Origin of the sequence: Neisseria sp. HMSC067G12 (assembly GCF_001812725.1) — a bacterium.
GTDB lineage: Bacteria > Pseudomonadota > Gammaproteobacteria > Burkholderiales > Neisseriaceae > Neisseria > Neisseria perflava.
In genome coordinates this window covers 1-56,361 of record NZ_KV810205.1, presented here as the reverse complement: position 1 = coordinate 56,361, position 56,361 = coordinate 1, and the positions used below count along the sequence as shown (strand labels likewise).

At 48.9% G+C, this 56,361-nt stretch carries 47 protein-coding genes and 1 tRNA gene; 29 read left to right on the top strand and 19 right to left on the bottom strand.

All coding sequences use genetic code 11. The annotated features are described in order from the left end of the window. Positions 1–255 precede the first annotated feature (255 nt). From hpnD to apaG, 6 genes are all read left to right on the top strand, one after another. A complete protein-coding gene (hpnD, locus tag HMPREF2871_RS07400; RefSeq protein WP_049336301.1) occupies positions 256–1,104 on the top strand; it encodes a presqualene diphosphate synthase HpnD in 849 nt (282 codons plus the stop codon). After that, on the top strand, positions 1,101–2,408 hold the full coding sequence (hpnE, locus tag HMPREF2871_RS07395; RefSeq protein WP_049344652.1) for a hydroxysqualene dehydroxylase HpnE: 1,308 nt from the start codon (positions 1,101–1,103) through the stop codon (positions 2,406–2,408). Before hpnD ends, hpnE begins: the two co-directional genes overlap by 4 nt. 95 nt (positions 2,409–2,503) lie before the next feature. Next, positions 2,504–3,223 (top strand): SDR family oxidoreductase, encoded by a 720-nt coding sequence (locus tag HMPREF2871_RS07390; protein ID WP_049331115.1) that lies wholly within the window; start codon positions 2,504–2,506, stop codon positions 3,221–3,223. Positions 3,224–3,410: 187 nt separating this feature from the next. After that, positions 3,411–4,367, top strand: coding sequence for a thiamine-phosphate kinase (thiL, locus tag HMPREF2871_RS07385; RefSeq protein WP_049336296.1), 957 nt, complete (start codon positions 3,411–3,413; stop codon positions 4,365–4,367). After that, positions 4,360–4,848 (top strand): phosphatidylglycerophosphatase A family protein, encoded by a 489-nt coding sequence (locus tag HMPREF2871_RS07380; RefSeq protein WP_039862448.1) that lies wholly within the window; start codon positions 4,360–4,362, stop codon positions 4,846–4,848. The genes thiL and HMPREF2871_RS07380 overlap by 8 nt, the downstream gene beginning before the upstream one ends. A 98-nt stretch (positions 4,849–4,946) precedes the next feature. Beyond that, the gene (gene apaG / locus HMPREF2871_RS07375; protein ID WP_004520630.1) at positions 4,947–5,315 is read left to right on the top strand and encodes a Co2+/Mg2+ efflux protein ApaG; all 369 of its coding nucleotides are present in this window, start codon (positions 4,947–4,949) and stop codon (positions 5,313–5,315) included. Between the two features lie 63 nt (positions 5,316–5,378). On the opposite strand, the gene HMPREF2871_RS07370 is transcribed toward apaG, so the two are convergent. Next, the gene (locus tag HMPREF2871_RS07370) at positions 5,379–5,675 is read right to left on the bottom strand and encodes a DUF2288 domain-containing protein (protein WP_004520632.1); all 297 of its coding nucleotides are present in this window, start codon (positions 5,673–5,675) and stop codon (positions 5,379–5,381) included. 270 nt (positions 5,676–5,945) lie between these two features. Here HMPREF2871_RS07370 and HMPREF2871_RS07365 point away from each other — a divergent pair, with 270 nt between their 5' ends. The 4 genes from HMPREF2871_RS07365 to HMPREF2871_RS07350 all read left to right on the top strand — a co-directional run bounded on the left by HMPREF2871_RS07365 (position 5,946) and on the right by HMPREF2871_RS07350 (position 10,212). Continuing rightward, the gene (locus HMPREF2871_RS07365) at positions 5,946–6,671 is read left to right on the top strand and encodes a metal ABC transporter ATP-binding protein (RefSeq protein WP_193388911.1); all 726 of its coding nucleotides are present in this window, start codon (positions 5,946–5,948) and stop codon (positions 6,669–6,671) included. Between the two features lie 76 nt (positions 6,672–6,747). Then, positions 6,748–7,623 (top strand): metal ABC transporter permease, encoded by an 876-nt coding sequence (locus tag HMPREF2871_RS07360; RefSeq protein ID WP_049336294.1) that lies wholly within the window; start codon positions 6,748–6,750, stop codon positions 7,621–7,623. A gap of 79 nt (positions 7,624–7,702) precedes the next feature. After that, the gene (locus HMPREF2871_RS07355; protein WP_049323129.1) at positions 7,703–8,608 is read left to right on the top strand and encodes a metal ABC transporter solute-binding protein, Zn/Mn family; all 906 of its coding nucleotides are present in this window, start codon (positions 7,703–7,705) and stop codon (positions 8,606–8,608) included. Between the two features lie 266 nt (positions 8,609–8,874). After that, entirely contained in the window at positions 8,875–10,212 is a 1,338-nt protein-coding gene (locus HMPREF2871_RS07350; protein ID WP_049344650.1) for a sodium-dependent transporter, read from the top strand. A gap of 127 nt (positions 10,213–10,339) precedes the next feature. Here HMPREF2871_RS07350 and HMPREF2871_RS07345 read toward each other — a convergent pair whose 3' ends face one another. After that, the gene (locus HMPREF2871_RS07345; protein ID WP_049344648.1) at positions 10,340–12,316 is read right to left on the bottom strand and encodes a TonB-dependent copper receptor; all 1,977 of its coding nucleotides are present in this window, start codon (positions 12,314–12,316) and stop codon (positions 10,340–10,342) included. A gap of 339 nt (positions 12,317–12,655) precedes the next feature. Here HMPREF2871_RS07345 and HMPREF2871_RS07340 point away from each other — a divergent pair, with 339 nt between their 5' ends. Further along, entirely contained in the window at positions 12,656–13,429 is a 774-nt protein-coding gene (locus HMPREF2871_RS07340) for a FadR/GntR family transcriptional regulator (protein WP_049336286.1), read from the top strand. Between the two features lie 109 nt (positions 13,430–13,538). Continuing rightward, a complete protein-coding gene (locus HMPREF2871_RS07335; protein WP_049336284.1) occupies positions 13,539–14,732 on the top strand; it encodes an amino acid aminotransferase in 1,194 nt (397 codons plus the stop codon). 91 nt (positions 14,733–14,823) lie between these two features. Here HMPREF2871_RS07335 and HMPREF2871_RS07330 read toward each other — a convergent pair. Next, positions 14,824–14,899: transfer RNA gene (locus tag HMPREF2871_RS07330), tRNA-Arg, on the bottom strand. Between the two features lie 285 nt (positions 14,900–15,184). Here HMPREF2871_RS07330 and HMPREF2871_RS07320 point away from each other — a divergent pair. Both HMPREF2871_RS07320 and glmM read left to right on the top strand, forming a co-directional pair. Next, entirely contained in the window at positions 15,185–16,051 is an 867-nt protein-coding gene (locus HMPREF2871_RS07320; protein WP_049323135.1) for a c-type cytochrome, read from the top strand. A 216-nt stretch (positions 16,052–16,267) separates the two neighbouring features. Beyond that, the gene (glmM, locus tag HMPREF2871_RS07315; RefSeq protein ID WP_049344646.1) at positions 16,268–17,605 is read left to right on the top strand and encodes a phosphoglucosamine mutase; all 1,338 of its coding nucleotides are present in this window, start codon (positions 16,268–16,270) and stop codon (positions 17,603–17,605) included. A 77-nt stretch (positions 17,606–17,682) separates the two neighbouring features. Here the strand turns inward: glmM and lolA are convergent, their stop codons facing one another. Next, positions 17,683–18,303: an outer membrane lipoprotein periplasmic chaperone LolA gene (lolA, locus tag HMPREF2871_RS07310; RefSeq protein ID WP_049323136.1), complete on the bottom strand. Its 621-nt coding sequence runs from the start codon at positions 18,301–18,303 to the stop codon at positions 17,683–17,685. A 289-nt stretch (positions 18,304–18,592) separates the two neighbouring features. On the opposite strand from lolA, the gene HMPREF2871_RS07305 reads away from it, so the two are divergent. From HMPREF2871_RS07305 to HMPREF2871_RS07290, 4 genes are all read left to right on the top strand, one after another. After that, positions 18,593–19,423: a ferritin-like domain-containing protein gene (locus HMPREF2871_RS07305; protein WP_049336278.1), complete on the top strand. Its 831-nt coding sequence runs from the start codon at positions 18,593–18,595 to the stop codon at positions 19,421–19,423. Positions 19,424–19,438: 15 nt separating this feature from the next. Continuing rightward, entirely contained in the window at positions 19,439–20,383 is a 945-nt protein-coding gene (locus HMPREF2871_RS07300; RefSeq protein WP_049336277.1) for a cation diffusion facilitator family transporter, read from the top strand. 69 nt (positions 20,384–20,452) lie between these two features. Further along, positions 20,453–21,103, top strand: a complete 651-nt coding sequence (locus tag HMPREF2871_RS07295) for an HAD family hydrolase (RefSeq protein WP_049336275.1) — start codon at positions 20,453–20,455, stop codon at positions 21,101–21,103. A 98-nt stretch (positions 21,104–21,201) separates the two neighbouring features. Then, a complete protein-coding gene (locus tag HMPREF2871_RS07290; RefSeq protein WP_049344644.1) occupies positions 21,202–22,395 on the top strand; it encodes an amino acid aminotransferase in 1,194 nt (397 codons plus the stop codon). Between the two features lie 65 nt (positions 22,396–22,460). On the opposite strand, the gene HMPREF2871_RS07285 is transcribed toward HMPREF2871_RS07290, so the two are convergent. Further along, positions 22,461–22,874 (bottom strand): YqaA family protein, encoded by a 414-nt coding sequence (locus HMPREF2871_RS07285; RefSeq protein WP_004520647.1) that lies wholly within the window; start codon positions 22,872–22,874, stop codon positions 22,461–22,463. A 274-nt stretch (positions 22,875–23,148) separates the two neighbouring features. On the opposite strand from HMPREF2871_RS07285, the gene HMPREF2871_RS07280 reads away from it, so the two are divergent. The 4 genes from HMPREF2871_RS07280 to nth all read left to right on the top strand — a co-directional run bounded on the left by HMPREF2871_RS07280 (position 23,149) and on the right by nth (position 27,414). Further along, positions 23,149–24,372: a sugar MFS transporter gene (locus HMPREF2871_RS07280; RefSeq protein ID WP_004520648.1), complete on the top strand. Its 1,224-nt coding sequence runs from the start codon at positions 23,149–23,151 to the stop codon at positions 24,370–24,372. Positions 24,373–24,464: 92 nt separating this feature from the next. Next, positions 24,465–25,088, top strand: a complete 624-nt coding sequence (locus HMPREF2871_RS07275) for an alpha/beta fold hydrolase (protein WP_049336270.1) — start codon at positions 24,465–24,467, stop codon at positions 25,086–25,088. Between the two features lie 180 nt (positions 25,089–25,268). Next, positions 25,269–26,648, top strand: a complete 1,380-nt coding sequence (gene nhaC / locus HMPREF2871_RS07270) for a Na+/H+ antiporter NhaC (RefSeq protein ID WP_049344642.1) — start codon at positions 25,269–25,271, stop codon at positions 26,646–26,648. Between the two features lie 136 nt (positions 26,649–26,784). After that, positions 26,785–27,414: an endonuclease III gene (gene nth / locus HMPREF2871_RS07265; RefSeq protein ID WP_049336266.1), complete on the top strand. Its 630-nt coding sequence runs from the start codon at positions 26,785–26,787 to the stop codon at positions 27,412–27,414. A 57-nt stretch (positions 27,415–27,471) separates the two neighbouring features. On the opposite strand, the gene putA is transcribed toward nth, so the two are convergent. The 4 genes from putA to HMPREF2871_RS07245 form a co-directional block, all read right to left on the bottom strand. Next, positions 27,472–31,077: a bifunctional proline dehydrogenase/L-glutamate gamma-semialdehyde dehydrogenase PutA gene (gene putA / locus HMPREF2871_RS07260; protein WP_049344640.1), complete on the bottom strand. Its 3,606-nt coding sequence runs from the start codon at positions 31,075–31,077 to the stop codon at positions 27,472–27,474. A 223-nt stretch (positions 31,078–31,300) separates the two neighbouring features. Next, positions 31,301–32,827 (bottom strand): sodium/proline symporter PutP, encoded by a 1,527-nt coding sequence (putP, locus tag HMPREF2871_RS07255; protein ID WP_049336262.1) that lies wholly within the window; start codon positions 32,825–32,827, stop codon positions 31,301–31,303. Between the two features lie 452 nt (positions 32,828–33,279). Then, positions 33,280–34,074, bottom strand: a complete 795-nt coding sequence (locus HMPREF2871_RS07250; protein ID WP_004520655.1) for a formate/nitrite transporter family protein — start codon at positions 34,072–34,074, stop codon at positions 33,280–33,282. Positions 34,075–34,272: 198 nt separating this feature from the next. Beyond that, a complete protein-coding gene (locus HMPREF2871_RS07245) occupies positions 34,273–36,486 on the bottom strand; it encodes a RelA/SpoT family protein (protein ID WP_004520657.1) in 2,214 nt (737 codons plus the stop codon). A gap of 87 nt (positions 36,487–36,573) precedes the next feature. Here HMPREF2871_RS07245 and HMPREF2871_RS07240 point away from each other — a divergent pair, with 87 nt between their 5' ends. Beyond that, positions 36,574–37,284, top strand: coding sequence for a GrxB family glutaredoxin (locus tag HMPREF2871_RS07240; RefSeq protein WP_004520658.1), 711 nt, complete (start codon positions 36,574–36,576; stop codon positions 37,282–37,284). Between the two features lie 57 nt (positions 37,285–37,341). Here HMPREF2871_RS07240 and HMPREF2871_RS07235 read toward each other — a convergent pair whose 3' ends face one another. From HMPREF2871_RS07235 to HMPREF2871_RS07225, 3 genes are read right to left on the bottom strand one after another with little or no spacing between them, the layout of a single operon-like run. Continuing rightward, the gene (locus tag HMPREF2871_RS07235) at positions 37,342–37,860 is read right to left on the bottom strand and encodes a PqiC family protein (RefSeq protein ID WP_004520659.1); all 519 of its coding nucleotides are present in this window, start codon (positions 37,858–37,860) and stop codon (positions 37,342–37,344) included. Beyond that, positions 37,860–39,521 carry an intermembrane transport protein PqiB gene (gene pqiB, locus HMPREF2871_RS07230; RefSeq protein ID WP_049344638.1) on the bottom strand — a complete coding sequence of 554 codons (1,662 nt, stop codon included), beginning with the start codon at positions 39,519–39,521 and terminating at the stop codon, positions 37,860–37,862. The genes HMPREF2871_RS07235 and pqiB overlap by 1 nt, the downstream gene beginning before the upstream one ends. Further along, entirely contained in the window at positions 39,518–40,828 is a 1,311-nt protein-coding gene (locus HMPREF2871_RS07225; protein WP_079453990.1) for a paraquat-inducible protein A, read from the bottom strand. Before HMPREF2871_RS07225 ends, pqiB begins: the two co-directional genes overlap by 4 nt. A gap of 404 nt (positions 40,829–41,232) precedes the next feature. Between HMPREF2871_RS07225 and HMPREF2871_RS07220 the strand changes: the two genes are divergently transcribed. Next, positions 41,233–41,856, top strand: coding sequence for a biliverdin-producing heme oxygenase (locus HMPREF2871_RS07220; protein WP_049344636.1), 624 nt, complete (start codon positions 41,233–41,235; stop codon positions 41,854–41,856). A 174-nt stretch (positions 41,857–42,030) separates the two neighbouring features. After that, the gene (locus tag HMPREF2871_RS07215) at positions 42,031–44,403 is read left to right on the top strand and encodes a TonB-dependent hemoglobin/transferrin/lactoferrin family receptor (protein ID WP_049344635.1); all 2,373 of its coding nucleotides are present in this window, start codon (positions 42,031–42,033) and stop codon (positions 44,401–44,403) included. Between the two features lie 77 nt (positions 44,404–44,480). Here the strand turns inward: HMPREF2871_RS07215 and mnmC are convergent, their stop codons facing one another. Further along, complete coding sequence (mnmC, locus tag HMPREF2871_RS07210; RefSeq protein WP_049344633.1) at positions 44,481–46,091, bottom strand: FAD-dependent 5-carboxymethylaminomethyl-2-thiouridine(34) oxidoreductase MnmC1; 1,611 nt, start codon at positions 46,089–46,091, stop codon at positions 44,481–44,483. 125 nt (positions 46,092–46,216) lie between these two features. Here mnmC and HMPREF2871_RS07205 point away from each other — a divergent pair, with 125 nt between their 5' ends. Continuing rightward, positions 46,217–46,807: a tyrosine-protein phosphatase gene (locus HMPREF2871_RS07205; RefSeq protein ID WP_049344632.1), complete on the top strand. Its 591-nt coding sequence runs from the start codon at positions 46,217–46,219 to the stop codon at positions 46,805–46,807. Positions 46,808–46,881: 74 nt separating this feature from the next. Here HMPREF2871_RS07205 and cysE read toward each other — a convergent pair whose 3' ends face one another. Continuing rightward, on the bottom strand, positions 46,882–47,700 hold the full coding sequence (gene cysE / locus HMPREF2871_RS07200) for a serine O-acetyltransferase (protein ID WP_049331061.1): 819 nt from the start codon (positions 47,698–47,700) through the stop codon (positions 46,882–46,884). A 150-nt stretch (positions 47,701–47,850) separates the two neighbouring features. Between cysE and grpE the strand changes: the two genes are divergently transcribed. From grpE to HMPREF2871_RS07185, 3 genes are all read left to right on the top strand, one after another. Then, positions 47,851–48,411 (top strand): nucleotide exchange factor GrpE, encoded by a 561-nt coding sequence (gene grpE / locus HMPREF2871_RS07195; protein WP_049336248.1) that lies wholly within the window; start codon positions 47,851–47,853, stop codon positions 48,409–48,411. 304 nt (positions 48,412–48,715) lie between these two features. Further along, positions 48,716–50,644, top strand: coding sequence for a molecular chaperone DnaK (gene dnaK / locus HMPREF2871_RS07190; RefSeq protein WP_049336246.1), 1,929 nt, complete (start codon positions 48,716–48,718; stop codon positions 50,642–50,644). A 268-nt stretch (positions 50,645–50,912) separates the two neighbouring features. After that, positions 50,913–51,131, top strand: a complete 219-nt coding sequence (locus HMPREF2871_RS07185; protein WP_049336244.1) for a hypothetical protein — start codon at positions 50,913–50,915, stop codon at positions 51,129–51,131. A 73-nt stretch (positions 51,132–51,204) separates the two neighbouring features. Here the strand turns inward: HMPREF2871_RS07185 and HMPREF2871_RS07180 are convergent, their stop codons facing one another. From HMPREF2871_RS07180 to HMPREF2871_RS07160, 5 genes are all read right to left on the bottom strand, one after another. After that, positions 51,205–52,545 (bottom strand): DUF2868 domain-containing protein, encoded by a 1,341-nt coding sequence (locus HMPREF2871_RS07180; RefSeq protein ID WP_049336242.1) that lies wholly within the window; start codon positions 52,543–52,545, stop codon positions 51,205–51,207. Positions 52,546–53,448: 903 nt separating this feature from the next. Further along, the gene (locus tag HMPREF2871_RS07170; RefSeq protein ID WP_049344628.1) at positions 53,449–53,850 is read right to left on the bottom strand and encodes a type II toxin-antitoxin system HicB family antitoxin; all 402 of its coding nucleotides are present in this window, start codon (positions 53,848–53,850) and stop codon (positions 53,449–53,451) included. Between the two features lie 106 nt (positions 53,851–53,956). Then, entirely contained in the window at positions 53,957–54,139 is a 183-nt protein-coding gene (locus HMPREF2871_RS11460; protein ID WP_049344859.1) for a type II toxin-antitoxin system HicA family toxin, read from the bottom strand. Between the two features lie 169 nt (positions 54,140–54,308). Continuing rightward, positions 54,309–56,054, bottom strand: coding sequence for a DUF927 domain-containing protein (locus HMPREF2871_RS07165; RefSeq protein WP_070629772.1), 1,746 nt, complete (start codon positions 56,052–56,054; stop codon positions 54,309–54,311). Further along, a partial coding sequence (locus HMPREF2871_RS07160) for a toprim domain-containing protein (protein WP_210394509.1) occupies positions 56,051–56,361 on the bottom strand: 311 nt, incomplete at its 5' end. The genes HMPREF2871_RS07165 and HMPREF2871_RS07160, both read right to left, overlap by 4 nt.

Here is a 56,361-nt window from a genome sequence, read left to right as displayed (position 1 = left end):
AGATATGTACTTAAAGGCATTTGACAGAAAATGGAATAGGGCAACTATACAGAGGGGCTACTCTTTGGTACAGCTGTTGGTGGTGATGCTGCTGGTTTCGATATTGGTGACGTAGGATATTAGGCCGTCTGAAAGATACTTAAGAATAGTTTTCAGACGGCCTTGTTATAAGATGAGTTTTTGATATTGGCGTACTTTTTTAAATACAGATAAAATCCCTGCTAATTATTTATAACAATATTTTTAGGATACACAGTGCTTGCTTTGGATTATTGTCATCAAAAGGCTGCCGAAAGCCATTCCAGTTTTTTATCCGGCTTTCGTTTTTTATCGGTAGAAAAACGGAATGCGATCACTGTTTTATATGCTTTTTGTCGCGAACTAGATGATGTGGTTGATGGCTGTACCGATCCGAATGTGGCCCAGATTACCTTGAATTGGTGGCGCAGTGATTTGGAGAAAGTATTTAATAATGAGATGCCTGAGCATCCCGTTCATCAAGCTTTAAAAGATATTCGGGCAAATTTTGATTTGCCGAAGAATGAATTTGACGCTTTGATTGATGGCATGCAGATGGATTTGGAGCAGGCTCGTTATGGTAGTTTTGATGAATTAAAGCTGTATTGCCACCGTGTTGCAGGGGTAGTGGGGTGCCTTATTGCGCGGATTTTAGGTTTTTCCAATCAGAAAACTTTGGAATATGCGGACAAAATGGGCTTGGCTTTGCAGTTGACGAACATTATTCGCGATGTGGGCGAAGATGCGCGACAGGGAAGAATTTATCTGCCGATAGAGGAAATGCAGAAGTTTGATGTACCTGCCAATGTAATCATGCAGTGCAAACCGACAGACAATTTTGCAAAATTGATGCAATTTCAAGTGAATAGGGCGCGTGAAACTTATCGTGAAGCGATATTGCTTTTGCCGGCTGAGGATAAGAAATCGCAAAAAGTCGGTCTGATTATGGCGGCTATTTATTATGCGTTGTTAAATGAAATCGACCGCGATGGTGTGCAAAATGTGTTGACTTACAAAATTGCGATTCCTTCTCCCCGTAAAAAACGTATTGCTTTGAAAACTTGGCTGTTTGGATTTAAACCATGAATACTCAGCGTCCAAAAATTGCTGTGATTGGTGCCGGTTGGGCAGGTCTGTCTGCGGCGGTTTCTCTGATTCATCGAGCTGATATTGCTTTGTTTGAGGCTGGGAGACAGGCTGGCGGTAGAGCGCGTGCCTTAGCCGGGAAAAATGATGGATTCAGCTTTTTGGATAATGGGCAGCATATCTTGTTGGGCGCGTATCATGGTGTTCAAACTTTGATGCAACATATTGGCGTTCAACCCGAGTCAGCCTTTTTACGCCAGCCTTTGCAATGGTACATCCATGAAGGATTACAGTTTCAGACGGCCTCTCTGCCTGCGCCTTGGCATTTGCTTGTCGGCATCCTACGTGTGAAAAATCTTTCTTTTTCATTGAAAATCAAATTGCTGTCGGATATGTCGGCATTGCGACGTTGGGCAGCTCATCATAAAACCGATTTGACGGTTGCAAAGTGGTTGAGAACACGAAATGTTCCGCGCAGCCTGCTTGGCCAATTTTGGCAACCTTTGGTTTGGGGTGCTTTAAATACGCCGTTAGAACAGGCATCGTTGCGCATTTTATGTAATGTATTGAATGATGGTGTGTGGTCTGAAAAGGCGAACAGTGATTATCTTTTGCCTAAGCAGGATTTAGGGCGGATCGTAGCCGAACCGGCTTTGGATTTTCTGCACAAGCATGGTGCAAAGATACATCTTGAAACTCGTGTTTCCCATTTAAACCATCATATTGATGGACGAATTGAAATCAATGGCGAAGTATTTGATGCGGTTGTTTTGGCTGTTGCGCCATATCATGTTGACGCGCTTTTGCCTGAAGATACGCCTGACTATATTCAGACGGCCTATCAATCGTTGCATTACCATGCGATTACTACGGTTTATTTGCGTTATGCCCAAACAGTCAAACTACCTGCGCCTTTAACCGGTCTTGACGATGGTACGGCGCAATGGGTGCTGCATCGGGGGGCATTGGGTTTGCCGGATAATGAAGTCGCGGTTGTCATCAGCGTTTCCGATTACACCGAGGCTTGGAAGGATAAAGATTTAGCCGAGAAAATTCATGCGGACATTAAGCGGGTTTGTCCGGATTTGGATAAACCCGAAGCCGTACGCATTATTACGGAAAAACGCGCGACTACGGCGGCAACGGTTGATTTTGTACAACCTGATTTCTCATGGCTGCACCATCGCCGTATTTATCCGGCCGGCGACTACCTCCATCCGCGCTATCCTGCAACATTGGAAGCGGCGGTTCAGTCAGGTTTTGCCGCGGCTGAAAAGCTTATGCTGGATTTGCGGTTTGAATAAACTGAGGCCGTCTGAATGTTCAGACGGCCTTTTTGACTTTACAAAACTTACCAAGCCGATACAATATCCGAAACCATAAAGTTCAAGGAAAAGTCATGACGACATTAGCGGACAAAACCATCTTGGTTACCGGCGCATCCCAAGGCTTGGGCGAGCAGGTTGCCAAAGCCTATGCGGCGGCCGGAGCGACTGTCATTTTGGTGGCGCGTCATCAAAAGCGTTTGGAAAAAGTATATGATGCCATTGTGGCTGCGGGCAGCCCAGAGCCGTTTGCCATCTGCTTTGATTTGATGAGCGCTGAGGAAAAAGAATTTAAACAGTTTGCGGAAACCATTGATGAAGCTACCGGCGGAAAATTGGATGGCGTGGTGCATTGCGCCAGCTATTTCTATGCCTTGTCGCCATTGGATTTCCAAACCGTATCGGAATGGGTCAACCAATACCGTATCAATACCGTTGCGCCTATGGGCCTGACCCGTGCGCTGTTCCCATTGTTGAAGCAATCCGAAGATGCTTCTGTGATTTTTGTCGGCGAAAGCCACGGCGAAAAACCGCAAGCCTATTGGGGCGGTTTCGGTGCCTCCAAAGCTGCGCTCAATTATTTGTGTAAAGTGGCCGCGGACGAGTGGGAACGTTTTGACAACCTGCGTGCCAATGTTTTGGTGCCGGGCGCCATCAATTCGCCGCAACGTATTAAATCGCATCCGGGCGAATCGAAAAGCGAACGTAAAAACTACGAAGATGTCCTGCCGCAATTTATTTGGTGGGCAAGTCAAGAGAGCAGGGGGCGGACAGGCGAAATCGTCTATCTGTAAATCTACCTGCTCAGAGTGGTTTGAGAACATGAGGCCGTCTGAAATCTATATTTTCAGACGGCCTTTAACTTATTGAGTTTTATATCTAAATAATGTTGAAGTGTAATGTTTGACGTTTTAGCAGGCAAACATCAGGCTGGCACAAAATTAGATATAGTAATCTAAGTTATAGTTGTATTGGATAAATATGACGGAATTTGACTTTATCAGACAATATTTGCAGCGACAAAAATCGGAAGGTTTGATTTTGGGCATAGGGGACGATGCCGCTATTATTCGCCCAAGTAACGGATTTGATTTATGTTTTAGCGCTGATATGTTGGTTAAGGGCAGACATTTTTTTGAAGATGTTTCACCTGAAGATTTGGCATGGAAAATGCTTGCAGTAAACTTATCCGATATGGCCGCTATGGGTGCCAAACCACGTTGGGTGTTGCTCAGTGCTGCGCTGCCTGAATTGAATCAAGACTGGCTCAAACGTTTTTGCGATAGCTTTTTTGCTTTGGCCGCGCGTTTTGATACGGTGTTGATTGGTGGCGATACCACCAAAGGCGATTTGGTCTTTAATGTAACAATAGTAGGTGAAGTTCCGACAGGGAATGCCCTGCGGCGTGATGCGGCCGAAGTCGGCGACGATATTTGGGTATCGGGTCGGTTGGGTTTGGCTGCCGCTGCTTTGAACAAACATCTGGGGCATTATCAATTACCGTCTGAAATCATGGCAGTTTGCGATGATAAATTGCTCCGTCCGGAACCGCGCGTTTCATTGGGGCAGGCATTGTTGCCGTTTGCCCATGCCGCGCAAGATGTTTCAGACGGCCTGGCTCAAGATGTGGGGCATATTTTAAAAGCCTCTGCTGTCGGGGCGGAAATATTTGCCGATTGTGTGCCGTCGTTGCCTGAATTGAAAAACGTTTTGTCGCGCGAACAATGGTTGTCGGCGGTATTAGCCGGCGGCGATGATTACGAACTGATTTTTACTGCTGCTCCAGAAGATAGGGAACGCGTTTATCAGGTAGCGGAACAAAGTAGCGTACCGGTCGCCCGAATTGGTAAAATGACTGACTCAGGCCGTCTGAATATTTTGGATGCCGAAGGCGGCGTATTGGAACTGACTTCTTTAGGATTTGATCATTTTGGCTGAACGTAAACCTACTTTTTCTTGGCTGTTGCACAAACCATTGTGTTTTTTAGGATTCGGTTTCGGCAGCGGCTTGTCGCCGGTTGCGCCGGGTACGGCCGGAACGCTGGCAGCATTACCTCTGGCTTTTGTATTGTGCCTGTTGGGCATAGACGGCTGGATATTGCTTTTATTGTGTATTGCCTTGTTTTTCTGGGGCATCCGCATTTGCGGTTATACCGAGAGGGAACTGGGCATTCAGGATTACGGCGGTATCGTCTGGGATGAAATTGTCGCGATGCTGTTGGTGCTGTCGCTGATTCCGTTTAAATGGAGCTGGTGGCTGGCAGCTTTTGTTATTTTCCGCTTGTTTGATGCGTTGAAACCATGGCCGATAAAATGGTTTGACCAATGGATTCATGGAGGTTTAGGCATTATGCTTGATGATTTGATTGCGGCTGTGATGACCTTGATGGTCTTGGGCCTGTTTTATTGGATCGCGTGATGCGTTTTAAGTGTTTCGACCCTTTGCAAAAATAGGGCGGGCACGCCGGAATTATCCGGATATTGAAATAAAATAAATACCATACGGGGTAAACAATTATGAATGAAATCGAGATTAACGTGGAGCCGCGTTATATGGCCGGTCAGAGCGACGTCTATCGCGACCGTTACGCCTTCAATTATCTGATCACCATCTGCAACCGCAGTGATAAAATCATTACTTTGCGTCAGCGTTTTTGGGAAATCACCGACGGACACGGTGAGACAGAGCAGGTCGGTCATGTTGGCCTGATTGAAGAGCAACCTGTTTTGTACCCGGGCGAAGCCTATGAGTACAACAGCGGTTCGCAAATCAGCACGCCTTGGGGCAGTATCGAAGGCGCGTATGAGTTTGAAGACAGCATCGGCAAACGTTTCGTTATCGGGGTGCCGAAGCTTGAATTCAAAGCAGGCTTTACTTTGCAATAGGTCGTCTGAAAAATAAAACCGGAACATGGGAAATGTTCCGGTTTTATTTTTCAGACGACCTTATCAGTCTTTGCAAGGCTGTACCAATACCCACGGCGCTACGACAACCGCCCACATTTCCTGCTTATCCGCTAAAAATGTGCGTGCCATATCATCGCTGATGGCACCGAATTTGCCTTGTTCCATCCATTGTTTCAATGGCGCGGCTTCATCTTCGGCAACATGACGGGCGACGGCAATCAAATCCAAATCGGGCGCAACATAGACGGCGGCACCGCGTGCGAAGTGGGGTTGCAGCTCTTCCCATGAAATGCGGGCGGTTTCGGTATTGAGTTTTTCGTTTAAGAGTGGAATAGACATAGGACAATCATCAAATAAAAAACGGATTGTAACCGATATTCGGCCTTTTGCCCGATGCCGTCTGAAAACGAAAGAAATTTACAGGGTTAACGTTATACAGTATCATTTTAATGTTTTAATTTTCTTTCAGACGGCCTGTTGTCCGTATTTGGACAAGGGCGGTTTTAGGCTTATGAATTCTGTATTGTTGACCGGATTGCTGCAAAGGCTGCTGATTGCGCTTGTCGCATTGGCGGCGTTGTGGGCTGTATATTTTTGGGCGGTATCGCCATGAGTATCGTGGTGGAAAATCTGACGGTCAGCTATCAGCGCAGGCCGGTGGTGCACCATGTCGATATGGTGTTTGAAGATGGCAAAATGTGGACGATTTTCGGGCCGAACGGCGCGGGTAAATCGACCCTGCTCAAAGCCATTATGGGCTTGCAGAAGACGGATACGGGCAGCGTGCGCTATGAAAATATGGCGCGCAAGGATATTGCCTATCTGCCGCAGCAGTCGGACATTGACCGCAGCCAGCCGATGACGGTGTTTGAACTGGCAGCGATGGGGCTGTGGTATGAAATCGGCTTTTTCGGACGCGTGAACGCGGAGCAGAAAAAGCGCGTGATGGTGGCGTTGGAACGCGTAGAAATGCAGGATTTTGCCACGCGCCAAATCGCGCACTTGTCCAATGGTCAGTTCCAACGCGTATTGTTTGCGCGGATGCTGGTGCAGGATGCCAAATTTTTGCTACTGGACGAACCATTTAACGCGGTGGATGCGCGGACGACTTATGCGCTGTTGGAAGTTTTGCGCCAATGCCATCAGGACGGTCAGGCGGTAATTGCCGTGTTGCATGATTACGAGCAGGTGAGGGCATATTTTGCCAACACGCTGCTTTTGGCGCGTGAAAAAGTGACTGCCGGTGCGACGGAAAATGTGTTAACCGATGAATTTTTGGCGCAGGCAAACCGAATGATGCAGAAACAGGAAGTGGCCGATTGGTGCGCGGTTTAATGGACAAGGCCGTCTGAAAGTTAGTATTTTTCAGACGGCCTAAGGCTTTCAGAGATTAAGAAAAAAGCGATAAAACATGGATTTATATGATTTGGTCGTCGCGCCGTTCGTCGAATTTGACTTTATGCGCTATGCCCTGGCATCGATTTTCTGCCTGGCATTGAGCGCGGCGCCTGTCGGTGTATTTTTGGTAATGCGCCGCATGAGTTTGGTGGGTGATGCCTTGAGCCATGCGGTTTTGCCCGGTGCGGCCATTGGCTATATGTTTGCCGGTTTGAGTTTGCCTGCGATGAGCGTCGGCGGTTTCGTGGCCGGTTTGCTGATGGCTTTGTTGGCCGGTTTGGTCAGCCGGTTTACTTCATTGAAAGAAGACGCGAACTTTGCCGCATTTTATTTGAGCAGCCTTGCCATCGGCGTGGTTTTGGTCAGCAAAAACGGCAGCAGCGTCGATTTGCTGCATTTGCTGTTTGGCTCGGTGTTGGCGGTGGATATTCCGGCTTTGCAGCTGATTGCCGTTTCTGCGAGTGTCACTATTTTGCTGATGGCGGTCATGTTCCGCCCGCTGGTGTTGGAAAGCATAGACCCTTTGTTCCTCAAGGCTGTCGGCGGTAAGGGCGGCTTTTGGCATGTGTTGTTTTTGGTACTGGTCGTGATGAATCTGGTTGCCGGTTTTCAGGCATTGGGTACGCTGATGTCGGTCGGCTTGATGATGTTGCCGGCGATTACTGCCAGACTGTGGGCGAAAAGCATGGGTTGGCTGATGATTTTGTCTGTCGCATTGGCTTTGCTTTGCGGCTTGGCAGGACTGTTGTTTTCCTATCATATCGAAATCCCGTCCGGCCCTGCGATTATTTTATGCTGCGGCACGTTTTACCTGATTTCCGTCGTGTTCGGTTGGGAAGGCGGCATTTTGGCAAAATGGTTGCGCCGTAAGAAACACCGTACGGCATGATTTTTCAGACGGCCGCTTGAATAATCAGACAGTCTGTCTTATGATGATGTTAATGTTACGTTATATCACTGGAGAGAATATGAAACATTGGAAACTCGGCATCGTTGCCGCATTATTGACCGGTGCCGCTTATGCCGCTCCGTTGCCTGTTGTCACCAGCTTCAGCATTTTGGGCGACGTGGCCAAACAGATTGGCGGCGACCGCGTGGCCGTTCAAAGCTTGGTGGGTGCCAACCAAGACAGCCATGCCTACCACATGACCAGCGGCGACATCAAAAAAATCCGCAGCGCAAAATTGGTATTGCTCAACGGCTTGGGCTTGGAAGCCGCCGATGTACAACGCGCAGTTAAACAAAGCAAAGTGCCTTTCGCCGAAGCGACCAAAGGCATTCAGGCTTTGAAAGCAGAAGAGGGCGGCCATCATCATGACCACGATCATGAAGGCCATCATCACGATCACGGCGAATTTGACCCGCACGTTTGGACCGACCCCGTCTTGATGGGTACTTATGCGCAAAACGTTGCCAATGCGCTGATTCAAGCCGACCCTGAAGGCAAAACCTACTATCAGCAACGTTTGGGCAACTATCAAATGCAGCTGAAAAAATTGCACAGCGATGCGCAGGCTGCCTTTAATGCCGTACCTGCCGCCAAGCGTAAAGTCTTGACCGGACACGATGCGTTCACGTACATGGGCAAACGCTACAATATTGAATTCATCGCCCCTCAAGGCGTGAGCAGCGAAGCCGAGCCGTCTGCCAAACAAGTGGCTTCCATCATCCGTCAAATCAAACGCGAGGGCATTAAAGCCGTCTTTACCGAAAACATCAAAGACACGCGCATGATTGACCGTATCGCCAAAGAAACCGGCGTCAATGTCAGCGGACGTTTGTATTCCGATGCACTGGGTGGCGCACCGGCCAACAGTTACATCGGCATGTACCGCTACAATGTCAAAGTTTTGACTGATGCCATGAAAAAATAAAACGGTTTCAAGATAAAGGCCGTCTGAAACTTGGAAACAAGGTTTCAGACGGCCTTTTATATGCTTATTTTTAAAACAAATCGTCAAATTTAAAATATAAAAATTAGTTTTGTGCTATTAAAAGCTTAATTATCAAAAATTCATGCCAATTTGCTTGATAAGTACGCACCATCCGTGCGAATTGCTTATCGGCTGTCCGTCAGCCACTCACGGCTTGACTTCACCCTGTTACAATTCGGCATCTTCACGTTTCTTAAACTTACATCATGAGCAATCATTCGTCTTGGTCATCCAAAATCGGCTTTGTGCTTGCTGCGGCAGGCTCGGCCATCGGTTTGGGTGCAATTTGGAAATTCCCTTATACAGCCGGTACCAACGGCGGCGCCGTATTCTTTCTTTTGTTTTTGATTTTCACCATTTTGGTGGCTTTACCGGTTCAACTGGCTGAGTTTTACATCGGCCGTACAGGCGGTAAAAACGCCATTGATTCCTTTAAAGTATTGCGCCCGGGTTCGCAGTGGCCGTGGGTCGGCCGCATGGGTGTGGCCGCGTGTTTTATTTTGCTGTCGTTTTATAGCGTGGTCGGCGGCTGGGTATTGAACTACGTCGTGCACAGCTTTACCGGTGAAATTCATGCCGGCGCAGACTTTGAAGCCTTGTTCGGCAACACGATTTCTTCACCGTTTGGTTCGCTGTTTTACCAAGGCTTGTTCATGCTGATTACCATTTGGGTGGTTAAAGGCGGCATTTCAGACGGCATTGAAAAGGCAAACCGCGTGTTGATGCCGGGTTTGTTTATCCTTTTTATCGCGCTGGCTATCCGTTCGCTGACCTTGCCCGGCGCAATGGAGGGCGTGGCATTCTTGTTGAAACCGGATTGGTCGTATTTGAAACCGGGTACGATGCTGACTGCTTTGGGTCAGGCATTTTTTGCGTTGAGTATTGGCGTGTCCGCGATGATTACCTATGCCTCGTATTTGGGTAAGGATCAGGATATGTTCCGCTCCGGCCATATGATTATGTGGATGAACCTGTTTGTGTCGCTGCTGGCCGGTTTGGTGATTTTCCCTGCGGTATTTGCCTTCGGTTTTGAACCCGGCCAAGGCCCTGGTTTGATTTTTGTCGTGTTGCCTGCGGTCTTCATGAAAATGCCGATGGGTACGTATTTGTTTGCCGTGTTTATGCTGTTGGTTGTCTTTGCGACGCTGACTTCCGCGTTTTCCATGCTGGAAACCGTTATCGCGGCAACCATCCGCCAAGACGAGAAAAAGCGCAGCAGCCACGCTTGGGTAACCGGTATTGCGATTTTCATAGTTGGTATTCCTTCGGCGCTGTCATTTGGCGTTTGGGGCGATTTTAAGATTTTCGGAAAAACTATTTTTGATTTGTGGGACTTCATTATTTCTGCCGTCATCATGCCGATTGGCGCATTGAGCGTTGCCGTGTTTACATCATGGGTTCAGGACAAACAGTCTGTCCTGCGTGATGCGGGCATGGGCAGCACCATTCCGAAACAGCTGCTTTACCTGTGGTTGGGTGCGCTTCGCTATCTTGCGCCGATTGCGATTATTGTCGTGTTCATCAACTCTTTGGGTTTGATTTAATCCGATAGAGAGCAAACAGTCCGGCGTTGCATTGTTTCGCCGGACTGTTTGTTTAAAAACATCATTAAAAATATTAAGGCCGTCTGAAAATTTTTCAGACGGCCTTTTTATATACGCATGAGGCTGATTAGAACTTCGCTTGCAGTCTCAGCCATGCAGTACGGCCGGGTTCGTTCACGCGCATGGTTTGTGTACCGGCAGACGGGTCGCCGCCGCGGCTGACGAATTCAGCATAGTTTTTGTTGAACACGTTGTCCACGCCACCTTGTAATGTGGCGTATTTGCTGAATTTCCAACCAGCGTTGAGCGAGAGTACGCCAAAGCCCGAAGAAGCGCCGATGTCTTGGCCGACGATATTGCCTTGGCCTTTGCTGTAACGGTTTTGTTTGGCCACGACGCGCCATAATGCGCCCGCACTGAATTTGCCGTTGTCAAAGGCGAGGGTGTTGTTCCACTCGAGCGGTGGCGTTTGTGCCAAAGGTTTGCCGTCGGTACGGTTTTTGCCGTGGGTGTAGGCGAGGCTGGTGCCGACTTCCCAGTTAGGCGCAAATGTCCATTTGACTTCGGCTTCGCCGCCAAAGCGTGAAGCGTTGATGTTGCGCACGTTGAAAATCTTGTCTTTGCTCTCCATCATGATGAAGTCTTTGATGTCGCTGCCGAATACGGATACGGATGCGTGGAGATTAGGACGTTTCCAGATTACGCCTGCATCGATTTGGCGGTTTTGCTCTGCGCGGATGGCTTTGTTTTCGGAGCGCAGGCGTTCCCAATAGTCAGGCGCGCGTTCGGCAATGCCGAAACCGGCATAGTATTTCAGACCGTTGTCCGTATTTCTTTCCCAACGCAGGAAGCCTGAGTTCAAATTGAATTTTTGATGTTTCAAAACGGGGTCGGTAACGCGTGCGGTATCGTAATGCGCTTTGACTTGATCATGGCGCAAACCTGCTACCCAGCGTTGATTATCGGTTTGCTGCCAAGAGGCTTCGGTGAAAACACCCCATTGTTTGAAACTTTGGTTGGGCATGTAAGGCTTGTGGCTGTAGCCATCGCCACCACGCTCATGACGCGCGACGTGGACGTCGTCCAGATAATCCAAACCGGTTTGCAGATTGAGTTTGTCCCAGTCGAAAGTAGCTTTCAGACGGCCTGTATCGGTATTGCGTTTAGGGTTGTTGGCATTTTTAATCTGCTTGCCGGCAGGATTGTAGATGGTACGCAGGCTGTATGTGTCCATCACGTGGTCGATTTCGCTTTTACCGTAGCGCAGTTCCAACTCGCTGAACCATGGGGTGAGGTTGCGTTGGGTAAAACGGATATTCCACGCATCACGGTCGAATTTACTGCCGTCCATCATGCGGTCGGCGTAGGCGACCTTGGCCCTGCTGCGCTCGTATGTGCCGGCAATGGTGGTGTTTTCGGTCGGTGTGATGCCCAGTTGCAGCATTTGGCTGTCACGTTTGAAGTTGGAGTGAATGCGGTTGCCGTCGCCGTCTTTGTAGTCGTCGGCTTCGTTATGGGAGATATTGCTGCGGACATAGCCGTATTTGCCGCCGAACTCGGCTTCCAATGAGCCGTCAAGACGGTCGTTGCTGCCTGCCGTCAGAGTAGCGTTAACGTTGTAAGGTTTTTCAGTGAAATCAGGGTCTTTGCGGATAAATTGCACCGAGCCGCTGACCAAGCCCATACCTTGGGTAACGGTTTGCGGGCCTTTGGTAACGACAACTTTATCAAACGAATTGGGGTGAATATAGGCAGTCGGCGGGTCCATGCGCATACCGCAACCGCCATAAATAAACTGGTCGTCGGCATTGACGGAGAGGCGCGAGCCGCCCAAACCGCGGAACAGCGGATCGCCCGAGCTGCCGCCTTTGCGGATGATGCTCATGTTGGGCACGGATTGTAAAAGGTCTGCCCCGTCGCCGGCAGGGAGGGGTTGCAAAGCAGCTTTGGGGTTGAAAGTAACGCGATTGGCTTTTTGTTGTTGTGTGCCGGTGACGGTGACAGGGGAAAGGGTAACTGTTTCTTCAGGTGTAGGGTTAGTCTCTGCCCATGCTTGGGATACGGCTAAGGCAATGGGTAAGATAAGTAATGGTGGGTATTTCATATCGTTTCTCTCTATTATTAGGAATTATATTAACTAATACCTAAGTATTATATATAAAGTCTAGTAAAATAGAAGCGGTGGGATTTTAATCTAAATCAATATTTTCAGATTTTTGGCGTATAGGTTGTTTACTAAGATTGGTCATACCAAAATATTGATTTGAAGGCATTGGTGAGGTTAATCAAAAAAAATGAATGTGTTTGAATTAAACTGCTTGCGATGGGGAGAATGGCATTTCTTGACGAAAAAATAGGGGATTGATTAGAATGGGCGGCCAATTGGTCAATCCAATTTATGGCCGTCTGAATAAAACTGTCCTTCAATCATCAGGAATACAACATGACGAAATTGGTTCGTCCGCAAAAAATCAGCGATCAGGTTTTAGCCGTTTTGGAAGAACGTATCGCGACCGGCATTTATGAAGAAGGCAGTAAATTGCCTCCCGAACGTACGCTTGCGGAAGAATTCGGCGTATCGCGGCCGTCGGTCAGGGTGGCGTTGAATATTTTAATTGCCAAGCAGGTTTTGGAAGCGCGGCAGGGCGATGGCTATTATGTTTCCGTCAAGCCGCAGCAGGATTTTTTACAAAGCTGGCAGGATTTGCTCGGCAAGCATACCAATTGGGAAACAGACGTATTCGATTTCAGCTGTCACGTTGAAGGCTGTATGGCGGCGCTGGCTGCCGAAAGACGGACTGATGCCGACTTGAAACGCATTGACTTTTGGCGGCAGAAATTTGAAGCGGCCTGCGAAAGCGGAAATTTGGAGCATCAAGCCGAAGCAGACGTCAGCTTCCATCAAACCATTGCCGATGCCGCACACAATATCCTGTTCAGCCACCTTTCCAGCAGCCTGCTCAAAATGCTTTATCAGCAAACACGCAGCGGCATTATCTATATCCATCAAACCGAAGACCCGCGCCCGACGCTGATTGCCCAGCACAGCACTATTTTTGAAGCCATTGCCCAGGCCAAACCGGCCGAGGCGGCTGAAGCGGCCAAACTGCATTTGAATTATGTCGCCCGCCGCATTTTGCAGGACAGGGAATATCAAAGCCGCAGCGAGCATGCGGACGTATTGGCGCAAAATGATTTGAAACGGGTAGATTGGTAGCGTTTTAAAATAATCAGGCCGTCTGAATTTTTCAGACGGCCTGATTTTGCAAATAAGGTCTTTTAGTGCCACAATCTTCCTCATTCTGTCTAAAAACAAAGGAAGCACCATGTACCGTCATGTCGAGTATTATCCGGGCGATCCGATTTTGAGTTTGGTTGAAACCTTCAAACGCGACGAGCGTCCTGAAAAAGTCAATTTGAGCATCGGCATTTATTTTGATGGCGAAGGCAAAATGCCGGTTTTGGAATCTGTCCGCCGGGCAGAAACAGAGCGTGCGGCCGTACCGCGCCCATCGCCTTATCTGCCGATGGAAGGTTTGGACACTTACCGAAGCGCGGTTCAGCGTTTGCTGTTTGGGCAGGATAATCCGGCGTTGGCAGAAGGGCGCGTTGCGACCATACAGACCTTGGGCGGCTCGGGGGCGTTGAAAGTCGGTGCCGACTTTTTGCACCGTTGGTTCCCTGAAGCGAAAGCCTATGTCAGCGACCCGACTTGGGACAACCATAAAGGTATTTTTGAAGGCGCCGGTTTTGAAGTGGGGACGTATCCTTATTACAACCCTGAAACAGTCGGCGTGAAATTTGAAGAAATGACTGCGTTTTTCAAAACCTTGCCGGAAAACAGCGTCTTGATTTTGCACCCATGCTGTCAAAACCCGACCGGCGTCGATATGTCGCAAGCGCAATGGGATGAAGTGTTGGACATCGTTAAAACGCACAAGCTGATTCCGTTTATGGACATTGCCTATCAAGGTTTCGGCGAAGATTTGGACAGCGATGCCTATGCAATCCGTAAAGCTGTCGAAATGGGCCTGCCTTTGTTTGTCAGCAATTCTTTTTCGAAAAACCTGTCGCTGTACGGTGAGCGCGTTGGCGGCTTGAGCGTAGTGTGTCCCAATAAGGAAGAAGCAGAGCTGGTGTTCGGACAGTTGAAATTTACCGTCCGCCGCATTTATTCCAGCCCTGCAGCGCATGGTGCATATATTGCTTCTGATGTGATGAATAATGAAGCATTGCGCGCTTTGTGGGAAAATGAAGTTTACGCCATGCGCGACCGCATCCGTGCCATGCGTCAGAAACTTTATGATGTTTTGACGGCCAAAATCCCCAATCGCGATTTCAGCTATTTCATCAAACAGCGCGGCATGTTCAGCTATACAGGCTTGACCGTAGAGCAGGTACACCGCCTGCGTGACGAGTTTGCAGTTTACCTGCTTGATTCGGGCAGGATGTGTGTGGCGGGATTGAATGCATCGAATATCGATTATGTGGCCGAAGCATTTGCCAAAGTGTTGCAATAGCCGTTTAATCTGAAATTGAATGTAGTTTTATTTGAAGTAAATCAAAAGGCCGTCTGAAAAATTTTCATCTTTCAGACGGCCTCTTTATAATTGGCGCACCCAACAGGGATCGAACCTGTGACCTCCAGCTTCGGAAACTGACACTCTTCCAACTGAGCTATGGGTGCGAAAGCCGTAAGGTTAACGCATATTGGCTTTATTGGCAAAGTTTATCTTGAAAGTGTCAGAAAGTGGCATTGGCGGTCACGCTTTTGCATGGGTGGAATATTCAAATAACTACAAAGGTTTACAAGAATCAGACGGCCTTTTTGAGGATTTTTGCGTATCTTTTTCTCAAGATGGATTGGAAAGCCTTTGCGAATTCAGTATAATCCAGCAAAATATTGTTAACTGCGTTTAACACATAAACTATAACTTACAGCACAACCTAACCTAACGGCGAGGCCTACCAAATGAAACAACTCCGCGACCACAAAGCCCAAGGCTCTGCATTGTTCACCCTTGTGAGCGGTATCGTTATTGTCATTGCAGTGATTTACTTCCTGATCAAACTGGCGGGAAGCGGTTCATTCGGCGATGTTGCCGAAACAACCGAAGCTGCGACTCAAACCCGTATCCAGCCAGTCGGCCAACTGAAATTGGGCGACGGTATTCCAGTCGGCGAGCGTCAAGGCGACCAGATTTTCAACAAAATCTGTATTCAATGTCACGCGGCGGACAGCATCGTTCCCAAAGCGCCTAAATTTGAAAACAAAGGCGATTGGGCGCCTCGCATTGCACAAGGTTTCGATACTTTGTTCCAACACGCTCTGAACGGTTTCAACGCAATGCCTGCCAAAGGCGGTGCGGCTGATTTGACCGACCAAGAATTGAAACGCGTCATTACTTACATGGCCAACAAAGCCGGCGGTACTTTCCCTGATCCTGATGCCGCAGCCCCTGCCGATGCAGCCGCTTCCGGTGAAGCCGCTTCAGCTCCGGCGGCTGAAGGTGCAGCTCCTGCAGAAGCCCCTAAAGCAGATGCGGCCAAAGCAGATGATAAAGGTGCGGCAGCTCCAGCAGCCGGCGGCGCAGACGGCAAAAAAGTTTACGAAGCCAACTGCCAAGCATGTCACGGCGGCGCAGTTCCAGGTGTTCCTCATGTAGGTAAAAAAGAAGACTGGGCTCCTCGTATCAAACAAGGTAAAGACACCCTGCACAAACACGCACTCGAAGGCTTTAACGCAATGCCTGCCAAAGGCGGTAACGGTAGCCTGAGCGATGATGAAGTGAAAGCTGCAGTTGATTACATGGCTAATCAGTCTGGTGCTAAATTCTAAGATTTGATTTCGAATCTCGAATAGAAGGCGCATTCTGCAAAAGGATGCGCTTTTTTCGTGCAGGAAATCCGGATCTTGCTATAATACTGAAGTAGTAAATTATTCTCATGATCAAGGGTCGTCTGAAAGATTCAGACGGCCTTCGAATACAATCAAGATTCTTTTAAAGAAGTTCAACAATATTCACATACGACAAAACAATCACGGAGTTATCTCATGGCAAAAAAATATTTCGGTACTGACGGTGTGCGCGGCGAAGTCGGTCAATTCCCTATTAATCCTGATTTTGTCCTGAAATTAGGCTATGCGGCAGGTCAGGTTTTGGTGCAGCACGAAGGCGAAATCAAACCGACCGTCTTGATCGGTAAAGACACGCGGATTTCAGGCTATATGCTGGAAGCCGCGCTGATTGCCGGTTTTACCGCCGCCGGTGTTAATGTTATTCAAACCGGCCCTCTGCCGACTCCGGGTGTGGCGTATTTGACCCGTGCTTTGCGTTTGTCTGCAGGTGTGATGATTTCTGCTTCCCACAACGTTTATTCCGATAACGGCATTAAATTCTTTGCCGAAGGCGGTGTGAAGCTGAGCGATGAAATCGAGTTGGAAATCGAAGCCAAAATCGATGAGGAAATGAAAACCCAGCCGTCCAGCCGTCTTGGCCGCGCGCGCCGGATTAATGGTGCGGATGACCGCTATATCGAGTTCTGTAAATCCACTTTCCCAAGCCATTTGGATTTGCGCGGTCTGAAATTGGTGGTCGATACCGCCAATGGTGCAGGCTATGCGGTTGCGCCTAAGGTATTTCATGAATTGGGTGCGCAAGTGGTCAGTATCGGTAATGAGCCGAACGGCTACAACATCAATGAAAAATGCGGTGCGACCCATCCGAAAGCTTTGCAAGCCGCTGTGTTGCAAAATGAAGCCGATTACGGCATTGCCTTGGATGGCGACGGCGACCGTTTGATGATGGTTGACCGCAATGGCAAAGTGTATGACGGCGACAGCTTGATTTATGTGATTGCCAAAGCACGCGCGCACGAAGGCGTGGAAATCGGCGGCGTGGTGGGTACGGTAATGACCAATATGGCGATGGAAGTTGCTTTGAAAGAGCAGGGCGTTGATTTCTGCCGCGCCAAAGTGGGCGACCGCTATGTGTTGGAACAGCTCCATCAACGCGGTTGGCTGATTGGCGGCGAAGCCAGCGGCCATATTTTGTGCATGGACAAACACAATACCGGCGACGGCATCATTTCCGCGCTGCAAGTTTTGGCCGCACTGCAAACCTTGAATCAAGACCTTGCCACTGTTTGCGCCGATTGGCAGCCGTATCCGCAAACCATGATTAACGTCCGCATCAAAAAAGGCCAAAACTGGCAGGATGCTTCCAAAGAGGCTTTGGCTGAAGTGGAAAAAGAACTCGAAAGCAAAGGCCGCGTGGTCTTGCGTGCATCTGGTACCGAGCCTGTCGTGCGTGTGATGGTGGAAGCCAAGCAGGCAGACTGGGCGAAAAAAGGCGCAGAAAAAATTGCCGCCGCCATTCAAGGTCAAAAGTAACAGTGTGTTTGATGTTGAATTGAACTAAATAAAAGGCCGTCTGTTGTTCAGACGGCCTTTGTGTTTCAGTTGAAAGCTTAATTGCTCAAGACATCAACGCCTTTAGGAGGGGTGAATTTGAACATACCGCTGGAAAGGTTAGGCTTGGTGTTCAAACCGCTGAAGCTGATGCTGGTTTGGTTGCCGAAGCTGTCTTTCAGCTGCATGGCGGCGAGGTTGTCACCTTTGAAGCCGATGCGGATGTATTGGTAGCCGGCGTTGTTTTTCTTAGGCGTAGCCAAAACATAGTCGATGCCGTTGGCAGAGCCGTCTTCTTTCAGCGTGTAGCTGCTGTCCAATGCTGTTTTGTTGGAGAGAATGGCGGCAGGGCTGTCGCCGATGGTTTGGTCTTGTGAGGACTTGGTTACTTGCGCCAAATCTACGTCATAGAGCCAAATGGTTTTGCCATCGCCAACAATGGTTTGTTTGTAGGGTTTGGTGTATTCCCATTTGAACAAGCCAGGGCGCAGGATTTTGAATGTGCCGTATGTAGTTTGGGTTTTCTTTTTGCTGTGAACGGTTTGGCTGAAGTTGCCGCTGATACCGTCGGCGTCATTATTGAATTTTTTCAGTGCGTCCACTGCGCCGGCTTGTGCAAAGCCGATGGCTGAAGAAAGCAGCGCGGCAGCGGTCAGGGTGAACAGTCGGTTGGTTTTCATGTTTTGGTTCCTTGTTCGGAGAGATGGGTTCAGTATAGACGTTATGGTGTAACAGGCAAGGGGCTGAATGGCGGGTTTAATTTGTGTAAATATGAAAAATCCAAGCAAGTATCTGAAATAATTTTATTTCTTCAGACGGCCTGTATTTGGTTTTGACGTTTTTTTAATGAAACGCATAAGGGCTTGGTGTGGTATTTAATGTCATTTTACGGAAAGCGTGAAATTATAGTCTTTCTGTTTGCTTTTTAAAACAGTTATAATATTTATCTTTTGAAAACAATGGTTTTGTATGTATCTGAATCCTTATCCTTTATTGGAACAGGCTTTGCTGTCGGACAATCCGGATGAAAAAGGAAAATTGACGCAGGCCTTGTTTGCGCAGTTGGGCGAGGCGGAAGGCTTGACGGCTGAAGCGTCGAAACCCGTGGATTGCCGTTTTGCCGGTCATCCGTTGCGTCCGCGTTTGGTTGCGCCTTCGGAGGTTACGCCGCGCAAGATGAATACGGTCGAAGGCTATGCGGCGATGTTGCATGCGATTGCGCATATTGAATTTAACGCGATTAATCTGGCTTTGGATGCGGCGTATCGTTTCCGCAATATGCCGTTTCAGTTTGTACGCGATTGGGTAAGGGTGGCGAAAGAAGAAGTGTTTCACTTCGGCTTGATGCGTGGCCGTCTGAACAGCTTGGGCTACGATTACGGCGATTTTGAAGCACACGGGCATTTGTGGGACATGGCGTATAAAACCGCTTACGATCCCTTGTTGCGCATGGCTTTGGTGCCACGGGTGCTGGAAGCGCGCGGTCTGGATGTCACGCCGGGTATTCGTGCAAAAGTGGCACAGCGCGGCGATGTGGAAACCTGCGATGTGCTGGATATTATTTACCGCGATGAAGTGGGGCATGTCGCCATCGGCAATCATTGGTATCAGCATCTTTGCCGTGAGCGCGGTTTGGAACCGGTCGCCCTGTTCCGCAGCCTGATTGCGCGTTACGATATGTTTATCTTCCGCGGCTACGTCAATATCGAAGCACGGGAACGTGCAGGATTCAGCCGTTTTGAGTTGGATATGTTGGAAGATTTTGAGAAAAGTTTGAAACAGGATAAAAAGGCCGTCTGAAACGGTAAAACCATCATGGCACATCATCACGATCATTCGCACGCGCATACGCATACCGCCAACAAGCAGGTATTGCGCATTTCATTTTTCGTTATTGCCGGATTTATGCTGGTTGAGGCGGTCGGCGGCTGGCTGACCAATTCTTTGGCCCTGCTTTCCGATGCGGGGCATATGTTCAGCGATGCGTTTTCGCTGGGTATGGCATTGTGGGCATTCAAACTTGGCGAGAAACAGACTACGCTGCAAAAGACATTCGGTTACAAACGTTTTGAAATTTTGACGGCGATGTTTAACGGATTGTCGCTGGTGTTGATTGCGGCGATGATTTTTTATGAGGCAGTCAAACGATTGTTTTATCCGCCGGAAATTTTGACGGGCGGCATGTTGGTGGTCAGTATCATCGGATTGCTGGTCAACATCGGCGTCGCCGTTTATATGTTGAAAAATAGCGATACCGAAGAAAACGTCAATATGCGCGGCGCGTATCTGCATGTAATCAGCGATTTGTTCGGCTCGATAGGGGCGATTGTCGCAGCAGTGCTGATAATGGCGTATGGCTGGCAATGGGCGGATACGGTTGCTAGCGTATTGGTGGCGGCTTTGGTAGGGCGCAGCGGCTGGACGCTGTTTAAACAGACTTTGCACATTTTGATGGAAGGTGCACCGGAAAACATCCATACCAATGAGTTGCTCAGCGTGATCCGAAATACGGAAGGCGTAAAATCCGTTCACGACTTGCATGTTTGGACGATTACCAGCAATATCCACGTTTTATCCTGCCATATTGTTGTCGATGGCGGCATGACGGTGGCAGAGTCCGAACAAATCGCCTACCGCATCGAACATGAATTGGCGCATCACAACATCGGGCATTGTACGATTCAGATTGAAAGCGAACGGCACCCGCATAAAGATGAAGTCTTGTGTTCGCAGGAAATGCATGAACATCATCACCATTAACCATATTCAGGCCGTCTGAAACTTGTTGGATTGTTCAGACGGCCTTCTAAAATCATCAAAGGAACACTTATGACCCAAGCCGTATTATTCGACCTTGACGGCACGCTTGCCGATACCGCACTTGATTTGGGTGGCGCGCTCAACACGGTATTGCGCCGACACGGTTTGCCTGAAAAAAGCATGGATGAAATCCGTCCGCAGGCCAGCCACGGTGCGAGCGGTTTGCTCAAACTCGGTGCAGGCATTACGCCCGAGCATCCGGACTATATGCAATGGCGCAAAGAATTTTTGGATGAATACAGCCGCTGTTATGCCGATCAAACCATCTTGTTCGACGGCGTAAATGAAATGCTGGAAGCCTTAGTTCAACGCGGTATCCAATGGGGCATTATTACCAACAAGCCCATGCGTTTTACCGATGTCCTCGTGCCTAAACTCGGGTTTACCGTTTCTCCCGCCGTGATTGTCAGCGGCGATACTTGCGATGAACCCAAGCCCAGCGTGAAGCCTATGTTTTATGCGTGCGAACAGATGGGTGTCGAAGCGCAGCGATGCTTTTATGTCGGCGATGCCGAGCGCGATATGCAGGCAGGCAAAAATGCCGGGATGACAACCGTGCTTGCCGATTGGGGCTATATTTCTACCGAAGACCAAACCGAAAACTGGTTCGCCGATTTCCGTATTGCCACACCTTTGGATTTGTTGGCAATCTTGCGTTAAAACCCTGTAATAATCCGTTTTCAGACGGCCTGAAACGGCGTAAAATTACACAAATTTGTATTTTTTCAACCGTTTTACTACTTGTAAAGAGAAAAATCATGTTCTTCAAGCATATCGAAGCAGCTCCTGCTGATCCGATTTTAGGTTTGGGCGAAGCGTTTAAAGCCGAAACCCGTCCCGAAAAAGTCAATCTCGGTATCGGCGTGTACAAAGACGCATCCGGCGCAACGCCTATTGTCAAAGCCGTCAAAGAGGCTGAAAAACGCCTGTTGGAAAGCGAGACAACTAAAAAATACCTGACCATCGACGGCGTTGCCGATTACAACGAGCAAACCCAAATCCTGTTATTTGGTAAAGACCACGAAATCATTGCCAGCCGTCGCGCCAAAACAGCGCAAAGCCTTGGCGGTACAGGTGCATTGCGCATTGCGGCCGAATTTGTCAAACGCCAGTTGAACGCGCAAACCATCTGGATTTCCAATCCGACTTGGCCTAACCACAACGCCATCGCCAAAGCGGTCGGTATCCAAGACAAACCGTATCGTTACTATGATGCCGCCAAACACGGTTTGGATTGGGATGGCATGATTGAAGACTTGAGCCAAGCGCAAAAAGGCGACATCGTCCTGCTGCACGGCTGCTGCCACAACCCTACCGGCATCGACCCTACGCCCGAACAATGGGAAACTTTGGCAAAACTTTCTGCCGAAAAAGGCTGGTTGCCACTGTTTGACTTTGCCTACCAAGGCTTCGGCAATGGCTTGGAAGAAGATGCCTACGGCTTGCGCGTGTTCTTGAAACACAATACAGAATTGCTGATTGCCAGTTCTTATTCCAAAAACTTCGGTATGTACAACGAGCGCGTCGGCGCGTTCACTTTGGTGGCCGAAGATGAAGAAACTGCAGCCCGCGCCCACAGCCAAGTCAAAACCATCATCCGTACCTTGTATTCCAACCCAGCTTCACACGGTGCGAACACCATTGCGCTGGTGTTGAAAAATGATGATTTGAAAGCACAATGGATTGCCGAACTTGATGAAATGCGCGGCCGCATCAAAGCCATGCGCCAAAAATTTGTTGAGTTGCTCAAGGCCAAAGGTGCAACCCAAGACTTTGATTTCATTATCGAACAAAACGGTATGTTCTCTTTCAGCGGCTTGACTCCCGAACAAGTTGACCGTTTGAAAAACGAGTTTGCCATTTATGCCGTCCGTTCCGGCCGCATTAATGTTGCAGGCATTACCGATGACAATATCGACTACCTGTGCGAAAGTATTGTGAAAGTCTTGTAATTGTCGAATTAAAGGCAAAGGCCGTCTGAATCATTCAGACGGCCTTTATTTTTGACTGTGGAAACTTATCCGGCAACTATGTTCATTCCCCAATAAATCATGGCATAGCGCAGCAGTTTGCCTGCAATCAGAATGATGGCGCAATGCAAAGCATTAAGCCTGAGCCAGCCTGTGGCAAGGGGGAGGGCATCGCCGATAATCGGCAACCATGCAAATAATAGCGGCCAAATTCCCCATCTTTGTATACGCGCCAATACTTTTTCAGACGGCCTTTTCTTGGCAGGAAACATTCTGCCCATGTAATACGAAACCATACTGCCCAAGCCATTCGCCAAACCGGCACACAAACATGCGCCGAGGGCATGTTGCGGATATTGGTACACAAATGCGGCGTATGCCGCCTCGGATGTACCCGGAAGTAGTGTGGCTGAAGTGAAGGCAGAAGCAATCAGGGCAAGGTAAGCGTAAAGAGGTGGCATGTTTTGAGTTACATCAAGTGATATTGTAAAAAAGAAATAATAGGCTTAGTAAGAGGATTATGCCTTTATTTTTTAATCTAATAAAAGATAAATCCAATATTATTGAAATTTTTAAAATTAAACGTCTGAAGGATAATGTAGTCGGCTGTTAGAAAATAGTTTTCAAAGTGACGGATTATCAGTATGATACGGGCGGCTGTTAATGGGTGTTAAGTTTAATGAACTGATTTAAGCTCATTTTTCCAGCAAATCTTAACAAAACGAAAGGCAAATCATGTCTGCGCATTCACAACAAAATCATACTCCTGCGCTGGTTGTCCTAACCACACTCTTTTTCATGATGGGTTTCATTACCTGCATGAATGATATTTTGATTCCGCATTTGAAAGATATTTTCGACCTAACTTATGTTCAGGCGATGCTGATTCAATTCTGTTTCTTTACCGCTTATGCGATTATGTCGATCCCGATGGGCTATTTGGTCGGCAAAATCGGCTATAAAAACGGCGTGATTAGCGGCTTCGTATTGACTGCCATCGGCTGTCTACTCTTTTATCCTGCTGCTGGCAGTCATTCTTATGCAACTTTTTTGGGTGCATTGTTTATTTTGGCTTCAGGTGTAACACTGTTGCAAGTGGCGGGTAACCCTTATGTGACTTTGCTGTCCAAACCGGGTAAAGAATCTGCAACACTGACTTTGGTTCAGGCATTTAACTCTTTGGGTACGACCATTGCTCCGCAAATCGGCGCATTCCTGATTTTGGCTGATGCGACACAAACTGTCAGCAAAGCCGAGCAAATTTCTTCTGTTCAAATTCCATATTTAGGTTTGGCCGGTCTGCTGATTATTTTGGCTGTATTCGTCAAAATGATTCGTCTGCCTGACGCAAACAAAATTGCTGAAGAAGAGAGCGAACACAACCATGATGGCAAACACAGCGTATGGCAATACCGTCATTTGGTTTTTGGTGCGGCCGGTATTTTCTGTTATGTCGGTGCGGAAGTATCCATCGGTTCTTTATTGGTCAGCGTGTTGGGCTATCTGAAAGGTTTGGACCACGCATCTGCCGCGAAATATTTGTCGTTCTACTGGGGCGGCGCGATGGTCGGCCGTTTCTTAGGCTCTGCCATCATGGCGAAAATTGCGCCTAACCGCTATTTGGCATTTAACGCTACTGCTGCTGTTGCCTTGTTGGGCGTTGCTATGTTGGCAGGTAAAGCCAGTGCGGATATTGCGATGTGGGCATTGTTGGCTATCGGCTTCTTCAACTCCATCATGTTCCCAACCATTTTCTCTTTGGCAACCAAAGGTCTGGGTCGATTTACCAGCAGCGCTTCCGGCGTATTGTGTACTGCGATTGTCGGCGGTGCGGTTGTGCCTGTGGTACAAGGTTGGGCTGCAGATACTTACGGCCTGATGATTTCTTTCGTTGTATCGGCGATTTGTTATGTATACATCGTCTTCTTTGCTATAAAAGGCTATAAAGCTGACGAATAATCCATCATGATAAAAGGCCGTCTGAAACCTTATGGGATTTCAGACGGCCTTTTTACTTTGTGGCATAATGATTTAAATGACAGGAGGAAAAAATGGCCAAAATCATTTTGCTGCATGGCTTGCATATGCATTCGTGGGTCATGAGACCGCTGGCGTATTTGCTGGAACAAGAAGGTTTTGAAGTTGCTCTGTTCGATTATTACAGTGTTTTGCATTCGATGAACCGACATGTTGAAGATTTAGCGCGATGGATTGATGAGAACCATGCTGATGAAACGCTGCACTTTGTCGGCCATAGTTTGGGCGGGTTGGTCTTACGCAATTTTGCAGCGGCATATCCGGATAAAGTCAGCGGCCGTATCGTTACCATGGGTACGCCGCATCAAGGCAGCCGTGCCGCGCAACGTGTGTTCAATATGGGTTTGCAAAAGCCGGTATTGGGCGGCTCGTATAAAGGCGCATTGGACGGCGGTATGCCTGAATTGCCAGAATGCGTTGAGTTGGGCAGTATTGCCGGCAATAAACCGTATGGGCTGGGCCGTGTTTTAGGTTTGCATGGCGAACATGATGGTACGGTTTTGGTCAGCGAAACGCATTGTCCGAATATGCGCGATCATGTCGTTTTACCTGTCAGCCATAGCGGTATGCTGTTCAACCGTAAAACGGTCGAACAAGTAGTGGCATTTTTACATGATGGACGTTTTAAAAAGCAATAAAATTTCATTTATTTTAATTAAAAAATATTTTATTTTAAATAATTCGTTTATTTTAAAGAAAATGGCAAGGATTTGTGAGCGTTGTTTTCGTAAAATAATCAACAGGCCGTCTGAAACCGGTTTTTCAGACGGCCTGTTATGCTAAAATCTGTTAAATACTTATTAAAAAGGCAAAGAACAATGTTTGCTTTCAAATCCTTACTTAATATGCCGCGCTTTGAGGCCATCGCTGTGGCCTTGGCTTTGGTGGCGGCAATGGGTTATACGATTATTTCGCTTGAATGGCTGCCGCATATGTCGATTGTGACGGCGATCGTGGTCTTGCTTTTGTACGGTTTGATGCGTGGCTTGAAATATCAAGACATGCAAAACGGTATGATCGGCGCGGTCGGGCAGGGCATGGGCGCGATTTATCTGTTTTTCTTTATCGGCCTGATGGTCAGCGCGCTGATGATGAGTGGTGCGATTCCGACGCTGATGTATTACGGTTTCGGATTGATTTCGCCGACTTATTTTTATTTCTCGGCGTTTGCGCTTTGCTCGATCATCGGTATTTCCATCGGCAGTAGTTTGACGACTTGTGCGACTGTCGGCGTGGCATTTATGGGTATGGCTGCTGCGTTTCATGCCGATATGGCGATGACGGCAGGTGCGATTGTGTCGGGTGCGTTCTTTGGCGATAAAATGTCGCCACTTTCCGATACGACCGGTATTTCCGCTTCGATTGTCGGCATTGATTTGTTCGAACACATCAAAAATATGATGTACACCACTGTGCCTGCGTGGTTGATCAGTGCGGCATTGATGTTGTGGCTCTTGCCCAATGTTGCCGCGCATGACATGAATAGCGTCGAGGCTTTCCGCGCGCAATTGGAAGCAACCGGTTTGGTGCATGCCTACTCGCTGATTCCGTTTGCTTTATTGGTTGTCCTCGCCCTGATGCGCGTCAATGCCATTGTGGCCATGTTGTTTACCGTTGTGGTGGCGCTGATTGTGACTTACTTCCACAGTACGCCTGATTTGAAACAGCTGGGCGCGTGGTTTTACAGCGGATACAAACTCGAAGGCGAAGCATTTAAAGACATTGCCCGTTTGATTTCTCGCGGCGGCTTGGAAAGCATGTTCTTTACGCAAACTATTGTGATACTCGGCATGAGCTTGGGCGGCCTGTTGTTTAGCATCGGTGTGATTCCGTCTTTGTTGGAGGCCATTCGTGCGTTCCTGACCAATGCCGGACGCGCTACTTTCAGCGTGGCCATGACATCGGTTGGTGTTAACTTCCTGATTGGCGAGCAATATTTGAGTATTCTGCTTTCCGGCGAAACCTTTAAGCCGGTTTATGACAAGCTTGGTCTGCATTCGCGCAACCTTGCCCGTACGCTTGAAGATGCGGGTACTGTCATCAACCCGTTGGTGCCTTGGAGCGTCTGCGGCGTATTTATCAGCCATGCCTTGGGTGTGCCCGTTTGGGAATATCTGCCTTACGCCTTCTTCTGCTACTTGAGCTTGGCTCTGACGCTGGTGTTTGGCTGGACAGGACTGACTTTGAGTAAGAAGTAAACAGCATTTAAAATAGCAATGCTTTTATAAAACAAGGCCGTCTGAAAACAACTTCAGACGGCCTTGTTTACTTAAAGTAGCCGTATCAACATGATTTCACTATAATTGCTGCGCCAATAAAAAAATAATCCAAACAATGAACAAACAAATCCGCCAAGAAATTTTCGAGCGTTTCCGCGCTGCCAATCCGCATCCGACTACCGAGTTGAATTTCAGCTCGCCGTTTGAGCTGCTTATTGCTGTTTTATTGTCTGCACAAGCGACTGATGTCGGTGTGAACAAAGCGACTGCCAAGCTCTTTCCCGTTGCCAATACACCGCAAGCCATATTGGATTTGGGGCTGGACGGCGTGATGGAATACACCAAAACCATAGGCCTCTACAAAACCAAATCCAAACACATCATGCAGACTTGCCGTATTTTGCTGGAAAAATACAATGGCGAAGTGCCTGCCGACCGCGAGGCTTTGGAATCTTTGCCCGGTGTCGGCCGGAAAACCGCCAACGTGGTATTGAATACTGCATTCGGGCAACCTGTTATGGCGGTCGATACCCATATTTTCCGTGTGGCCAACCGCACCAAAATCGCGCCGGGCAAGGATGTGCGTGAGGTTGAAGACAAGCTGATGCGCTTTATTCCCAAAGAATTTTTGATGGATGCCCATCATTGGTTGATTTTGCACGGCCGCTATACATGTAAGGCTTTGAAACCGCAATGCAGCAAATGTTTGATTAACGATTTGTGCGAATATCCGGCAAAAATGTAAATAAAAAAACATAAAAAAGGCCGTCTGAATTTCAGACGGCCTTTGATTTGGCTACGATTAGTCGGCAACTGCCATCAGGCTGGCGTTACCACCGGCAGCGGTAGTATTGATACTGCAAGAGATTTCTTCAAATACTTGCAGGATATCCAGACCTTGTTCAGAAGGCAGGATGCGGATGAGCGCACCGTCGCGGCCGGCCAACTCTTGTTTGCGCTCGCTGCTCAAAGGCTCGATAGCGGCAACATGGCTGATGCCTGCGTTTTCGGGTTTGCTGTTGACTTGCAACAAACCGTCCAAATCGGCTGAGTAGGAAGCCAGTGGGCTGTTTGGCTCAACAACGGTTTGGATGCCTGCGGCTGCCAGCTCGGTCAGGGCAGAGAAGGCTTGCAGCAGATTGCCGCCATGTACCCAAACACGTTCTGGAGAGCGCCAGCTCAATGAGTTGCGTTCGCCGGTCGGGCCGACCAATACGGTTTCGGCTTTGCGCAGGGTACGGACGCGTGCGTGACCCAAAGCTGCGGCTGCGGCTTTTTTCTCTTCTGCGTTAAACGGCAGTTTGTGAACCAGGGTTTCCAAACGTTTGAGCGCGTCTTCGTCTGCTTGGCCGATTCGGCTGAGGGTTGGGGCAACCCATTCAGGAGTACGAACCAGGCGTTGCAGATAGAATGAACCGCCTGCTTTTGGACCGGTACCGGACAAGCCGTGACCGCCGAAAGGTTGTACGCCGACAACAGCACCAACGATGTTGCGGTTAACGTAGATGTTACCAGCTTCGATGCGGTCGCGGATATGGTCAACAGTGCCTTCGATACGGCTGTGTACACCGCTGGTCAGAGCATAGCCTTTGGCGTTGATTTGGTCAATGAGTTGATCCAATTCGCTGGCGCGGTAGCGGACAACGTGCAGTACAGGACCGAACACTTCGCGTTGCAACTCGTTCAGGTTATTCAATTCAAACAGGATTGGACGAACGAAGGTAGAGTTGTTGTCATCAACGTCGGCGGCAGTTTTGATTTCGTGGTAAGCCTTTGCTACGCCTTTCATTTTGTTGATGTGGGCCAACAGGTTTTGTTGGGCTTCAGCATCGATGACAGGGCCAATGTCTGTGGTCAGTTGGGTCGGTTTGCCGACAACCAATTCGTCCATTGCACCTTTGATGATGTTGACCATTTTATCGGCAACATCTTCTTGAACACACAAGATACGCAGGGCGGAACAACGTTGGCCCGCGCTGTCGAAGGCAGAATTCAATACGTCGAGGCAGACTTGTTCCGGCAGGGCGGTAGAGTCCACGATCATCGCGTTTTGACCGCCGGTCTCGGCAATCAGGACAGGGCTGTCGTCGCGTTTGGACAGGGCTTTGTTGATCAGGCGCGCTACTTCGGTAGAACCGGTAAAGATCACGCCGCCGATGCGGGCATCGCCGGTCAGGGCAGAGCCGACATCGCCTGCGCCGAGTACGAGTTGCAGTGCAGAAGTCGGAATACCGGCTTGATGCATCAGGGAAACGGCGTAAGTAGCAATCAGGCTGGTTTGTTCGGCAGGTTTGGCAATAACGGTGTTACCGGCTGCCAATGCAGAAACCACTTCGCCGGTAAAGATGGCCAATGGGAAGTTCCATGGACTGATGGCAACGATTGCGCCGACGGCTTTGGCATCTTTAGGCAGGGTGTTCTCAGCTTCGTTGGCATAGTAGCGGCAGAAGTCAACGGCTTCGCGTACTTCGGCAACGGCGTTGTTCAGGGTTTTACCGGCTTCGCGGACGGCCAGCATCATCAATGCAGGCGTGTGTTGTTCCAACAAATCGGCAAAACGGCGCAGGCAGTTGGCGCGTTCTGAAGCAGGTTTGGCGCTCCACTCAGGCAGGGCGGCAACGGCTGCACCAATAGCTTCTTGAGCCAATGCCGCATCGGCAAAGCTGACAGTGCCGACAACATCGTTGTGGTCTGCAGGGTTGCGGACGGGTTGCGCTTCGCCCACGTTACGCGCTTCGCCATTAACGATAGACGCGGCGTGGAAGTCTTCGGAAGAAGCTTGGTTGAGTTTTTCTTGCAGGTTTTGCAATACGTTTTCGTTGCTGAAATCGACGCCTTGGGAGTTCAGACGGCCTTTGCCATACAAATCGCGCGGCAGAGGCAATGCCGGATGCAGGTGGATGCCTTGTTCGGCGATGGTGTCGAACGGGCTCTTAATCAGGCGGTCGATGCTGATGTTTTCGTCAACGATTTGGTTCACGAAAGAAGAGTTCGCCCCGTTTTCCAACAGACGGCGTACCAAGTAGGCAAGCAGGGTTTCGTGTGTGCCGACCGGGGCATACACGCGTACGCGACGGCCTAAGTTTTGCGGGCCGACCACTTGGTCGTACAGGGTTTCGCCCATGCCGTGCAGACATTGGTGTTCAAAGTCTTTGCCTTTACCCATTTGGTAGATTGCGCCCAAAGTGTAGGCGTTGTGGGTGGCAAATTGTGGGAACACGGCATCTTGCGCATCCAAGAGTTTGCGTGCGCAGGCGAGATAGGAGATGTCGGTATGGACTTTACGGGTGTAAGTCGGATAGCCTTCCATGCCGTCTACTTGAGCCCATTTCACTTCGCTGTCCCAGTATGCACCTTTAACCAAACGGATCATCAGTTTTTGGTTGTTGCGGCGTGCCAGGTCGATCAGATAGTCGATAACGAACGGGCAACGTTTTTGGTAGGCTTGAACAACGAAACCGATACCTTTGTAGCCGGCCAAGTCAGGATCGGAAACCAAAGCTTCCATCAAGTCCAAAGACAATTCGAGACGGTTGGCTTCTTCGGCATCGATGTTGATACCGATATCGTATTTTTTACCCAAAAGGAACAATTCTTTCAGGCGTGGCAACAATTCGCTCATAACGCGTTCGTGTTGGGCGCGTGAATAGCGTGGGTGGATGGCGGAAAGTTTAACGGAGATACCGTTGCCTTCGTAAACGCCTTGGCCTGCGGCATCTTTACCGATGGCGTGAATGGCTTGAACGTAGTCGTTGTAGTAGCGGTTGGCATCTTCTTCGGTGTATGCGGCTTCACCCAACATATCAAAAGAGAAGCGGTAACCCATTTTCTCGCGCTCTTTACCGTTTTGCAGCGCTTCTTCAATGGTTTGGCCGGTTACGAACTGTTTGCCCAACAGGCGCATGGCGTAGTTCACACCTTGACGGATCAGAGGTGCGCCACCTTTGCTGATCAGACGGCTTAATGCGGAACTCATCTGTTTGTCGTTTGTCGCGGTCAGTTTGCCGGTAATCAGCAGACCCCATGCAGCCGCGTTAACGAAGAGGGAAGGGCTATTGTTCAAGTGGCTTTTCCAGTTGCCTTCAGAGATTTTGTCGGCAATCAGGCGGTCACGGGTTGCATTATCCGGAATACGCAGCAGGGCTTCGGCCAGACACATCAGTGCAACACCTTCTTCACTGGAGAGAGAGAACTCGTGCATCAAGGCATCTACGCCGCTTGCTTTGGTGCGGCTGGAGCGGACTTGAGTAACCAAACGACGGGCAAGCTCGGAGGCGGCATTGCGTTCTTCGTCGGTCATCTGTGCACGTTGCAACATATCCTGAACGGCCTCGATTTCATCGCGGCGGTAGGCATCAGTTACAGCTTGACGCAGAGGAGTTTGTGTTGGAAAAGCGAAGTTAAACATTATTTATGTTCTCCAAAGGTTTTTTCATGGTTTCAGACGGCCTGAATTAAGACTGCTAAAACAAGCATTCTGAAGGATAGTAATATCGTAATAAAATTATGATGCGGATACAAGATGCATCCGCATAAATTGCTGTTTTTTCTGATAAGGCTCAGATTATTTTGAAACAGTTTATGTCGTAAAGACGGCCTGCACGGAATCATGCAGGCCGTCTGAAAACGTCTTATTTAGAGGCGCGGTATTCTGCGTCTGCTTTTTCGAAACGTTCTTGCAATTCGCGTGAAGGTTTTTTGTCGATCAGGGACACCAAAACAATCACGAGTGTGCAAATGATAAAGCCGGGGACGATTTCATAGACAGTAGCGAAACCTGTTTCTTGTGCGGCCAAAGCAGGTTTTTTGATCCACTCAGCCCAAACTACTACAGTCAGTGCACCTGCAATCATGCCGGAGAGTGCGCCGTAGGCAGTAATGCGTTTCCACAGTACAGACAGGATAACGACCGGGCCGAATGCGGCACCAAAGCCAGCCCATGCGTAAGCTACCAAGCCTAATACTTTGCTTTCAGGATCAGAAGCAATCAGGATGGAAATCACGGCAATCGCCAATACCATCAGACGGCCAATCCATACCAATTCAGCTTGTTGTGCTTTTTTACGCAGGAAGCCTTTATAGAAGTCTTCGGTAATCGCGCTGGAGCAAACCAACAATTGGCAAGACAGGGTAGACATTACGGCGGCGAGAATCGCGCTCAAGATGATACCGGCAATCCAAGGGTTGAAGAGCAGGGTAGCCAAAGCGATGAAGATACGTTCGTGGTTGCCGTTCATTTCATCAACGTGGGCAGGGTTGGCGCCGAAGTAAGCGATACCGAAGTAGCCGACAGCCACGGCACCGGCCATACACAGAACCATCCAGGTCATACCGATACGGCGTGCAGAAACCAGAGATTTAGCGCTTTCAGCAGCCATGAAACGGGCCAAAATGTGTGGTTGGCCGAAATAGCCCAAGCCCCAAGCGGCGGTAGAGATAATGCCGATGAAAGTAGTACCGGCAAACAGGCTGCCGTATTCTTTACCGGTAGAAGCGGCAACTTGTTGGATGGCAGCGTTCATTTGATCAGCACCGCCCAAACCCAAGTACACCATGACAGGAGTCAGTACCAATGCAAAAATCATCAAAGAAGCTTGCAGGGTATCGGTCCAGCTTACTGCCAAGAAACCGCCCAAGAAAGTGTAGGCGATGGTCGCGCCGGCACCCAGCCACATGGCTTGAGTGTAAGACATACCGTGGAACAGGCTTTGGAACAGGGTAGCACCGGCTACGATGCCTGAAGCACAGTAAATAGTGAAGAAGAACAAGATAATCAGTGCGGAAACCACTTTCATCAAGTGACCGCCGGCACCGAAGCGGTGGAAGAAGTAATCAGGAAGCGTCAGTGCGTTGTTGGCGTATTCGGTATGCACGCGCAAACGGCCTGCAACCAAGAGCCAGTTGAGGTATGCACCCACAATCAGACCAATGGCAATCCAAGCTTCATTCAAACCGCTCAGGTAAATGGCACCTGGCAAACCCATCAAAAGCCAACCTGACATATCGGAAGCACCGGCAGACATCGCGGTCACGAACGGACCTAAGCTGCGGCCGCCGAGAATGTAGTCGTCGAAGTTTCGTGTTGAAAAATAGGCGGCGAGGCCGATCAGTAATACGGCGACCAAATAGATCGCGAAAGTGATATACATGGGATTCATGTACTTATTCCTCATCTAACTTTTAAAACGGGTTTGAAATTGCAAGCAATTCATACCCAAACTTTTTTCTAATAAAAATACAGCTTAAAAATCCTGTTTTTTGCGAGAGAGACAGGATAAATTATTTTCAAATACAATAAAATACGAAATTTTAATGCATTAAATTGTAAATAATTTAAACCAGCATACCGTAAAAAGTCGCTTTTGCAAAGCGAAGAACTCAGCCTTTATTCGAAATTGATGCCGCCTTTTGGCTAAGTCATTTAAAAACATAAAAATATATAAATTTTTACCGATGATGACGAAGGAAAGTGTGTGAAACTATCTTTCCTGATGTTTTTTGGGGATTAAAGAGAAAAAGTAATTAAACGACTTGGACTTTCAGACGGCCTTGTGCAGAAACCCCGTATCTGTGTCGGGCAAATACGGGATTTTTAGAAAAAAAGACTACATTAAATAGAAAAATCGTCTTTTAGTAAGTGTTTGTAAGCAAAGAGATAAGAGGCTGCGACAAAGGATGACCCGCCCAGGACGTTGCCTAAGAAAACGGGAATCATATTGTAGAAAAATTGACCCCAGCTGACGTTTGCGCCCGCCCAAATGCCGGCCGGAATGATGAACATATTGGCAACAAAGTGTTGAAAGCCGATTAATACGAAGATCATAACAGGGAACCACATGGCTAAGATTCGTCCTGAAGTATGGCGTGCGCCGAAGTAAAACCAGATGCCCATACACACCATCCAGTTACATGCGATGGCAGAAACGAATGCGCGGCCGAAGTCCATATTGACTTTAGCTTCGGCAATGGCAATGGTTTTCGCTGCGGCCGGTCCTTCGGCAAGGCCAACGTAGTGGCCGAGGAAATAGGCCATGGCAACGGCGCCTGCCAGATTGCCCAAGCTGACAATGAGCCAGTTGCGTACCAGTTTGTAGGTGCTGACACGGCCGGTTAATCTGCCCAAAGCCATAATCATCATATTGCCTGTTGCCAACTCGCCGCCGCCGATTAAGATACAAATCAGTGCGATAGGGAACACGGATGCGCCCAACAGGGCGGCCAGACCGTTCCATTCGGCAGGAATGCCGCTGATGACGCGCAGGCAGGCAAGATAACCGAAGCCGACATAACCGCCGCCCAAGAAACTCAAAATCACCAACATCTTGATGCTGAATTCAGATTTGGCGCAACTTTTGCCGATGGCGTCCTGCAAAATTTCATGAGGGAACAGGTCTCGTGTGTCCATGAAGTTTCCTTAAGGTTAATATAAGAATAAAAATATCTTTCTTTATCATGCGGATGGCGAGTTTGCCTGAGAATATGGCAAACAGGAAATAACGGCTGATTGTAAGGATAGAAGCGTAGGTTATATATTGGCAGCCGATGTGTGAAAGGCCGTCTGAAAGCAATACTTTCAGACGGCCTTTAGATGGGGGAATGGGAATTATAAGCGCGTTACGCTTAAAACGCCTTTGATGTCGCCCAAGCTGGCTAATACGCGCGGCAGGTCGTTGACTTGGCGGACTTCAAGGGTAAAGCGCATACTGGCTTCCAAATCGCGCGATTGGGTTTGCACCGCGGTAACGTTGAGTTTATGACGCGCCAGCGCATCCGAAACGTCGCGCAGCAAACCGGAGCGGTCTTGAGCGCGGATTTCGACATCGACGGCAAATACTTGTCCTTCTTGCAAGGCTGCCCAGCTTGCATTCAACACTTTTTCCGGAGCCTGCTCGGCGAGGTGGCGGAAAGAAGGGCAGGTGCAGCGATGGACGGAAATACCGCGGTCGCGTGTAACGAAACCGATAATGTCGTCAGGAGGTGCTGGTTTGCAGCATTTGGCAAGCGTGGTCATCAGGCCGTCTTCGCCGTCAATCAAAATGCCATTTTTGCCGCCTTTTTTGATTTTGGACTGCTTGACGATATTGGTTTCATCAATCGGCACGGGAGGCGGTTCATTCAGCGCGCCGCAGGCTTTGTGGATGGCGCGGTTGGAAACTTCGCCCTGACCGATGGCCGTATAGAGTTCGTCGGTTTTTTTGAAGCCGAGTTTTTCCGCCAATGCTTGCAGATTGGGTTTTGGGAAGATTTTTGACAACTGTTTGTCCAATTGGGCGCGGCCTTCTTCGCGCACGGTATCTGCATTTTGCTGGCGGATATAGGCACGGATTTTGCTGATGGCGCGGTTGGATTTGACCCAGCCTTCGTAGAGCCAGTTGACGGAAGGATTTCCCTCTTTGGCGGTAATGATTTCAACGCGTTGTCCGTTTTCCAACGGCGTTGACAGCGGCACGATTTGTCCTTCGACTTTTGCGCCGCGGCAACGGTCGCCTACGCTGCTGTGCAGGGCATAGGCAAAGTCGATGGGGGTGGCGCCCGTAGGCAGGGAGAGGACTTTGCCGTGCGGAGTCAAAACATAAATCGTGTCGTTGAACAGCTCGGTTTTGAAAGCGGCGGCAAGGTCTTCTTTGCCGCTTTCGGCCATGTTTTCGCGCCAGTCCAAGAGTTGGCGCAACCAAGCGATTTTCTGTTCATAGGCGGAATCACCCTTGCCACCTTCTTTATAACGCCAGTGGGCGGCAACACCGAATTCGTTGAATTGGTGCATGTCGAAGGTGCGGATTTGGACTTCCACACCTTTGTCTTCCGGGCCGACGATGACAGTGTGCAAACTTTTATAGCCGTTGCCTTTTGGGTTGGCGATATAGTCGTCGAACTCGCCCGGAATCGGCTGCCAGAGGCTGTGGACAATGCCCAAGGTGGTGTAACACTCGGGAATGGTGTCCACCAAAATCCGTACGGCACGGATGTCGAACAGGCCGTCGAAAGTGAGCTTTTTCTTCACCATTTTTTTGTAAATGGAGTAGATGTGCTTCGGTCTTCCGGCAACTTCAAAATGAATATTGTATTTTTTCAGTTCCGTACGCAGGATATTGAGGAAGTTTTCGATGTATTCGAGGCGCTCGGTGCGTTTTTCGTCCAAAAGTAGGGCGATTTCGCGGTATTTTTCCGGCTCTTGATGACGGAAGCCCAAGTCTTCGAGCTGCCATTTGAGTTGCCACACGCCCAGGCGGTTGGCGAGCGGGGCAAAAATGTCGAGGGTTTCTTTGGCAACGGCGCGCTTTTCAGGATTGTCAGGAACGTTGCTTAAAAATTGCAGGGTGCGCGTACGCATCGCCAGTTTGATCAGGACGACGCGGATGTCGGTAACCATCGCCAACAGCATTTTACGCATGGTTTCGGCCTGTTGGCTGCGTTCTTCCGGCGTGGCAAGGCTATCCACGCGGGCGAATTGGGTCAGTTTCTGCACTTCGTCCACACCTTTGACCAGCTCGCAAACGGTGCTGTTGCAGCGTTCGGTAACCAATTCTTGCCAAGTGGGAACGTATTTGCCGATGTCGGACAAAATCGTAGCCGCCACGGCATCAGGCAAGAGGTCGAGTTCGCTGACGATTTGCATCGAGCCGAGAAAATGTTCCATTAATGGCTCGCCGTAAGTCGTTAGGGCATCGGCGGGGTAATGTTCTTTAGCTAAGTCAAAGGCCGTCTGAATCAGGTTTTTATCGGAATCGGGCAGCGCGGCAACATAGCCGTCGAACCAAGCGAGGAGGCCTTCCAGCGTTGCACTCGATGTTTGGGGCGTTTGGCGAATAGTGGTCATGGCGTGCGTTTTTTCTTTTTGATAAAAACGTTGCCATTGTAACAGTTTATTGCCGACAGCCCTAGATTTGTATGCGAATGTGGCACTATGTTTCAGGAAGCCTTGTTTCAGACGGCCTTGGGTGTTATGGTTAACCGTTTTGAAATTTTAAGGAGTATTTCGATGAAACTGTATATTTACGACCATTGCCCGTTTTGCGTTCGTGCAAGGATGATTTTCGGCTTGCGCGATGTGGCGGTGGAGGAAGTTGTCTTGGCTAACGATGACGAAACTACACCGATTGGCATGATTGGCTCAAAACAAGTGCCGATTCTGCAAAAAGAAGACGGTTCGTTTATGGGCGAGAGTTTGGATATTGTCCGTTACATCGATCAAGGCCGTCTGAAAGAAGAAGTTCGTCCAGAAGTACAGGCTTGGTTGGACAAAGTGGGTGAATACAATAACAAACTGGTACAGCCGCGCATGGTCAAAATTGGTTTGCCCGAATTTGAGACCGATGAAGCGAAAAAATACTTTATCGACAAAAAAGAGAAAAGTATCGGCAATTTCGAGACTAATCTGAATAAAACGGCACAATATCTGGAGCGTCTGCATCAAGACTTGGCAGAGCTGGAAGCGCTGGTGTGCGAAGGCGAAGGCTTGGGCGGTGAAATCAGTTTGGAAGATATCCTGACGTTCCCTATTTTGCGCAACCTGACCGTTGTGCGTGGTATCCAATGGCCGCAGAAATTGATGGATTATTTGTTGGCGATGAGCGAACGTTCCGGCGTGGCTTTGTATTTTGACCGCGCGTTGTGATGAATGTTTGAAACATAAAAAAGGCCGTCTGAAAGTTTTTTCAGACGGCCTTTGGGTTTAATAGGCAATCGTATCGGCAACCTGTGACAAACCGTTTTCCAACGATTCGAGCATGGCGGTATAGCCGTCGCCTTGTTGCGGCGTGATGGCGTTAAACGGTTTGCTGCGTCCGTCCGGCCATTGTGCATAACCGCTGATGGTGGTCTGCCCCTGATAGCTGCCTTGGAAGGCTTCGATATAGACTTTCAGGGTTTGGCTGCTTTGGCTACGTGAAGCAGGCACAAAGGTGCGATGCGGATTGAGGCGGTTGAGCTTGTTGCTGAGGTTTGCCGCCAATGCACCATCGAGCGGAGCCGCCCAAAGGTGGTTTTTCGCCAGATTCACATGATAGGCATCGGTTTGGTAAACGAGGCCGCCGTTGGCAAGCGGTTCGGCAAGGTTGACTTTGACCGCGATTTCGTTGCCTTGTGCAGCCGGACGGATGTACTGGCTGTCGGGTAGGACGAAATATTGTGTGCTTTGCGCAGTGCCGCAGGCGGCAAGCGTCAGGGCGGCGGCAATCGGGAAGAGGCGCATTATCGGCTTCCTTTCGGGATAGGGTCTTTGCTGCTGCTGTTAAAAATCAGCGCGTTGGGTTTTTCTTTCAAAGTATTAATCACGGGTTGAACGTCTTTTAAGGTTTTGTCCAAACTTTGCAGCGTATTTTGTACGTCGCCGTAGATAGGCGATTGAGGCGATACGCCTTGCAGGGTTTGACGCAACTCTTTCAGGGTTTGGTTCAACTCGTTCGGAATGTTTTGTGTCTGCGGTTTGCTGACCAGTTTGTCGATAGAGCTTAGGGCGGCATTGGCAGATTTGAGTGTGGACTTGAGTTCGGCAAGCGAACCGTTCAAGCCGGCAACGGTTTTATCCAATGGCAGATTGTTGAACTTATCTAACAAGTCGGCCACTTTTGCCTGCAAATCGTCCAAACCGCCGCCTTGGGTTGCGATAACGGTATCGCCTGCATAAACGGTATGCGGTCGCAGCTTAGGCGAGGCGGAAGGCTGATCGTTCAACTCAATCATTTTGCTGCCGGTCAGCAGGTTGTTACTGGAGATGGTGGCGGTCAGGCCTTTGTTTAGGGCCGTCTGAAATTGTTGTTTCCAATGTTCTTTACTTTGCTCGTCGGCATTGATTTCCAAACGGGAAGGCTCGATGCGGATACGCACGGGAATCCAACCGTTTTCAAATAAGTGCAGGCTGTCATTGCGGTCGAAATAAGGGACATCGGAAACCACGCCGACATTCAGGCCTTTGTATTCGACAGGCGAACCGGCAGTCAGGCCGCGTACGGATTGTTTGAAGAATGCAGTGTAATACAGCGAGCGGTCGTCAGGCAGATTGGCCACTTCGCTGCGGCTGTCATAAAGCGTGAAGCTGTCTTCGCTTTTGACGTTTTTGCTGTCGCTTGTTTTAGGCGAGTCAAAGGAAATCGCACCGGACAGCAGGGCAGGCAGAGGGGCGGAGTTAAGTTTGACACCGCTGCCTGTGGTTTCGATATTGATGCCACTTTCCAGCCAAAAACGGCTGGCGGAATTAATCAGTTTGTCGTTGGGGCTTTGGATGAAAATGGTGTAATGCACGCTTTGGTCGGACGGGTCGAAATGCGCGCTTTCTACTTGGCCGACCATAAAATTTTCATACAAAACCGGGCTGCTGACGTTGAGGATGCGGTCGTTTTTGCCGATCAAATTCAGGCGCAGGCCGCTTTGACCGATGGCGGCAATCGGTGGAATGTCTTGGACGACAAATACATCTTTGGTTTCTTGGCTTTTGCCTGGTGTGAATGCGATATATGAGCCGGAAAGTAAGGTTCCCAAGCCGGTAACGCCGCTTTGGTCGATACGTGGTTTGACCACCCAAAATTGGGTATCGCTGCGGATAAGGTCTTTGGCATCGGCGCTGAGCTGTGCAGTGACTTCCACGCCTTTTTGGTCGTCGCGCAATTTGATGCGGGTAACGTGTCCGACATCGACGTTCAACACTTTAATAATGGTGTTGTTGACTTCGATGCCTTCGGCACTGTCCATCAACAGCGTAACGACAGGGCCGCGGTTGCGGATGTCTTTAACCAAAAGCCAGCCGCCGGCAATCAGCGCAATCAGCGGAATCAGCCACACGATAGACGTGAAGACATTGGTTTTCTTGACACGCGCCGGGGCGTGATAATTGGGTGAAGAATCGTGTTTTTTCATTGTTTTAAGGTCTGCTCAGAATCAAGGCCGTCTGAAAGCTGCTGTTGCTTGTCCCAAATCAGACGGGGATCGAAATAATAGGCCGAAAGCATGGTCAAAATAACAACCAGGCAGAAGTAAATCGCCGCACCACCCGGCACGACGCGCGCCATATTGGTGTGGAACGAACTCATCAAAATAATAATCACAAAAATATCAATCATCGACCAGCGGCCGATGGATTCGGTGATCCGATACAAAACCGACATCTTTTCCGCGCTCATCACGGGTTTGAAGTATGCGGAATAAATCAAAACCGCCATCGCAATAATCTTCAAAACCGGCACCATAATACTGGCACTAAAGATAATCACGGCAATCAACCGATCGCCATCGTCCCACATATAAACAATGCCGTTGAAAATCGTGTTGATCTCCAAAGCCGTCGGATTGGACGAAATCATAATCGGCAGGATGTTGGCAGGGAAATACAGGATAAACGCCGCCATTAAAAACGCCAGCGAAATGCTCAGACTTTTCGGGCGGCGGCGGTATAAGTCTGCACCGCATACGCCGCAAGGTTGCTCGTTTTTATTGCGGAAATACAGGCAGCGGCTGCAACAGATTTTGTCTTCAGTGGCCGTCTGAACCGCATGGCCGCCGGTTAAACGGTGAATCTTATAATAAACCCAATGCTGCGGAATCGATACCGAAGTCCGAATCAGCATGACCGACAACGGAAACATCAGGTAAAACGCCGAGCCGAACTCTACTGTAGCAACGGACGAGAGCTTGATATACGCCACCAAAGTGGAAATGAAAAACACATCCACCATGATCCAATGACGTAACCGCACCAATACACGCGTCGCAAAGCGCAGCGCAGGGTAGGCCTTTTCGCGTATCAAAGCCGTATAAACATACAGGCAGAGCAGTAAAAACAGTAAAGGCGCGCCGAAGGTGAGGATAAACATCACTTCCGCCAGAAAACCATAATCCAGCGAAATCAAAAGCCGCATCATTTGCGGCAACGACAAAATCGATGTCACGCCGAACAAATCCACACGGATATACACCATATTGTAGGCGAAAGCCATCAGAATCAAGGTTGTCAGCGCATAGGCAATCGGCGCGATATACGGATTGTTTTCTACTTCCACAATTTCATGGTTGCATACCGGACAATGCGCTTCCTGTCCCTGACGCAGGCGCGGAATATCCATACGGCAGCCGCAATCCGGGCATTCCACCGTATGTGCAGGCAGCGTCGCATCAGGAAGATAAGACTTGTAGCGCCACCAACGATGGTAGGCAGGAATCCGTTTCATGGTTCGGCAGGGGATAAAGAAGGTGCAAAGAGTGTCGCATTATAAAGGAAAACAGAAGGATAGCTCAAATTTAGGTCGATATTTGATTGAATGGCAGCTGCTTAATAAGGTTTGGGCCGTCTGAAAAGTTTGAAAAGGGTTTAGAAGGTTATTGCTATGGACCGTTAAATTTTATTAATAGGTCTTAGTTTGGTTTATTGCCATTAGGATAAAAATAATATATATTTTCATTCCTTAAAAACACGATGAGCCTTGTAGATCTGTGGAAGGTACGCGGTCAACGAATCTGAAGCAGGTTAAAAGTTATCTTCTTTGTTTTTAAAACGATTCTTTTCAAATTAGACGGTATTTTTAACTATAAAGGCCGTCTGAAACCATTAGTCTCTTAATTCAAAGGAAACATCATGAGTGAAACACAAGAGCTGACTTTCGCCAAACGCTTGAAAGAGCAAACCACGACAACGCACGACAGTGTTGATAACTTGGTTATGTCCGTTCAGCCTTTTTCCAGCAAAGAAAACTACATCAAATTCTTGAAACTTCAATCTGTTTTCCATAAGGCCGTCGATCACATCTATAAAGATGCCGAATTGAACAAAGCCATTCCAGAGCTTGAATACATGGCGCGTTACGATGCCGTGACTCAAGACTTGAAAGACTTGGGCGAAGAGCCTTACAAATTTGACAAAGAATTGCCACACGAAACCGGCAATAAAGCCATCGGCTGGCTGTATTGCGCCGAAGGTTCTAATTTGGGCGCGGCATTCTTGTTCAAACACGCTCAAAAACTCGAATACAACGGCGAATTCGGCGCACGCCACCTGGCCCCTCATCCGAACGGCCGCGGCAAACACTGGCGCGCTTTTGTCGAGCATCTGAACGCTTTGAACTTGACTCCGGAAGCTGAAGCGGAAGCCATTCAAGGCGCGCGCGAAGCTTTTGAATTCTATAAAGTGATTCTGCGTGAAACCTTCGGTTTGCCGGAAGGTGCGGAAGCGCCTGAAGGTATGACGCCGCACAGACTCTAAAAAATAATTAAATCAAACAGACAAGGTCTCGGCATAGATGTTTGCAGGGGCCTTTAATTACACAACAAAGTTTTGTTTGAACGGGTTGCTGTCTTATTAATCATTAATGATTATCAGAAATTTTTTATGCATTAACTGATGGATGAACAATCCATTACATCTTGAGTTGATAATATGAAACCATTACAAATGCTCCCTATTGCCGCGCTGGTCGGCAGTATTTTTGGCACCCCGGTCTTGGCAGCAGATGAAGCTGCAACTGAAACCACACCCGTTAAAGCAGAGATAAAAGAAGTCCGCGTTAAAGGTCAGCGCAATGCGCCTGCAGCCGTGGAACGTGTCAACCTTGGCCGTATCCAACAAGAAATGGTACGTGACAACAAAGACTTGGTACGTTATTCCACCGACGTTGGCTTGAGCGACAGTGGCCGCCATCAAAAAGGCTTTGCCGTACGCGGCGTGGAAGGCAACCGTGTCGGCGTCAGCATTGACGGCGTAAACCTGCCTGATTCTGAAGAAAACTCGCTGTATGCCCGTTATGGCAACTTCAACAGCTCGCGTCTGTCTATCGACCCCGAACTCGTGCGCAACATCGAAATCGTGAAGGGCGCAGACTCTTTCAATACCGGTAGCGGTGCATTGGGTGGCGGCGTGAATTACCAAACCCTGCAAGGTCATGATTTGCTGTTGCCTGAGCGTCAGTTTGGCGTGATGATGAAAAACGGTTACAGCAGCCGCAACCGCGAATGGACAAATACACTCGGTTTCGGCGTGAGCAACGACCGCGTGGATGCTGCTTTGCTGTATTCGCAACGTCGCGGTCATGAGACCGAAAGTGCGGGTGAGCGTGGCTATCCGGTAGAGGGTGCCGGAAGCGGAGCGAATATCCGTGGTTCTGCGCGCGGTATTCCTGATCCGTCCAAACATAAATACCACAGCTTCTTGGGTAAGATTGCTTATCAAATCAACGACAACCACCGTATCGGAGCATCGCTCAACGGTCAGCAGGGCCACAATTACACGACTGAAGAGTCTTATAACCTGACCGCTTCTTCTTGGCGCGAAGCCGACGATGTCAACAGACGGCGCAATGCTAACCTGTTTTACGAATGGACGCCTGATTCAAATTGGTTGTCGTTGTTGAAGGTGGACTTCGATTATCAGAAAACCAAAGTGGCGGCAGTTAACTACAAAGGCTCGTTCCCGATGGATTATTCCACCTGGACGCGCAACTACAACCAGAAGGATTTGGACGAAATCTACAACCGCAGCATGGATACAACCTTCAAACGCATTACGCTGCGTATGGACAGCCAGCCGTTGCAACTGGGCGGGCAACACCGCCTGTCGTTTAAAACATTTGCCAGCCAACGTGAGTTTGAAAACTTAAACCGCGACGATTACTACTTCAGCGGCCGTATTTTGCGCACGACCAGCTCGATTCAACACCCTGTGAAAACCACCAACTACGGTTTCTCTCTGTCTGACCAAATCCAATGGAACGACGTGTTCAGCAGCCGCGCAGGTATCCGTTACGACTACACCAAAATGACGCCGCAGCAACTGAATGCCGAGTGTCATGCTTGTGACAAAACACCACCTGCAGCCAACACTTATAAAGGCTGGAGCGGTTTTGTCGGCTTGGCTGCACAGCTGAGTCAGACATGGCGTTTGGGTTACGATGTAACTTCCGGTTTCCGCGTGCCGAATGCGTCTGAAGTGTATTTCACTTACAACCACGGCTCAGGTACCTGGTTGCCTAATCCGAACCTGAAAGCCGAGCGCAGCACCACCCATACCCTTTCTCTGCAAGGCCGCAGCGAAAAAGGCACTTTGGATGCCAACCTGTATCAAAGCAATTACCGCAACTTCCTGTCTGAAGAGCAGAAGCTGACCACCAGCGGCGATGTCGGCTGTACTCAGATGAATTACTACTATGGTATTTGCAGCGATCCTTATTCCGAAAAACTGGAATGGCAGATGCAAAACATCGACAAGGCCCGAATCCGTGGTCTTGAGCTGACAGGCCGTCTGAATTTAGGTCAAGTGGTTTCTTTTGTACCTGAAGGCTGGAAATTGTTTGGTTCTGTCGGTTACGCGAAGAGCAAACTGTCAGGCAACAACAGCCTGCTGTCCACTCAGCCGCTGAAAGTGATTGCCGGTGTCGATTACGAAAGCCCGAGCGAAAAATGGGGTGTGTTCTCCCGCTTGACCTATCTGGGAGCGAAAAAGGCCAAAGACGCTCAATATACCGTGTTTGAAAACACTGGTTGGGGTACGCCTTTGCAAGAAAAAGTAGTAGATTACCCATGGCTGAACAAATCGGCTTATGTGTTTGATATGTACGGCTTCTACAAACCGGCTAAAAACCTGACTTTGCGTGCCGGTGTGTACAATATGTTCAACCGCAAATACACCACTTGGGACTCCCTGCGCGGCCTGTACAGCTACAGCACAACCAACGGGGTTGACCGCGATGGCAAAGGCTTAGACCGCTACCGCGCCCCAGGCCGCAATTACGCTGTATCGCTGGAATGGAAATTCTAAGCAGTTAACGGATAGCCAAAGGCCGTCTGAAAGTTTTGATGACTTTCAGACGGCCTTTTTTATTTAAAACGAAATCTTTAAACGGATAACAACGGCTGCTGCCGAACAATCGCGCGGATGATGGCGCGGTTGGGGTGTAGCGCGGTTCTCAGCTTTTGCGATAGCGGATGCGGCAAGCCGAGTATTTCGGCTGCAATGGCGGCGGCGCAGATGGGGGCTGTCGCCAGGCCGCGTGTGCCGTGTGCCGTATTGATGTAGGCATGGGGCAGGTAAGGGCAGGGGATATTGTCGAGGCGGTAGTTTTTGTCCAATGCCAGTTTGGCGTAGGCGGACTGTATGGCGGCGATGTCGCCGAGTGCGCCGACAACGGGCAAGTGGTCGAGGCTGTCGCAACGCAGGGCGGCATGGCCTTGTGTGGATTGGAGCGGGGGAGTTTGCAGGCCGTCTGAAAACAGGGATTGTGCCAATGGCGGATTAAGCTGGTGCAGGGCGGCGCGGTTGTCGGCTTCTTCGTGTGGATACCAAGTTTCATCGTTGCTGTTGAGGATAAATGTCGCGCCGTAGCAGTGGCGGCCTTGCCAGCTCGGGCTGATGTAGCTTTCTCCGGAAATGGCGCAACGCAGCTTTTGTGAAAACGGGCTGGCGGACACAACGCCGGTTTGGCCGCGGATTTGGCGGAAAGGCAGGACGGAGACGTTGGTGTCGGCGGCATTCGGGCTATGCGCACCCATACAGTAAACGATATGGCTGGCGTTGAAATGTGCGTCCGGTGTGTGTGCCGTCCATTGTGTGCCGTCATGCGATATGGCGGTCAGCGGCGAGTGTTCGTGCAACTCAATCAGCGGATGATTTAATAAGGTATGCACGACGGCGGGCGGATTCAGCCATACGCCTTGCGGCCAGTAAAGGCCGTCTGAAAATACGTCTATGCCTGCAATGTGCGCAGCCTCTTCGGCGGATACGCTGCGGTAGAGGTGTTTATGCTGGTGTTGCAAACCTAAGGCCTGATTGCGTTTGCGTTCGCTGTCGTCAAAGTTTAAATGCAATACGCCGTCTCCACCCCATGCGTTGGAGTCGGGCAGCAAGTCTTCCAGCAATCGGCGCGTGTAGCCGTAGCCTGTCAGCAACAGCTCGGTTTGTTCGGTATCGTGTGGCGAGATTTTGGCGTAGAGCAAGCCTTGGCGGTTGCCGCTGCCTGCCTGTGCCGCTTTGCCTGCCTCCAAAACCGTAACGCGTATGCCGTGCTCTGCTAGTTTGCGCGCGGTTGCCGCGCCGGCAATGCCTGCGCCTATAATCAGTACGTGTTCGGGCGCGGCTTGATGTTCAGGCCGTCTGAACCAAGGTTTCAGAGGAGAGGGGTGTGCTTGGGATATGGCTTCGGTTTGCCATTCGATATGATGGAAATGTTCGTGTAAGCAGTCGGCACGGTGTGGAGGAACCAGCCAGAGATGCACATCAGGCAATAGGTTTTCCAAAATATTGACGCTGTTGAATTGAAGACATTTCATGGCTTGAACGAGGCGGTTGTTCAGACGGCCTTCAAGCTCGGATGGCTGATTCGATAATGGAAAATCGGGAATATGGTTTTCAGGCAGGCAGACAATCAAATAAAGCGGCGCGGTATGTTGTTCGATGGCGCGGCAAAGGGTAGCAAGGGAAGGCGTGGTGTTCCAAGCAAGGCAGGTCATGATGAAAGGCCGTCTGAAAAAAAGAGGCTTTATTGTAACGCGGTTTGCGCAGATAGAATATCCGGACGGGTTTTGATAAAATCTTTCGATATTTGTTTTCCCATTGATTTTCATACAGGAATTTTATGCGCCGTCTTTTATTGTGCCTTCTCGCTTCCGGCTTGCCCATCGCTTGCTCGTCCGCGCCGCCGGATAACGGCAACAAAGCCGTTCAGTCCGAACGTTGGGCAACCCCCATCAAACACGATGCCAACCTTTATCGCATCGATGACAAGCTTTACCGCAGCGAGCAGCCTGTTGCCGAAGATGGCGAAGCCATTGTCAAGCTGGGCATTCAAAGCGTGATCAACCTGCGCTTTTTCGACCGCAACGATGACGACCATTTGAAGGCGTATGGTTTAACCTTGTTAAACCGTCCGTTGCTGTCATGGAGCATTAAGCCGAAAGAGATTGCGGAAATCCTATACCTGATTGAAAAACAACAGCAAAACGGCGCGGTACTCATCCATTGTTATCACGGTGCGGACCGTACCGGTTTGATTGCCGGAATGTACCGCATCATTTATCAAGGCTGGCCGGTGGAAGAGGCAAAAGCCGAAATGCAACACGGGCCTTACGGTTATCACAGCATTTGGAAAAACATTGCCAAGCTGTTTACCGAAGAGAAAGTCAAGCAGGTTAAAACGCATTTGGAAGCCTTGCGCAAACGCGGTTGACGCCAAGATTCAAAACATAAAAAGGCCGTCTGAAAGATTTGTTTTTTCAGACGGCCTTTTTAATGACAGACGGTTTAAATCACAAAATCCGTAGATGATAATTGAATGCTTTGATCCATATCGGCAGAAGGGGTTTTGGAAGAGCGGCCGACCGGTTTGGCCGGTACGCCGACGACGGTAATCGAAGACGGTACGTCGGCAACCACCACGCTGCCTGCGCCGATTTTGGCATTTTTGCCGATGCGGATATTGCCCAAAATCGAAGCGTTCGCACCAATCATCACGCCGTCGCCGATTTTCGGGTGGCGGTCGCCGCTTTCTTTGCCCGAACCACCCAGCGTTACGCCGTGGAGGATGGAAATATTGTTGCCTAAGACGGCGGTTTCGCCGGCCACAAAACCGGTGGCATGGTCGAGCATTAAACCGTGACCGAAACGGGCGGCCGGGTGAATGTCGACACCGAAGACTTCCGACATGCGGTTTTGCAGGAAATACGCCAGCGTTTTACGGCCGTTTTGATAGAGCCAGTGGTTGATGCGGTGTGCCTGTACGGCGTGGAAGCCTTTGAAATACAACAGCGGCAGCGAATATTCGTCACAAGCCGGATCGCGCTCGTAAATGGCTTTCAAGTCGGCCTCGACACATTTGCTGATACGGGTGTCCACGCTCAAAGCCTGCTGATAAATTTCAAACAGCGCGCGCACATCCATAATCGGGCTGCCGAGCTTGCTGGAAAGATGGTAGGCAAGTACCGAATCGAGCGAATCGTGGCGCAACACGGTTTGATGCAGGAAGCTTGCCAGCATCGGTTCGGCCGCGGCGGCAGCTTCGGTTTCTTCGCGGATGGTGTGCCACAGATTAAAATCGGTTGAATTCAAATGGTCTTTTTTCATATTCGAGGCCGTCTGAAGAATAAAATCAGATGGCTATCTTACCGTTTTCCAACGTCTTTTAACAAGGCATTTGATAATCGACGTTCAAATGCTTGAAGTTTTTTCAGACGGCCTTATATATGAAACATCGAATATCAACACGCTAAAAGGATGTCAGAAATGACGGAGCATAACGAACAACATCAACACGAAGCAGAAGAAGCGGCAGCCGTAGAAACTGCCGAAACCGTTGAAACCGAACAAGCAGAACCGACTTACGAAGAGCTTCAGGCGCGTGTCACCGAGTTGGAAGGCCAACTCAAAGACAGCGAGTTGCGCGGTTTGGCAAACGAGCAAAACCTGCGCCGCCGCCATCAGCAAGAAATTGCCGATACCCATAAATTCGCCGGACAAAAATTTGCGGCCGAAATGCTGCCTGTCAAAGACTATCTTGAAATGGCGCTGCTCGACCAAAGCGGTAATTTCGATGCCCTGAAAATGGGCGTGCAAATGACTTTGAACGAGCTGCAAAAAGCATTTGATGCCACACACATTAAAGAAATCAACCCACAGCCGGGTGACAAACTCGATCCGCACCAACATCAAGCGATGCAGGCAGTCGTCAGCGAGCAAGAGCCGAATACCATCGTCAGCGTGATGAAAAAAGGCTACACACTATCTGACCGTGTGCTGCGTCCTGCGATGGTTGTCGTGGCGAAAAAAGAAGATTGAAGGCACCGCTTGATAAAGTTTATCAAGCATAAAATCTTCAGACGGCCTTATCTGGTTTTAAAGCCTGATGTTCCGCTATTGGAAAATCATTCCGATAAACCGGAATCGGAAAATTAAAGCCGGCCATCTGAAAAAAGAATAAACGGCTTGTGGATAAATAAATCAAATACTTGAATTTAATTTAAAAAAAAATTCAAATTAAGCCTTGAAAAAAAATGAAGCAACCTTATTTACAAGCCATCGGAACGAAATGTTCCACAGGATTATTAATTTAGAAAAGTTTATTTATTAGGAGCAACATAATATGGCAAAAGTAATCGGTATTGACTTAGGTACAACCAACTCTTGTTTGGCCATTTCTGAAAACGGTCAAACCAAAGTCATCGAAAATGCAGAAGGTGCACGCACCACTCCTTCCGTTATCGCTTATTTGGACGGCGGCGAAGTCCTCGTCGGCGCACCGGCAAAACGCCAAGCCGTAACCAACGCTAAAAACACCATCTACGCTGTAAAACGTTTGATCGGTCATAAATTTGAAGACAAAGAAGTCCAACGCGACATCGAATCCATGCCTTTCGAAATCATCAAAGCCAACAACGGTGACGCATGGGTGAAAGCGCAAGGCAAAGAGTTGTCTCCGCCGCAAGTTTCCGCAGAGGTCCTGCGCAAAATGAAAGAAGCCGCTGAAGCTTACTTGGGTGAGAAAGTCACCGAAGCCGTGATTACCGTTCCTGCCTACTTCAACGACAGTCAACGTCAAGCGACTAAAGACGCAGGTCGCATCGCAGGTTTGGACGTAAAACGCATCATCAACGAGCCGACCGCTGCCGCTTTGGCATTCGGTATGGACAAAGGCGACAACAAAGACCGCAAAGTAGCCGTATATGACTTGGGTGGCGGTACTTTCGATATCTCCATCATCGAAATCGCCAACCTCGACGGCGACAAACAATTTGAAGTATTGGCTACCAACGGCGATACTTTCTTGGGCGGTGAAGACTTCGACCAACGCTTGATCGACTACATCATTGACGAGTTCAAAAAAGAACAAGGCATTGATTTGAAACAAGACGTAATGGCTCTGCAACGTCTGAAAGAAGCTGCTGAGAAAGCTAAAATCGAATTGTCCAGCGGTCAGCAAACTGAAATCAACCTGCCATACATCACTATGGACGCAACCGGTCCGAAACACTTGGCCATGAAAATTACCCGCGCCAAATTCGAAAGCCTGGTTGAAGACTTGATCCAACGTTCTATCGAGCCTTGTAAAGTTGCATTGAAAGATGCCGGCTTGAGCACCAGCGACATCGACGACGTGATTTTGGTCGGCGGTCAAAGCCGTATGCCGAAAGTACAAGAAGCCGTTAAAGCCTTCTTCGGTAAAGAGCCTCGTAAAGACGTGAACCCTGACGAAGCTGTTGCCGTAGGTGCAGCGATTCAAGGCGAAGTATTGAGCGGCGGCCGTAGCGACGTATTGCTGCTGGACGTAACTCCTCTGTCTTTGGGTATCGAAACCATGGGCGGTGTGATGACCAAGCTGATTCAAAAGAACACTACTATTCCGACTAAAGCGTCTCAAGTGTTCTCTACTGCCGAAGACAACCAAAGCGCAGTAACCATCCACGTACTGCAAGGCGAACGCGAACGCGCTTCTGCCAACAAATCTTTGGGTCAGTTCAACTTGACCGACATCGCACCTGCACCACGCGGTATGCCACAAATTGAAGTTACTTTCGACATCGACGCCAACGGTATCTTGCACGTTTCTGCCAAAGACAAAGGTACTGGCAAAGCAGCCAACATTACCATCCAAGGTTCTTCAGGTTTGAGCGAAGAGGAAATCGAACGCATGGTAAAAGATGCCGAGGCCAACGCTGAAGAAGATAAAAAACTGACTGAATTGGTCGCTTCCCGCAACCAAGCCGAAGCTCTGATTCACTCTGTGAAAAAATCTCTGGCTGACTACGGCGACAAACTCGACGCTGCCGAGAAAGAAAAAATCGAAGCTGCGTTGAAAGAAGCTGAAGAAGCAGTTAAAGGCGACGACAAAGCCGCTATCGATGCCAAAGCCGAGGCTTTGGGCGCAGCCAGCCAAAAATTGGGCGAAATGGTTTACGCTCAAGCGCAAGCCGAAGCACAAGCAGGCGAGGGCGCACAAGCCGAGTCTTCAGTTAAGAAAGACGACGACGTTGTAGATGCCGACTTTGAAGAAGTAAAAGACGACAAAAAATAATTGATGCCATCTGAAAAAAAGCGCGAATCGAAAGGTTCGCGCTTTTTGTCGTTTGGGAAATGTGTAAAGACGTTTTGTCAAAATTGACGGTAAACTTTCAAAACCTTGCTACATCATTGTGTCGCCATACTTCTATTGCCAAATTTTGAACAGATTTCGCCGAATGCTGACAGCAGCTGACAGTCAAAGCCATTAATATTTGTCCATCGCTTGAGTGCGAATAAATTCTTATTTTTACCTCAAATCAACTCCTTGAAAGAAGATAAATATGAAAAAACTGATTCAAATGACCTCTTTGATGGTTGCGGCTGCCGGCTTGGTATTTGCTCCTGTCGCTTCTGCACACGGCAAACACGAAATGCATCCGAAACAAGAGCGTATGCACGAAAAAGCCAAACTGCAAAAAATGAAAAAACCTGCACCTAAAGCCAAACACCACGCAGCCAAGCCCAAACATCATCAAGAGCATCGCCACGAACATCATTAAGATGAACCCTCAACAATAAATAAGGCCGTCTGAAACCCAAACATCAGTTTTCAGACGGCCTTCGGTTTATCTGTCAAATAGCGCTTTGCCGTTTTTCTTGTGCCAAACGGGTCGGCTCCAGCCAGGCAATGTTTCTCTCTGCCAGCGCATCGCGCCAATAATCCAGTTTGGTATCCAAATCTTCAGAGAAACTGTCTTGATTCAAAAGCTGAATGATAACGCCGCCGTCCGTAGCTTCGGCCAAGCGGCTGATTTGACGCAAAATGCCGCGGTCGGGAACAGTTTGCGTGCGTACGCCGATGAGAAGTTGCGCCGGAGTTTGTTTCAATTCGGCTTCTAATTGTTCCAAATCTTTTCTGCCGGCGGCCACGCCTTTGTCTATCCATTCTTGCGCCAAAACGCCGGAAAACCAAAGCGGATCAGGCCATTCCGTTTCCAGTGTAACAGCCCATTTGGGCGCATTATTCAGCGTAATTTTAGATGAAACGGGAACGATGTTTTCCTGAAAATCATCGGCGTCGACAATTTTCGTTTGCCATGTGCGGAGGATGTTTTGATAGTAGGGCTGATTCAAATCCAAACGTTCGCGAAGGGTTTTTAAAGTAATCTTGCAAGCCAGCCAAGCAAGCAAGCGCGGCAGAATGCCATAGCAGATAATGCTGCCGATGAGTAAACCCGCCCAAGCGCGTGCATCTTCGATATGATTGTTCAGACGGCCTGCAATTACTGCCTGACTGTCGGGAACAGGAAAGCCCAAACGTTCCGGCAGCCATGACAAAGCCTCAACCGTTTTCACCAATGCCGTATTACTTAAAAGCGTACTTTCCCAGTTGAACGTATATTGACGCACCAAAAGCAGCAGCAAAACAGAAACCAACATTCCCGACAGCGTGCATAGCCACAGACCGTGTGAAGTTGCACCAATCAGCCAACGCGTTTGCGGTTTGCGCCATTCATCCACATAAAGCCGCAAAATTGCCTGATTGACAGGATCTTTGCCTCGGAACCAAGTTGCCGGACTGCTGATAAAGTGCACATTTTTCAAATGCAGGAATAAAGTCGCCAGCCACACCAGCAGCATGACTGTATTCATGCCCAAAATCCCGGCCAATACCAGAAAAAAGTTCAGCCCCTGATTGTCCATCAAAAGATAAGTACTGGAAAAACCGACCGTAAACAACAACGTCGCCGCAACAATCCAAAGCCAAAACGAGCCTGTCTCCACCTGTTGCAACACATATTTCAAATGCTGGTCGCGGTCAATAATTTGGGCACGGTGTATCAGTTTTTCCTCGTTGCCGCCATCAATATGTCGCAACGCTTCCGTCGCCTGAACGGGATCTCCCGGAAAAATATAGGCACGTTCTTCAAGGATACGGACCAATTCGACAAGTTTTTGCGATGGATTCAACATAAATGATAGGCCGTCTGAAAGATAAGTGGAAACGTCTGTTATACCCCCAAATAAACCCCTTTTTTGCAAAGGTCAAAAAATTAAAAGCAGTTTTGATTTTGAATAGGGTATATAGTGGAATAGATGTAAAAAAAGCAGCCCGAAAGCTGCTCATTTTGAGTGTGGTGCGGACGGAGGGACATGAACTAAAGAGATAATTCATTGTTTTATATTATAAAAATAATAAAGCAATTCAAATATCCCCACAAATATCACCACATTTTGCAAAGGTCAAAAAATAATTTAGCAGTCTAGTGCCGGTCATTATAACTTTTTTTGGTGCGTGTTGTTATTTGAGTGATTAGGCCGGCGGCTTCTTTCTCAAATTTAAAACGCTATATATATACAAAATGCACTGGTTACTCTGGTTACCTGGTTACCAGCCCCTAAAAACCCTTATAAATCAACGATAATGCGGTAACCAGTTATGCCTTTGTCATTGGCTACCAGTGCCGATTAAGCGGTTACCCGCCGTTTTTTGCTTTCTTTTTATGGACTCTAAAAATTCAAGGGGCTGCATGATTACGCGCGTATTGGTATAAAAAAACGTTAAGAAACATGGCTGTATTCTTATGCTGCATGATTACGCGCGCGCGTATTGGTCTTGAAATTATTTATTCCACATACGGGTGTAGGCATATGACTACACCTGTAGCCTTTTTGGTAGATATGGCGGGAATAGGGCATAATTGCGCTGTAAGCGTGTTTCATTGATTGGGTAGGGTAGGTATAGGGAAAGGCGTGAAAGGCTCTAATTTTTGAAATTTAGGGGCTTCCTGTCGATTTTATTCTCTCTTGGTTGGTCTGCCTGAATGTTTAGACGAAAAAAAGCCCGCATTATGCGGGCGGGTTGAATGGGGTGGGCTATGCCTGATTCATGGCGATCAGGGCGGCTTTGGCTAAAAAACCGCTGCGGGTTTCATGATTTGCGGATGTATATTCATCCACTCTATCAAGCAGATACTGCGGCCAGCTGACATTAAATCTAACTTGCTGTTGGCTGATTTTGGCTGGGTCAATTTCAATCATTACCCATGTTGCGCCATCATAATCAGACTCTTGGCTTAAATCGGCAATATTGCTTACGGAAAGATTTTTAAACTCTCCATCTTCAATCATGCCATCAATATGCATATAGGCGGCAGAACGGGCATTTGCGATAGCTTCTTCAATAGTGTCGCCATAAGAGAAGCAGCCCGGTAAGTCAGGAATGGTTACGCCATATGCCGAATGACTGTCTTTGTGCAAAGCGGCAGGGATAAACATTTTTAGTCCTTTTGTCGTTTTAGTATTCTTTGTGTCGAGGGGGGGCGTGAGATGCCCTTGATTATTTGGTTAGAAGAAGGGCAGCGGGTTTCCCCGCTGCTTGCTCTTACTTCAAACCGGCTTGCTTAAAGATATTTTTTACCGTACCTATAGGCAAGTCTTTTTTGGGATGTGGCACTGTTACACGACCTTTTTTTGTTGGGTGCTTGTATTGCGAATGGCTCCCAGATTGTGCAACTTTATACCAACCATCCTGTTTGAGTAGAGCGATAACGTCTAGACTATTCAATTACCTCTCCTAACCCAAAACATGGCACGTCTGCCATGTGTGTAATAATACACACTATTCTATTTATTGTCAAATTTAAGTGTGTATTTGTGTGTAAATATTTTGACGCTTTCACAAATTGGCAAAAAGAAAAGCCCGCCATTGTCGGTAATAGCGGGCTTGCTCTTGGTTATTCGTCAAAGTCGGGCGGGGCTTCTCCCATCAAAACATAGAATCGGCTTGCACTGCCGTTGCGTTTGCGCTGGTGTTGCCATCTGCCGTTATCGGCTTTTTTTAACCATTCGTGATCATGTAGGACTTCACACACTTTACGCAGGCTATATCCTTTACAGACTTCATTTTCAAAGGTAAAGGGGATTATCCAATATTCATCTATGCTTCCCTCTTGTTTCCGATAACCTGCGTGATTTTGGTTTGTGGTTTGGGCGTTCCAGTCTGAAAAGCGCATAGATAGGGCGTTAACGTCCATAAAGGCGGTTACTTGCTCAATGATTCGGCGGTCTTCGCGGTTTCCTGTGCCGTTTTCTTCAAGCCATTCATTGAAACACTGCCTTACTCCTGCTTCTCCTGCTCCTTGTCTCATGCCGGTAATAGGGGCGGCATATTCCAAGACGGCGGCCAAAAGGGCGAAGCGGCGGGCAATTCTTCGCGCCTGTCCCTCCATTGGTGGTAAGGTCTCAAGGAATCGGGCGCGGCTAGCTTCTACGGCTTGGGCGGCGGCTTCTTTTCCATCTTTGAGGATTTGGCGGATAAGGGCGCGGCCTGCTGTTCCTCGTTGCTTGGCTGTGGCTTGGTTGATATGCTCCGACAGTTTCGCGCCATCTGCGAAGCCGTGTAACGTGTCGTAAATGCCATATCTTGCCTCTGCTTGTATGTCAGGCAATCTAACATGGTTACCCGCTTTCCATTGGGCGCGGTCTCCTATCAGGCTTTCCGGGTTTATTTCGCCGGTCGAAAGTATCAGATTGCGCCATGTTTTCTGTCTGCGGTTGCCGCCATCTTTTGCGCCCTGTGTTTTTGAAACGCCGTTGATAACGCTGTAAACCATTTGCGGGATTTTTCGGGGGTCGGCTGTTTGCCCGATTTCATCTAACACTAGCAAGCCATCATTACGGGCTAAAGCTAAATTCTGTAAGCCAAGCGGGGTAGTGTCCCAATTGCCTTTAGTGGTTTCAGGGTCTCCCCATACACTCAAGGCAAGCCGCGCGGCGGTTGTTTTGCCTTTTGATGAATCGCCCGCCAAATGGAAGCCGCCGCCCTCTTCGTTCAAAAGTGCCAAGAATGGCGCGGCCATGCTTAATCCTAGCGCCAGGCATAGGCGGCTATTGTTCTCTGCGTATCGCGCGGCCTGATCCTGCCATTCCTTGAGGCTGCCTTTTTCTGTGTAACCGTCTTTTTGGCTGGTGTCTCCGTTGTATAGAATGTTTGTGCCGTCTGCGTTAACGGTTTCCCCGCCTGCCAGTATGTAGGCTTCCCCGTTCCACCCGGCGCGGTCGGTAATGGTAAAGGCCGCCTGGCTTCCCTCTTTCTGCAAATAGTCTGCCAGTTTTTCCCTTTTTGCCCGCCCGCTCATGATGACTAGGCCGAAATTCTGCAAACGCTGCCAGCCTTGAACTGTGCCGATTTCTGCTTGTGGTAGGGCGGCGGTTTTATGCCGGCGTGTGATTTTGTCTTTAAACTTGATAATCTGATAATACGCGCCGTCATTGTCTTGCCCCGTGCCTATAATGTCGATAGGGTCGGAAAGAAATAGCGGCTCTGCTTCGATAATATCGCCGTCTTTGTCGGTTCTAACGTTTACCCACCATACGCCCCGATTATCGATTTCAAAGTGAGGGCGTGGGCGGAATGGCTCGGCATTTTCAAGGTTGTAATCGTTGGTGCTTTCCTGCTTCGCTGTTTCGGTATTTTTCATGCTGTCTGTCCTCCGAAATGGTTGTCTGATTGCTTCTTCTCGTTCAGTTCGTCTAATGCGTCATAGCCGGGCGTTTTGCTTTTCAATACTTTTGCCCTGATCCCTTGCTTAAAGGCTCGCATTGCCAAGTCACAAGCGGCTCTGTAACCAACAGGGCGGGGCGTGTCGTTATCGGCAATAATTGCAATTTCTTTTATACCGTTCAAAAAGTGAAAATTTGCCAAGCTGTTTGCGCTCAAGGCTGCGCATAAGCCCCAATCGTAAGCCTTGCATAATTCACGGGCGGCAAGGGCGGTTTCTATGCCCT

Coding starts and splice junctions, on each gene's coding strand:
- HMPREF2871_RS07335 (WP_049336284.1), top strand. CDS start 13,539: ATGTACCGTCATGTCGAGTATTATCCGGGCGATCCGATTTTGAGTTTG.
- HMPREF2871_RS07360 (WP_049336294.1), top strand. CDS start 6,748: ATGGATTTATATGATTTGGTCGTCGCGCCGTTCGTCGAATTTGACTTT.
- HMPREF2871_RS07185 (WP_049336244.1), top strand. CDS start 50,913: ATGAAAAAACTGATTCAAATGACCTCTTTGATGGTTGCGGCTGCCGGC.
- HMPREF2871_RS07350 (WP_049344650.1), top strand. CDS start 8,875: ATGAGCAATCATTCGTCTTGGTCATCCAAAATCGGCTTTGTGCTTGCT.
- nth (WP_049336266.1), top strand. CDS start 26,785: ATGAACAAACAAATCCGCCAAGAAATTTTCGAGCGTTTCCGCGCTGCC.
- HMPREF2871_RS07365 (WP_193388911.1), top strand. CDS start 5,946: ATGAGTATCGTGGTGGAAAATCTGACGGTCAGCTATCAGCGCAGGCCG.
- thiL (WP_049336296.1), top strand. CDS start 3,411: ATGACGGAATTTGACTTTATCAGACAATATTTGCAGCGACAAAAATCG.
- HMPREF2871_RS07240 (WP_004520658.1), top strand. CDS start 36,574: ATGTTTCAGGAAGCCTTGTTTCAGACGGCCTTGGGTGTTATGGTTAAC.
- dnaK (WP_049336246.1), top strand. CDS start 48,716: ATGGCAAAAGTAATCGGTATTGACTTAGGTACAACCAACTCTTGTTTG.
- HMPREF2871_RS07205 (WP_049344632.1), top strand. CDS start 46,217: ATGCGCCGTCTTTTATTGTGCCTTCTCGCTTCCGGCTTGCCCATCGCT.
- HMPREF2871_RS07220 (WP_049344636.1), top strand. CDS start 41,233: ATGAGTGAAACACAAGAGCTGACTTTCGCCAAACGCTTGAAAGAGCAA.
- HMPREF2871_RS07320 (WP_049323135.1), top strand. CDS start 15,185: ATGAAACAACTCCGCGACCACAAAGCCCAAGGCTCTGCATTGTTCACC.
- HMPREF2871_RS07295 (WP_049336275.1), top strand. CDS start 20,453: ATGACCCAAGCCGTATTATTCGACCTTGACGGCACGCTTGCCGATACC.
- glmM (WP_049344646.1), top strand. CDS start 16,268: ATGGCAAAAAAATATTTCGGTACTGACGGTGTGCGCGGCGAAGTCGGT.
- HMPREF2871_RS07215 (WP_049344635.1), top strand. CDS start 42,031: ATGAAACCATTACAAATGCTCCCTATTGCCGCGCTGGTCGGCAGTATT.
- pqiB (WP_049344638.1), bottom strand. CDS start 39,521: ATGAAAAAACACGATTCTTCACCCAATTATCACGCCCCGGCGCGTGTC.
- HMPREF2871_RS07275 (WP_049336270.1), top strand. CDS start 24,465: ATGGCCAAAATCATTTTGCTGCATGGCTTGCATATGCATTCGTGGGTC.
- cysE (WP_049331061.1), bottom strand. CDS start 47,700: ATGAAAAAAGACCATTTGAATTCAACCGATTTTAATCTGTGGCACACC.
- HMPREF2871_RS07370 (WP_004520632.1), bottom strand. CDS start 5,675: ATGTCTATTCCACTCTTAAACGAAAAACTCAATACCGAAACCGCCCGC.
- apaG (WP_004520630.1), top strand. CDS start 4,947: ATGAATGAAATCGAGATTAACGTGGAGCCGCGTTATATGGCCGGTCAG.
- HMPREF2871_RS07235 (WP_004520659.1), bottom strand. CDS start 37,860: ATGCGCCTCTTCCCGATTGCCGCCGCCCTGACGCTTGCCGCCTGCGGC.
- HMPREF2871_RS07290 (WP_049344644.1), top strand. CDS start 21,202: ATGTTCTTCAAGCATATCGAAGCAGCTCCTGCTGATCCGATTTTAGGT.
- hpnE (WP_049344652.1), top strand. CDS start 1,101: ATGAATACTCAGCGTCCAAAAATTGCTGTGATTGGTGCCGGTTGGGCA.
- HMPREF2871_RS07180 (WP_049336242.1), bottom strand. CDS start 52,545: ATGTTGAATCCATCGCAAAAACTTGTCGAATTGGTCCGTATCCTTGAA.
- putA (WP_049344640.1), bottom strand. CDS start 31,077: ATGTTTAACTTCGCTTTTCCAACACAAACTCCTCTGCGTCAAGCTGTA.
- nhaC (WP_049344642.1), top strand. CDS start 25,269: ATGTTTGCTTTCAAATCCTTACTTAATATGCCGCGCTTTGAGGCCATC.
- HMPREF2871_RS07340 (WP_049336286.1), top strand. CDS start 12,656: ATGACGAAATTGGTTCGTCCGCAAAAAATCAGCGATCAGGTTTTAGCC.
- HMPREF2871_RS07345 (WP_049344648.1), bottom strand. CDS start 12,316: ATGAAATACCCACCATTACTTATCTTACCCATTGCCTTAGCCGTATCC.
- HMPREF2871_RS07165 (WP_070629772.1), bottom strand. CDS start 56,054: ATGAAAAATACCGAAACAGCGAAGCAGGAAAGCACCAACGATTACAAC.
- HMPREF2871_RS07305 (WP_049336278.1), top strand. CDS start 18,593: ATGTATCTGAATCCTTATCCTTTATTGGAACAGGCTTTGCTGTCGGAC.
- HMPREF2871_RS07170 (WP_049344628.1), bottom strand. CDS start 53,850: ATGTTTATCCCTGCCGCTTTGCACAAAGACAGTCATTCGGCATATGGC.
- HMPREF2871_RS07225 (WP_079453990.1), bottom strand. CDS start 40,828: ATGAAACGGATTCCTGCCTACCATCGTTGGTGGCGCTACAAGTCTTAT.
- HMPREF2871_RS07300 (WP_049336277.1), top strand. CDS start 19,439: ATGGCACATCATCACGATCATTCGCACGCGCATACGCATACCGCCAAC.
- HMPREF2871_RS07355 (WP_049323129.1), top strand. CDS start 7,703: ATGAAACATTGGAAACTCGGCATCGTTGCCGCATTATTGACCGGTGCC.
- putP (WP_049336262.1), bottom strand. CDS start 32,827: ATGAATCCCATGTATATCACTTTCGCGATCTATTTGGTCGCCGTATTA.
- mnmC (WP_049344633.1), bottom strand. CDS start 46,091: ATGACCTGCCTTGCTTGGAACACCACGCCTTCCCTTGCTACCCTTTGC.
- HMPREF2871_RS07250 (WP_004520655.1), bottom strand. CDS start 34,074: ATGGACACACGAGACCTGTTCCCTCATGAAATTTTGCAGGACGCCATC.
- HMPREF2871_RS07390 (WP_049331115.1), top strand. CDS start 2,504: ATGACGACATTAGCGGACAAAACCATCTTGGTTACCGGCGCATCCCAA.
- HMPREF2871_RS07285 (WP_004520647.1), bottom strand. CDS start 22,874: ATGCCACCTCTTTACGCTTACCTTGCCCTGATTGCTTCTGCCTTCACT.
- lolA (WP_049323136.1), bottom strand. CDS start 18,303: ATGAAAACCAACCGACTGTTCACCCTGACCGCTGCCGCGCTGCTTTCT.
- HMPREF2871_RS07245 (WP_004520657.1), bottom strand. CDS start 36,486: ATGACCACTATTCGCCAAACGCCCCAAACATCGAGTGCAACGCTGGAA.
- HMPREF2871_RS07280 (WP_004520648.1), top strand. CDS start 23,149: ATGTCTGCGCATTCACAACAAAATCATACTCCTGCGCTGGTTGTCCTA.
- grpE (WP_049336248.1), top strand. CDS start 47,851: ATGTCAGAAATGACGGAGCATAACGAACAACATCAACACGAAGCAGAA.